The sequence below is a fragment of the Bacillus sp. B2-WWTP-C-10-Post-4 genome, from assembly GCF_009183805.1.
Lineage (GTDB): Bacteria > Bacillota > Bacilli > Bacillales > Bacillaceae_G > Bacillus_A > Bacillus_A cereus.
In genome coordinates this window covers 1-57,671 of record NZ_WEII01000016.1, presented here as the reverse complement: position 1 = coordinate 57,671, position 57,671 = coordinate 1, and the positions used below count along the sequence as shown (strand labels likewise).

Below are 57,671 nucleotides of genomic sequence, written 5' to 3'. Positions count from 1 at the left end.
GAAATGCGCCAATCAAAATTAACGAGCGTATTCATACCGAAGAACGATTGTGTTTGTGCTGTATTTTGCTTCAGCTGGACACGTAATTTCGGTTTTGTTGCTTTTAAATTTTGCCACCATGATGGTAGTAAAATTGTAATACCGGCTGCAAGTAATTCATTGCTTGCTTCTGTTAAGAAGTTCCAAGCTTCTGTTTCAAAGAGCTCATTTCGGAACGTATCTCCTTCTTTTAACCACGGTATGAGTTTACTAAAACCTTCTTGTGTTTCTGTAATCCGTTCTTCGTAATCGTGCCATCTTTTCGGTAAGGAATCGATGTTTTCATATACATATATGCGATGCGCCCCGCGCTTTGGTGTCACAATTGTCTCAAGCTTCCACATTTCAAATTCTTCTTGTGGTTCTTGTAGTCTTAGTCCGATTGTAAACGGAAGATCATCTTCGATATAACCAATTTTCCGAAGCCAATCTTCTTCATGTAGTGCTGTTTCCAGTTGTCTTTTCGTAAAGTCGTAATGTTCATATAGTCTTTTAGCATCTTCCCAGCCGTCATTTGAGCGGTTGTCTTGTAATATGCTTTCATTTACTGCTGCTGAGAAAAGCGATACTAATGTGTCATCTTCAATTGGTGTATTTTGAACTTTCCAAGATGGTTGTTTAGGCCAATGATTCATATCTGGTACGAAACTACCACTCGTAAAGGCATCCCATAGTTCATTTGCATCTTTCGTAAGTGCTGTAATCGTGCCGTTTATTTGAATATGTGCAAAGGAATTCATCGGTTTGTTTGCAATGTATTCAAAGGCTTGTGCATTTGTTAGCAGCACACCTTGTTTTCCTTCGAAGGTTGCTTCTTTTAGAAACGTACCGTAGAAAGAAGTGGAGTGCCATGTGAATGCATTTCGTTTCCAACTTGTTACGGATAATGGAGTACCGCTGTCATCTTCTCCCCAAAGGAACCAACCTTGACTAACATGCTGGAGCCTAATTGTTACTTCAGTTTGATTGATCATCGATTAATTTTCCTTTCCGTAATTCCTCTTGTAGTGCACGCAGACGTGAATGGAGATTGGCGATGTGAATAATGAAAGCATCCCATTCATCGGTGCGTTTTAATCGTTTATATAATGTACGTAATTTCTTTAAGTAACGAACTGCACGTTTATATGATTTACGATTTCGTTCTTCAATCGCCTCTACAGCAGCAAGATGGTAAAGAGGAAGTGCCACTTCTGGCGCTTCTTTTTCAATATCTTTCAGTGGCTCTTTCAACAGTTCAATTGCCTCAAATCCATATAAGAGATGAAGCTCTGCCCATGTGCGATACTGTTTTTTCGCGAGTACGTACTGTTCGTAGTTTGTGAAGCTATACGGTAATAGTTCTTGTAAAATCATTTCAAAACCAGCTTGTTCATTTGTATGTGTTGCGTATGTTTCATACATGATTACAAATAGCCGAACGATATCTTTTATAAAAATCGTATTTTCGTGATCTTGGATCGTTTTCTTTACTTGTTTATACGTAAAGGAAAGCCAGTTTTTTGCACGATCCCATTGCATGGCACTTAATAGTTCTTCTAACCAATAGAAGTATAGACTCACAACAGAAGCAGGTTGTTTCTTTAGTAAGTCCATCGCTAGTAAATCTTCATCATTTAAAAAGAGAAGATGAGAAGACGCTAATGCTTTGGATAGTGGATTGATTTTCGTATCGATTCGTTTTTCTTCCTCTTGTATGTTCTCTTTATTGTTTAAAAGTTCACTCCATATGTGACGATAAATGAAAAATCGCTCTTGCGTATAAGCGTCGGTAGAGAAGAATACTTCATGAACGAGACGAGCTGTTTCTTGCAAAATTATTTCAGACTCTGAAGGAATCGCTTCTGATTGTAAGTCCCGAACGATGGATTCCACTTTATCGACAAATAGGCGAATGACATTAACAGGTTGGTGATAAGAATACGTTTTGTTTGCTTCGAATGCCTGAATTTCTTCTAATAATTTTTGAAAGCAGTAAATTGCTGCATGTAACCTGAATAATTCATGTATGGCGATGACGCGCGGAGCTTTCCGCTCAAGCTTCGTATAGAAATCTGTAAAGATACTCATAAGAAAATACATTTGTTTATAAGTAAGGCGAGCTTGTTCTTTTTTAAATGAATCATATTCTTTTTCAAAATATGATTCCCAACTTTTATAATCCGTTTCTTCAAAAGCTGATGATTGCAATACTTGTCTTGCAGTTCTAATAGGAGGAAGGGAAGGTTTCGTATTATTTTTAAATAAAGTTAATACATCTCCTACTTGCCCGAAACTAGACGCTGCAGATAGTAATACAGCGAGCATATGCTCACATTGTGTTGGTGCGAAGCAATCACAATAACTTTCAGCGACATTACGAATCGGAATATGAACGCTATATACGTTGCCTTCCGCATCTACAGTTCCTGACAGTGTATAACCATCAAAGTCAACGTTGTAGACAACACCACTACGATATAGGTGCCGAGCTGTAGCGACATGTTCCTGATCAGCTGTTTGCTGTGGATCTAGTCCTTGAACGAACTCATTCGCAATCATCATAATTTCATCTTTCGTAATTGAGTGTTGCAGCATAATATTCCTCCGTACACATATTTCTTTCCTTTACCATTATAAACAAAAAATGCTCAAAACAGAAAAAATGAAATTTGGATTACATAACTTGAAAATCATGGTAATATATAAAATGTTAATTTTGTATATTAATATATACGTATAGGAGGAGAAATAATTTGTCAGATTTACAGACGAAGTTAGGTAGTGGAATGAATAAGTTACAAGAAGGAATAGAACAAGGGAAAATGAAGTTGCAAGTTGCACAAGAAATTGCTCAATTGAAAAAGGGAATGCAAGTGCAAATGCAGAAAAAAGCAGAGGTTCTATTAGAGGTTGGGCAGCAATTGTATGTTCAATTAAGAGGAAGTGGAGTAAATGAAGCGAGCTTAAAAGAAATGATTGCTCCAGTTCAAGAATTTGATGTAGCTATTTATCAAGCAAGAAAGCGCATTGTTGAATTGCAAAAACAACAAGGTGAAAAAGCTACATGTGAATGTGGTGGACCTTTATCAATAAATGATAAGTTTTGTGGTTCGTGTGGAAAACCTAACCCGATGTTAGCAGTAGAAAATGAAGGTGAAACGGTAAATTGTATTTCATGTAATGAGCATATCGATAAAAACTCTACTTACTGTCCAGTTTGTGGAATTAAGCAAAGTGGGGAGTGAATTAAATGTATTGTCGCACATGTGGAAAACAACATGGTGAAGAAGTAAATTATTGCCCAAATGAAGGTAGTATGGAGATTGCAGGAGCTATAGATGCAGTAACATTAGAAAAAGATACTGCAAAATACTGCAAAGGTTGTGGCAGTGAAAATGCTCAAAAAAATTTATATTGTCAAAAGTGCGGGTATTCTTTATCTGTTGTGAAGAAAAAAGAACAATCTGTAAAATTGCCTACAATGGATGGTGCTCCTAAAGTTGAATTTAAAGCAGATAAAGCCGTTTTACAAAAAGGTTTTATTGGTGGGGCTGTTGCAAGTATTCTCATGTTAATTGCTGGTTGGATTGGTAGTTTATTATTTGCTTCTATGTTAAGTGAGATGTTTAGCAAATTTGCGAAAGAATTAGAAATGTTGCCAAGTTTTTATTCGAGTGCAACTTCTACGATGTTAAGTTACCATTTACTTGGTTTTACAGCTAACGATGATAGTGGGTTGATATTTTCTTTATCTTGGCATACTCCATTTACATTATTATTAATCATTCCATTTATTATTTTCGCTGGTACAGGAATTTGGTTAGGGAAACAGCATGTTGCGAAAACGATTAAAGATCAAATCTTTATGGCAGCAACAGTTGGTATTATTTATGGCGTCTTTTTATTCATTATAAGTTTTATAGCATCACAATCTTTTGCAATTCCATTCTCAGAAGCAGGTAAGATTACGGTTGGCTATTCAGCGATTAAGAGTTTATTGAGTGGTTTTGTATGTGGGACATTATTTACCTTATTAGGATTTATTGCTCATACAAGCAAAAACAATATGGCAGTAGCATTTCAAGAGTTAATGCCATATGGAGCGTCTGTGTATTACGGTGTTTCAGCTATGATAAAAGGACTTTTAGTAACAGCGGTAGCGGTTTGTATTATGGCGTTAGTAAGTAAGGAAGACGGTATTGAACCATTAAAAGAAATAACAACTTTAAAATCTGAAAGTACATTATTAGCATTAGAGTTAACACCTCAATTATGGAGTATGGCTCATTTTGCGCCGTTAGAAGTATCAAGTCCAGCACTTAGTAAAGAATTCACTAGAATTGGTAAGAAATCAAATACATATGAGAGCACGCTATCGTTTTCATTTATATCAGGCGTCTCTGTAAATGGCGTAGAGCTTAGGGAGATATTGATTTCAAAAGGAGCAAATGAGGAAAGCCTTGCAGAATTTGATAAAGTGAATAATGTATTCCATTATGGTTTATTACTGCTTATTATTCCATTGTTCTTTATGTTTAGAGCGGGAAGAAAGTTAGCTAAATTACCGACTGCCAATATATATATTACATTAGCGGTATGTAGTGGTTCTTACACAATTATGATGATTGTAATGAATATGATTTCTAAGTTCCAAATTAATGTTTCAGGAACGGTAACAGGTTTATTTGGAACAAGTGGAACGGTATTATCTATGCAAAATTCATTTATATATTTAACTTTGTTTAGCTTGATTGTGACATATGTAGCGGCATTTGCTGGAATGAAATTAGCTAAAAAATAGGAGGAGAGCACGTTGAAGTTTTGTGGAACATGTAAAAAGAATGTTGCAGACTATTTGAACTTTTGTCCTGAGTGTGGGAGTAAAGTAGAAGTAATCGTTGATAACACTGCTGCTTCATATACAGAATTACAAAGCGAGACAAAACCAGTGAAAAGTAAGAAAAATTTATTTTTGATCATTGGTTTTGCTGTTATTGCTGCATTATTATTTGGGGCATATAAATTTGGAGCATATAAGTTTTCAAAAGAAAAGCAAGTAAATGTAATGATTGAAGCATTCCAAAAGAAAGATATTAATGCAATTGATGAGTTTGTAAAAGCGAATGATTCAAGCTTAAAGATTAAGACAGAGGATATTAAAGCGTACATGCGTTATTTAAAAGAGAATCCTTCTTACAACAAACAATTACTGTCTTATTTACAGAAAGAGACAGTAGATCAAAAGTTAACTAAAGATAAATCTTCATTTAAGGACGGGGAAATAGTAGAAGAGGGAAAAGAGTGGTTCTTATATCCAAAGTATAAGTTTAGCATGAAATCTTATTATATGAGCATTAGTACAACTGCAAAAAATGCAGAGATATATGTGAATGACAAAAAAGAAACAGAGCTTTCTAGTGATAAAACTTCGAAAGAGTTGGGGCCATACTTCCCAGGTACATATGTTGTAAAGGCAACGGCGAAGACAGAACTGACTGAATTAGAAACAGAGAAAGAAGTAGATTTAGCGGATGAACAGAGCGAGAAGGTGAAAGTGGATTTATCGCTTGAAGGTAAGTATGTAAGCATTTCTTCTGATGAAAGTGATGCAACTGTATTTGTGAACGGGAAAAAACGTGGAAAATTAAATTATGGAAGTTATAAGCTTGGCCCTGTATCCACAGATGAAACAGTAGAAGTACATTTAGAGAAAACTACTGATTTTGGTGTGATGAAATCTGAAAGTGTTAAAATTGGAGACCAAAGCACGTATTACTTAAAATTCCCGAAAGAAACATCAAGTTCAGCGGTGGGCGAATTTGTAAGAAATCATATTTATGATAACGTACGTGCAATTTCATTAAATGATTTTAGTTTAATTGAAAAGAATTATGATAAGAGCGGGAAATCGTATAAGGAAGACCGTGATTATATACAGTATTTACACAAAAAAGGAATTACAGAAGACTTATTAACGATGGAAGTTCGTAATGTAGAGCGTCAAAGTGATACGAAATATAAAGTAACGACATATGAAGAGTATCATATTCGTTACGGTGATGGATCTGTGAAGTTCAAAAGTTTTAATAACGAACATATTGTAACTGTGAATGGAAATGGAAAGATGTTGTATCATTCTCTTGGTGCAAATAATACGTTGAAATCAGAAGATGTATCTGGTCCAACTCGTTAATATGAGAGAAGCTGTTCAATATTTGAACAGCTTCTTTTTTGTAGCTAAATCGATATTTCGTGTCGAACCGTTGATATATCGTAAGTTATGATAGATATAATTGAAAAATCGTTGATATATTTTTTTACAATTATGAGTGTGTTTCCTTTAATATTTCTTGTACATATGGATCATGTAATATCTGCTCTATAATTGGTAACATGTTTTGTTCAAATGGAATATCGATAGGAAATGGCTTTTGAGAGCCTGGTTTTACTCCATATTGCACAATTTTGTAATGTGTATTGTTTTCAGACTTGAGCACAATTAACTTATAGCGGTTATCATCGCCAGCGAGTGAGAAATCAATAGAAGTAGCGTTATATGTTACTTCATCTTTATATATGTACGGTTTTGGCGTACCAATCCAGTCTACTTTTGCTTGTACATTCATGGGCATAGCCTCCTTATATGTATTATAAATAAATAAAAGCCAGCTCTCAATAAAGAGAACCGGCTTGTAATTTAGCAGTCATTGGTTATTTTAAAATTTTCACTTTAACAGTTTTGCGTCCCCATTTTTGAGCAGCGCTATCTGATCCAAGTAAGATATCGATACGGTTACCTTTAATTGCACCACCAGTATCTCCAGCGATAGCTTCTCCGTAACCTTCTACCCATACTTTAGATCCTAATGGGATTACTTTCGGGTCAACAGCGATCATTTTCATGTTTGGATTCGCAGTTAAATCATGACCCATTGCAGTTAATACACGGCCGCCATATGTGCCACCGTTTTCGCTCGGGTGAGCTGTATATGCTGTAGCTACAACTGTTAACTCACGACCACCAGAAGGTGTGTTAGTTTCAGCAGCTTTTACAGCAGGCTTAGCAGCTGGTTTTGCTTGTGCTATAGGTGCTTGAGCCTTAGCTGGTGCTTCAGCTTTAGCAGGAGCAGTTGTTTCTTGTTTCTCAATTACAGGTGCTGTACCTGTTAAGAAAGGAACATGAACATAAGCTGTTTTCCCGTTATATTCAAATTGTAACCAATCATTTTGTACTTGGTTCGTTGTTTCGATTACATCGTCTTTCTTCAACTTTCCAAGAACCTCTGAGTTTGTGTTCGCTTCAGCACGTACGTTTAATACGTTAGCTGTTACGTAGTAGATGCTTTTTGTGAACTCTGCACTTACGAATGCGTCTTTACCGTTTAAAGTAACTTTTGACCATCCGTTCTCTGTATTTTGTACATCTATTTTATTACCGTTTAGTAATTTACCGACAACTTTTGATTCCGTAGTAGGGTTTTCGCGTACGTTTAGTACGTCTGTTGTTACAACAGTTTCTGCATTAGCAGATGATGTGAAAATCCCAAGACCAAAAACTGCTGCTGTTGCTATACCAATTAATTTTTTCATGATAGCCTCCATTGCGTTTGTTTTCGTGTCCTCATTATAGCAACAGATTTTTTCGGATTTGGGGAAAACACACAATTACAAACCATTCGTAATAAGTCGTTAATATCCTGTAATATAACAAAAAATATAGGAAAGCGTTTTTCATTCTATATGACTCATAGGTTTCTAGTTATATTCAAAATATTTAATACAACATGTTTTTTTCGACGTAAATAAAAATATTACAGTAATGTTACATGATGTTTACTAAACGGTTACATTCCTTGAGTATTTTACCGTTTTATGGGTAATATAGTTATATAAACATAAACATTATGTTTGTGAAGCTATAAACACGTGCTATATACTAGCAAAAAAACCGCATAATTGTTACAAAACGAAAGGGTTGCAAGGAAGAAATTTGCCCTTTTTTACATATGTAACACATCCTTTTTTAGGAAAATACATTCCTATCCGCGTTTTTCTCACACAATTTGACAGCAGTATTTCTAACTTGTAGCTCTTGCAGAGTGAAAAGGTTATACGAAAGGTAAGGCTGTCCATAAGAATTCGAATTGGTGAAGGTGAAAGTAAGAAAATCACCGCAAAATTATAGTTTTCTATCCGATTTTACATATCGGAATTTATGTTATTTACAAAAGCGAAACCTACGAAGGGGGATTTGATGAGGAAACTGACAAAAACATTCATCGTTTCATTAACATTATGTATTGCATTTACAATTTGGGGGATTATTCCCGAATCTATTATTGGAAAAGGTAGTTTAGGAAATGTAACAACCGCAATTCAAACTGCATTAGTTAGTAAGTTCGGCTGGTTTTATATTATTTCCGTTTCTATTATTTTAGGTGTGTCTATCTTTTTAATTGTTTCGAAATACGGTTCTATTCGTCTAGGTAAAGATGATGACGAACCTGATTATAGTTATATGACATGGTTTGCTATGCTATTTAGTGCTGGTATGGGTATCGGCTTAGTTTTCTGGGGCGTTGCTGAACCATTAAACCATTTATACGCACCTCCGTTTGGAGAAGGTGCAACTGAGGAAAGTGCGCGTCTTGCACTGCGTTTTTCATTTTTCCATTGGGGATTACATCCTTGGGGACTATATGCGTTTGTAGCGTTATGTATTGCTTACTTTACCTTTAGAAAAGGAAAAGCAAGTACGATTAGTGCGACAGTAGGTCCGTTATTTAAGGGCGGGGAACACGGGCGTATTGCTCATTCATTTGATGTGTTAGCTGTTTTTGCAACTGTGTTTGGTGTTGCAACGTCATTAGGTCTCGGTGCAAAACAAATTGCGGGTGGTGTTAGTTATTTAACATCTATCCCGAACTCATTAACGACACAGTTAGTTATTATTGCAATCGTAACGGTTCTTTTCATGTTATCTGCACAAACAGGTCTTGATAAGGGAATTAAATATTTAAGTAATACGAATATTATTTTTGCGTTTGCACTTATGATCATTGTATTATTTGCGGGTCCAACAAACTTTATTATGAATTACTTCACTTCAACAATCGGTTCTTATATTCAGGAATTACCAAGCATGAGCTTCCGTTTAAGTCCATTAGACGAAGGTGGAAACCAATGGATTCAATCGTGGACAATTTTCTATTGGGCATGGTGGATTGCATGGTCACCATTCGTAGGTACGTTTATTGCTCGTGTTTCACGAGGCCGTACAATTCGTGAGTTTGTTATCGGTGTGTTACTCGTACCGACCGTAATTGGTGCACTGTGGTTCTCCGTTTTCGGCGGAACAGGTATTCATATGGAGCTGTTTGGTGATGCACATATCTTCGAAAAAGTGAAAGAGATGGGAACAGAAGTAGGATTATTCGCTATGTTCGATCAGATGGGCAGCTTTGGATCAGCTTTATCAGTTTTAGGTATTTTACTTATTGCAACATTCTTTATTACATCTGCAGACTCTGCAACATTCGTTTTAGGGATGTTAACGACACATGGTAGTTTAAACCCACCAAATCGTATTAAAATGATTTGGGGTATCGTTCTAGCCGCGATAGCTTCTACGCTATTATATATTGGCGGATTAGAAGCATTACAAACGGCAGCTATCATTGCAGCATTCCCGTTCGTCTTTGTTATTTTCTTTATGATGGCAGCATTATTTAAAGAGTTACAAAAAGAAGGACGTATGAAGCGTCATTAATAATAGAAGGAAAAGAGCTGATTTCATATCAGCTCTTTTTTTATCCCTCTATTTGCTGAGCAGTAAGAACCCCACCTCAAAATTCAGCAAACGCAAATAAATCGAGCTGCTTATAAAAGCCCGATTGGTGATGGCTAATGAAAGTTTCACTTTATATAGAAGGAATTTGAAATGCGGGTAGGGGAAATAAAATACTTTACCATATAAGTAGTATGCCTTTTATACGAAGAAAAAACGATAGGTTTCGACAATATTCGATCTCTTGCGAATTCTATTCATATTTTTGACAAAAAATTGTCGGAAATGTGTTGTCACGTTTATATATATGTGCTATATTATTTCCTGTAAGCGATTTCAAATAGTTTTAAAGCGCATTCAAGGGGGACATCTAGAATAATGAAACGTTACGAAAGAAAGTGGAAGCATATTTGTTTGAAACGTGTGGCACATCGTAGTGTCCAAGAAAGCACGGAACCTAAGACTGAAACGCGCAAAGAACAGCAAGAGAAGCAATTGGTTCTACAAAAATAGCAATCACTTTTTCGTATATAAATGAAGGTCGATCGTTCGTTGGGGGATGGACGTGAAATTACTTTCAGCTAAGGGGTATTGTCTGATATATAATTTATACGGCAATAAATAAGCACAGAGCATACGGCGCTCTGTGCTTATTTTTATTATTTATCTTTTTTGAATCGAACTGTTTTATCCCAGCCAATGACTTGTTTCTTGCTCTTTGCACGTAAGTATAAGATTAAGCTACGAATAAATAAGTACGTAAAGAGCTGTGCGTACGTAAAGTACATAATAACGCTAATAAAAATATTAGTCGGTGTAAAGGTTCGTTCGACACTCTGGGCACTAAATAATTGAGAAACATATGTAATATATGCGACATACCACATAAATAGTAGCGGAATGCTATATTGAATTTGGAATATCCCGAGTAGCCCAATTACAAACCAAACGTTCGAAATGATTAGGAATAGCCAAAATACAACATACACTAGAACTTGTTGTAAGGAATGAACAAGCAGCTTTCCTTTAAAGAAACTTAATGATGAGAACATTTTTTCTAAAATATATAAATTTCCCTGGAGCCAACGTGTACGTTGTTTAATAAGAATTTTTAAATGCTCTGGTTCTTGTTCCCAAGTAACTGATTCTGGGACGATTGGTAAGAGATAACCTTTTTGTGTAATTCGTAATGTTAATTCAGCATCTTCTGCAATTGCGTAAGGGTCATAGCCACCAAGCTCTTCTAGTGCGGAGCGACGAAGAAGCATGTTTGTTCCTGTCAGCGAGCCCGTTTGGAATAGTAACCAGCGTCCAGATTGCATAAGGAGCTGGAAGATTTGGAATTCTAGCGAAATCATTCGCGTTAACCAGTTTCTTTTTTCGTTTACTGTACGAACGTGTCCAACAGCTCCAACAGCATCTTCAGTTGTTTCAGCGTGTTCTACAAGCATTCGCAGTGCGTGTGGTTCAGGTTGGTTATCTGCATCGTAAACACAGAAGTACTCACCATCTGAAATACTAAGCCCATAGTTTAGTACACGTGATTTACCCTTCGGTTCACCGGGAGGAACACGAATATGACGAATATGAGCATAAGCTTTGTCGAAATCATCTCCGATTTCAGGTGTTTCATCTTGAGAGTTATCATTTAATAAATAAATAGTTAGCTTTCCTGGATATTCAATCTTTGCCATCGCCTCTAAAGTATCTTTAATAACGACGCCTTCATTATGGGCAGGTATGAAAATATCGACGCTCGGATAATGTTCTAGCGTACGATATTTTCGTTTACTATTTCGGTGAATTAAGCCCGCGATTGTTAAGAAAGAGTAGTAAACGAGTAAGCCAGAGAATAGAAAGGCCGTAAAAATAAGTACATATTTAATTGAAAATGTGATACTAATCCAAAAAACGAGTACGCAAAACAGAAGGAATAAAAGAAGTATAACGAGAGTCATCATAACAGTGTCTGTCCTTTGTTTCCAATTTGCTCGCGTGAAATTTTTATATCTTTGATTGCTTCAGCAGCAAGCCATTGCTCCATTTTTGGTTTTAGGCGGTTCATTACAATGTCAGCACCAGCTTCATTTGTGTTTTGTAATAAAATAACTAGCGTATTATTATCATATTCAGCAGCAAGGTCAAAATCATTCCTTACCGTTTCAACTAATAAAGAAGCTACACGGTCCATAACACTTTCCTTTGTATATTTACTAAAGGAAGTGAAATCAAAGTAAACAATAATGCCTGTTTCATTACGACGATTCATTGCAGTCGTTAATAACGCTTGGCGTCTCTCGAATTCTTGTCTTGTTAGTAATTTGGATTCTCCAATATATTGTTCCAATGTTCTCACACGCTCAGTTAAAGCTTTATTTTCATGAATCACTTTTTTCAATAGGTGAGTTGTTATATATACAATGAAGAAGTTAGCTGCCATCAGGAAGTGGGTAATCATATATTGCCATTGATCTGATGTACTCCATAAGTGAAGCCATGCTTGATAGAACAAATAAAATACGGAAATAATGGTTCCTAGTATGAAGAAAATAAATGCTGTTTTGTCAGCTAAAAATAAGAATAGTACATTTACGATTACGTATATTAGTGTAAAAATGAGAGCATGCTCATATTTCGTCACATGTACAGTAGTAAAATAAAATACAATTTGTAAAATCCACATAGAGAGGATTTTATAGAACTTATCTTTCACAAAACTTTCCTCCTTAAAGCTATTTCATCAATAGATACTTGTAGTATGCGCAATTATTAAGAAATTGACCATGTCGTTAAACTCTTTTGAAGGGTAACAACAAGTAGTATCTCTATTTTCATAAGAAAAATAAAAAGACTTAAACATTATTGTATCATAATGTGCCTATATTTAGGATAAATTGATTAATAGATACATAAAAGACGTTTGGATTGCATGAAAAAAGTCTCCTCTTGTAGAAAGAGAAGACTCTATATAAGTTTATAGGAACATCATACCTGCAACTGCTGCGTTTAAGAAGTTCGCTAATGTACCAGCGATAACTGCTTTAATCCCTAATTGTGCAATTTGTTTACGGCGAGTAGGAGCTAACGTTCCTGTTACACCTAATTGAATTGCGATAGAAGAGAAGTTTGCAAATCCACAGATTGCAAATGTTAAAATTAGATTTGTTTTGTCAGAGAACTCTGCCATGTGTGGTCCTAAGTTTGCGTATGCAACGAATTCGTTGATTGCAAGTTTTTGACCGATAAAGCTTGCTGCTTGTATCGCTTCACCAGGAGAAACCCCGATTAAGATTGCGAATGGTGATAATAAGTAACCAAAGATTAAATCAAGACTAAGTTTAATATCGAACAGAGAACCAACCCATCCTAATAATCCATTTAATAAAGCGATTAATGCGATGAAAGCCATTAACATTGCTGCTACGTTAATAACAAGTTGCATACCTTCAGATGCGCCGCGTGCAGCTGCATCAATAACATTTGCGTCTTCACGTTCTGTAGAAAGTTCAACGTTATTATCTACTTTTTCTGTCTCTGGCATGATTAGTTTCGCAATTAATAAGCTCGATGGAGCCGCCATAATTGCAGCTGCTAATAAGTGCTCTAACGGAATACCCATTGCTGCATAACCGACAAGAACGGATCCAGCAACAGCTGTCATACCGCTTACCATAATAGTGAAGAATTCACTATTTGTTAAGCGTGCTAAGTAAGGTTTAATTAAGATTGGAGCTTCAGTTTGTCCTAAAAATACAGTCGTTACTGAGTTTAAGCTTTCTGCTTTAGAAGTTCCAAGAAGTTTACTTAATGCACCACCAACGATGCTAACAAATTTCTGCATAATACCGAAATAATATAAGATTGCTACTAATGAACTAATAAATACGATTGGAAGTAGTGCTTGAATAAAGAATACAAATCCCCAAGGTCCTTTTGCGTTGACTAAATCCCCAGTAACGAACTTAATTCCCTCGTAAGAAAAATTAATTAATCCTTGAACACCGTCAGCAGCGTGTTTTAAACCTGCTTTACCAGCATCCCATCGTAATACGATAAATGAAAATGACATTTGTAATGCTAGCGCGATTAAAATTGTGCGCCAATTAATAGCTTTGCGGTTGGAAGATAGTAGAAAAGCAATTGCTAATACTCCAATCACGCCGCCAATTCCCCATAAAAGATTCATGCAGTGTATGCTCCTTCCTCATAGTAAAAACAGTGTATAAACCAGTTGTCTATACGTTTACGAATATAACATCTTAAGTAACTTATCATAATGGACATCGGAGGTCAAACGTCTAATGAAAAGTTTAAATAAAAAGAAAATTCTTCAAAAAAACACATATAAAATAAATAGACATGAAATAGGTTATGTTTTTTATGGAAATATATACATTATGATAACGTTATGCATTGTTTTTGCAGAATAAAGTGTATGAAATGGAAGAATGGATACATTATTTTTATAGAGGGAAGCTAGAGGAAAGGGAGTAATGTGTTGAAATCGTACAAAAAAGCCTTCTAGTAAACTAGAAGGCTTTGAAACTATTAATTAAGGTGCTTTCGTGTATCCTAAGAAGTGGCTCTTCCAATAAGAGTTACTTAATGAAGCGATTGCTACACCTTTATCTCCAGCTTGGATAAATGATCCGCCCCCAAGGTAAATACCCATGTGAGAAGGACCAGATTTATAAGTGTTTTGGAAATAAATTAAGTCACCAGGTTGTGGACTTGAAGTTTGTGGTAGGCTACTCCAATATCCTGCAACACTTTGGCGGCTAATGTTATGACCAAATTTCTTAAATACGTGGTAGATGTAGCCACTGCAGTCTACGCCGTTAGCAGAAGTTCCGCCCCAAACGTACGGTACACCTTGCATTGATTTTGCATATGCAAGTACGGAAGAACTGTCGCCGCTATTGTTGCCTGTATTATTATTGTTGCTATTGTTTTGATTGTTATTTTGGTTATTGTTAGGCTTATTATCTACTGCGCCTCCAACTGGTGTTTTAGATAGGTAACGTGTTCCGATATAACCAGTTTGACCGTTGTAGTTAATTTTGCTCCATCCAGAGTTTTCAGAGATTACTTGAACCTTCTGTCCTTGTGGAAGTGCGCCTATGATTCTATAATTTGTACCTTCGCCGCTACGTACATTTAGTGCAGAAGCATTAATGTAGTAGTCGCCAATCGCACCTTGGTTAGGTTTTTCAGGTTGTTTTGGTTGCTCAGGAGTAGTAGTGCCACCTTTAACGAATTTTACAAATTCGCTACTAACAAAGCCTGTTTTTCCTTGGTAATTTACTTTAAACCAACCGTTTTCAGATCCAACTACGTTTAATGTTGTACCGTTTAAAACGCCACCAATTACACTATGGTAAGCGGCAGGGCCTGTACGAACACGTAAAGACGTAGCGTTAACTACGTAAGAACCGCCAGTTTGAATAGTTCCATTATTATTGTTTTGCTCTTGTTTGTTGCCTTCTGTAACGTTTTCGTTAGAACCGCCTTTTGTTACATAGTCTTTGCTTACATAAGCAGTTTGTCCTGCGTAATTGATTTTGAACCAATCTTGAACTTCTCCAACAACTTGTACTACTTGTCCTTTTGTCACAGAACCTACAGTTGTGTGAGAAGTGCTAGGACCTGTACGAACGCGAAGGGAAGATACATTTACTGTATAGTTTCCGCTTGCTGGTTTTACTTCTTGGTTGTTATTATTCGTATTGTTGTTTGAAGAACCTGTATTAGAAGAAACGCCAGATACGAATTCGCCACTTACATAACCTACTTGTCCATTATGGTTAATTTTCACCCAACCATTTTCTTGTCCAATTACGTTTAATGTTTGTCCTTCATATACACGCCCAGAAACAGAACTAGATGTGTTAGGAGCTGTACGTACACGTAATACATCAGCGGTAACTTTATTGTTTCCACCTGTACTTACATTGTTGTTTGCTGCGCCACTTTTTGATACAAATTCGCCACTAACAAAGCCTGTTTGTCCATTAATGTTAATTTTGAACCAACCGTTTTCTTCGCCAATCACGTTTAGTGATTGACCGTTATAAACGCGTGAGATGATGTCGTGAGAAGTGCTTGATCCCGCACGAACATGTAATACGCTCGCGTTTACCTTATAAGATGAGCTGTTTGATGCAGAAGCTTGGACAGTTGTAGCAGCTTTTTGTGTATTTTGTTCAGGTGCAGCTTGAACACTATCAAGTGTAGGTGCTGCTCCTCCTGCTACAGACACTGCCGCAAGACCGGCAAGATACTTTTTCATAATTTGTCGATTCCTTTCTGTCTGTAATGTAGTGAAGAAATATTTACCAACTGTTAAAAATTCTAAAGAGCATGTCGATTACTGTCAAGACTTATATAGGAATCTGAATATGACAAAAAGATTACAAGAAAAAAATCAAGGCATAAAATTACACCTTGATTTCCATTTAAATGCATATATTGAATATGAAAGGACAGAAATTATTCGTGTTTAAGAAGATGCCATATTGGATTGTAATAAGATTTGATTAAAAGATTTTTGCAGTTTTTTGGTGATAGGCCCAACTTGCCCATCTTGAATCGCGGTCCCATCAAGGTGGGTCATTGGTAAAATTTCAATCGTTGTGCCTGTAAAAAAGCATTCATCTGCTTGATAAACGTCACGAACGCTGAAAAGTTCTTCCTGCACAGGAATGTGAAGAGTATTCGCTAAAGAAAGGACATATTGACGAATAATGCCATTTAAAATAAGGTGATTGGCTGGATGTGTGTAAAGCGTTCCGTTTTTAATTAAAAAGAAGTTGGAATGGCTTCCTTCCGTTACAATACCGTTCCTTACGAGAAGTGCCTCTTTACAGCCTTTCCGTTCAGCTTTCGTAGCAGCTAGTACGTTTGGTAATAAATTTAATGATTTAATGTCACAGCGTAGCCATCGAGTATCGGGTTCTGATATAGCGCGTATACCATATTCAATCCATAAAGCTGGTCGTTCTTTTTTTGTAATATAGGCATAAATTGTCGGAGGGTTGTCATATGAAAATACATGTGTGCGAGCTTGTACACCACGAGATACTTGCAAATAAATGGTGCCATCTTCGTGGAAATGGTTTCGTTCAATTAATTTGTAAAGTAAAGTGATGAGCTCAGCTTTTGAGAAAGGGAGCGATAATTCTACTTCTTCCATGGATCGATATAATCTCGTTATGTGCGGATCTAATAAATGAAAGTTCCCTTTATATAGGCGAATAACCTCATAGACACCATCTCCGAACTGCGAACCTCTCTCTTCAAGTTCTATGTACGTTTGTTGTTTTGTTGTATCAATAACTTCATCATTCCAAAGTACAAATTTTTCGTATGCCAATTTCCGTCCCATCCTTTCGTAAGTACGTAAGTAACGTGAAACTTTCATTCATGCGAGATAAAAATCACTATAGTAATTTTTATGTGAGCAATTCTCTACATATGACCATATATGTATTTGTAAATCATAGAGAAATAAGGATGATCTACTCCGCATTAACGGCAGTAAAGCCCCTACTTACAAATTCGGGTAGAGCAAAGAAGTGAAGTGGGCGAATCACTGCCCGTAAATGCCCGATTGATGAGGGCTGATTAAAGTTTCACTTTACAGCATTTTGTATATACAAATTCGAAAATAAGAAATGAGAATCCTGCTTTTAAATAAAAAAAAGCAACATTCTTATGGAATGCTGCACAAGGAGGGTAGCTATCTTTCATAGGGACATTGTCTCGTTGAATGCTTTGTGTATGGAAACAAAACAAGTTGAAAGACAATTATAAGAAAGTAGAAACAAAAGATTTACACATTTCTTTAAGGGATCTTACGAAAGATGAGAGATAAGAAATATGTAGAAACTCGTTTACATATTTTATTATAGAGATTCTTCATTAACACTATGTGAATTTTTGGTAAAGGTTATGTAATTTTAAAGTTAATGAATATAAGTAGTTGTATGGAAGAAAATAAAAAAGAGGCTGAGATTACTCAGCGCTCTTCTTTTCTTCTTTAATAACTGTTTTTACTTCACCAGTTTTGATCTTATTACTTTCAGAGAAGCGAAGTAAGTCACCTTCAATGATTTTATCAGACATGTTCAATTCATTTTGGGCACGATCAATTAGTGGCTGGGATTCTTCTTTCGGTAATTGTACAACTTCGCCAGTAGCACGGTCATAGAATGTACTGTTTGTGTACATGTATTTATCTGTAACGAAGCTACCGTCACGAAGAACAACGAATCCTTTATTATCAGGTGAGAATACATCATGACCGAATCGAACGTCATTTGTAGAATCTACACCAAGTAAGTTTAGAATAGTTGGTTTAATGTCAATTTCACCAGTTGGTTTCGAAATTGTTTTACCTTCTTTTTGACCTGGAACGTGAATAAACATCGGTGTTTTTTGTAAGTTCATATGGTCAAATGCAGTGATTTCTTCTTTTCCTAAGAACTGTGCCATTGCACGGTTATGGTTTTCAGAAATACCGTAGTGGTCACCGTAGAATACGATTACTGAGTTGTCGTAAATACCTTCTGCTTTTAGACGCTCAATAAAGTGTTTCATTGCTTCGTCTAAGTAACGAGCAGTTACCATGTAACGGTCAAATACTCCATCACCAGAATTGTATTCATCGATTAATTTTGTACTGTCATCGTAAGTGAATGGGTAATGATTCGTTAAAGTAAGGAAGCGAGTATAGAATGGTTGCTTCACTTGTTTTAGCATATCAATAGATTGATCGAAGTACTCGATATCTTTTAATCCCCAGTTTAATTTTGTTTCTGGCGTAATCTTGTAGTCAAGCTCGTTGTAGTAACGATCATAACCAAGTGCTGGATACATAATGTTACGGTTCCAGAATGTTGCGTTGTTTGCGTGGAATACCGACGTGTGATACCCTTGCTGACGTAAAATTTCTGGAGTTGCTGTATATTCATTGTTACCGTGTGTGAAGAATACAGCACCGCGGTCTAGTGGATATAACGAAGTATCTACTAGGAATTCAGCATCAGATGTTTTACCTTGACCAGTTTGATGGAAGAAGTTATCAAAGTAATAACTTTCTTTCGTAAATTGGTTTAAGAATGGTGTAACTTCTTGTCCATTAACTGTTGCACCAATTAAGAATGTTTGTAATGACTCAAGAGAGACAACAATTACGTTTTTCCCTTTTGCAGTACCGAACATATTTGGATCTGGTTTACTTTGTGTTGTTTTTACGTAGTTTTCTGTTTCTTGTAATTTACTACCGTCAGCGAACGCTTTTTGTGAACTTGATTTTGCTTGTAAGCCAAGATCGTATACTTGATGTACATATAATCCTAAGTTTTTAACAAGCATAACGCGGTCGAATGAACGTGTTAATAGTTCTGGGCGTTCAGCTTCTGCAAGTCCTAAGTTTGCGAAGAAAATAGCAACTGTTGATACGAAGTATAGAGAACGCATCGGGCGTGCTACACGCTCTGTAGGTGCAAAGTTCTTCATTTTCTTTAATAGAACGAAGAAAACGATAATGTCTGCAAATGCAAGAATAATTTTGTAGTTAAATAATTCTTTCACACTAGAACCTAAACTTCCGAAGTTAGATGTTTGTCCTAGCACCGGTAATGTAACGAAGTCATTGTAGAATCCGTAGAACATTACGTTACCAACAAGAACGATTGTTAAGACAAAATTAATTCCAAGTGCTATATAGTTACGTTTTTTCCCTTTTGCAAATAATGCAAGACCAACAAGCAGTAATGATGCTGCTAATGGGCTAAGGAATAAAATGAATTCTTGCATGAAAGATTCAAGTTTTAAATCAAAGCTTGTGCGTGTAATAAGGTAAGTTTTCAGCCATAAGGCTAAAGCTACGAATACAGTGAAACGCACATTTTGAAATTGTGATTTCAAGGTTTCTTTCATTCATTTCCACCCTTTCTCTATCAGGCTTGGTCGATTTTGGAGCGAAAAATGCTAAAATAAAAAATACATAGTTTTCTTGGCCATAATTAAAGGTTCTATATTCACCCATATACGACTATAACTATGCATACCCTTTTGGTTTCTTTTGTTGCTCATAAGCATAACGTCATTTCTGTATTATACAACAAAATTCATTTCTGAGAAACACTATAACATTTTACATTTTTTGTATAAGATTTGTCACTACCAGAGAAAACTTTAACATTCGTTTATATGTCCGTCAACTAGAAAATATAACAAAGGTAGAGCAGAATGTTAAGTGGAAGTGAAAATTTTCTTTGTTGAGAAATAAGAAATGAATATGGGTAAGGGTTATCTAGAAATCTATTATATGAAGGAAATAGTGTGAAAATTAACGAACACTTGTTCTTTTTTGGTTTGTTTGTTACAATAAAAGTTCATTGATAGGTTTTGTGTAATTTCCATGAACTTTTACTGATAACATATTGTAGCTTATTTCTTTTTAAAAATAGGGGGGCTTTTTACATGAAACAAAAATTTTCAGTTGAAGCGTTTTGGAAGAAAGTAAAACATGTTGCAAAGCAAGCAGGGCAATCGGTCATTTATGCAAGTTTATTACTGTTTTACGTTTTGCAAAGACCCGATGTTCCAAAACGAGTGAAAATTATTGTAATTGGAGCACTTGCTTATTTTATTGCACCGATTGATGCGATTCCAGATTTCATTGCTGGAATTGGCTATACGGATGATTTGGGGGCGTTAACGGCCGCACTAATACAGGTGTCGTTATACGTCAATGAAGATGTGAAAGATAAGGCACGAGTGAAGTTGGCAGAATGGTTTGGTTCGGATATAGACACAACATTTATCGATCAGAAATTAGGTCAATAGGTGAAACCTGTCATAAGGTGACAGGACGAACGTAAGCGAGGAAGTGCATTATGCCATCAGGAAGAACGCATACGAAAATAAACTTAATATCCCTTCCGGTTGTTTTGTTTTTGCTCTTTTCGTATGGATTAACAAATTTTGATTTTTTATTAACTTTTGCGATTGGTTTTTTAGTAGGTACTTCATTTTTAACACCAGATTTAGATACGTACAGTAATGCTTATAACAAATGGGGTTTCTTACGTATATTTTGGTATCCTTATAAGAAAGTAATGCCGCATCGATCTTTCTTTACACATACGATTATACTTGGTGATGTAATTCGTATTGCGTACATGTTAATCGTCTTTTCTCCATTTTTATTACTATTAAATGTAATCGCACTGGATGGTAATTTAATAGAAATTGCGAAGAAGCATGAGGTTGAAATTGTAACGTTCTTAATGGGAATTGTTGTGGCAAGTACGCTCCACATTATAGCGGATAAAGTGAATACGCGCCGAAAGAAAATGATGAGAAAAAAGAAGAAACGCAGAAGATAAAGTGAACGAATTAGGAAAAAGGGCCCCTTGCAAATTGCAAGGGGCCCTTTTTAAACAAACATTTGTTTAAAATTAAGCTTTCAGCACTTTAATTCCTTTTACAATGTTCCAGATGAAGTAGTATAAGCTGATGATTCCGCAAATAGCTAAGACAATCATTGATCCAATTCCAAGTGTTACATCTGGTTGATCAGATCCAAGGCCCATAATTCCTAGAATAGTTACGCCAATGAATGTAGCGATACTTGGAATGATGTGTGTCCATAGAGCACGTTTTGCATGTGGTTTTGTTTCAGCGTCTCCCACAATCCAAACGATAATAGGGAATAAGATAGGGGCAAATAGTACACTAAAGTATGATAACGCAGCTAATATTTTATTTCCGTTCATATATATCACCTCATGAATAATTTCTGTTGTTATACTATTATTATGCAATAATTTTGGCAAACTTCCTATCGATGAACATTACAAGAACGTGACGATTTTGTAAGATTTTCTGTTAAATAATAAAATTTTCAAAAAAATCTTTTTTAATAGAAATTGTTATGGTACAGTATAAATGAAAGTTGTTGAAAACGTTTTCTTAAACGTTTTTTTATTTTAGGCTTAAAGGTATGATGACCTGATAGTCTATTGATGAGGTTATTCTATTTAAAAGGGGATTCTTTAGGGGGAGAGAACAATGAACACATGGACACAAGTTTATGATCCATTCGGAAACATTTGGATTTCGGCAGCGGTCGCACTTATTCCGATTATCTTTTTTTTCTTAGCTTTAGCAGTTTTCCGCATGAAGGGGTATGTGGCAGGATTTATTACAGTTGTACTTACAGTTTTAGTAGCGTTATTCGCTTATAAAATGCCGTTCACGATGGCAATGGCAGCAACCGGGTACGGTTTTTTGTATGGGTTATGGCCAATTGCTTGGATTATCATTATGTCCGTATTTTTATATAAAATTTCTGTGAAAACAGGTCAATTTGATGTGATTCGTGCATCGGTATTATCGATTACGAACGATCATCGTCTACTCGTTATTTTAATTGGATTTTCATTTGGAGCATTTTTAGAAGGAGCGGCAGGATTTGGGGCACCAGTAGCGATTACAGCAGCGCTTCTTGCGGGTCTTGGGTTAAATCCTTTATACGCAGCAGGTCTTTGTTTGATTGCAAATACTGCACCAGTGGCGTTCGGAGCGATGGGAATTCCGATTACAGTTGCTGGACAAGTAACAGGTATTGATCCACATAAAATTGGACAAATGGCTGGGCATCAATTACCGTTCCTATCATTATTTGTTCCATTCTTTATCGTATTTTTAATGGATGGATTTAAAGGTATAAGACAAACGTGGCCTGCGTTACTTGTAGCGGGTAGTTCATTTGCGATTACGCAGTTCATTACAGCGACATTTTTAGGGCCGGAACTTCCGGATATTACATCGGCACTTGTAAGTTTAATTAGTTTATCGCTGTTCTTAAAAGTTTGGCAGCCGAAAGAAATTTATCAATCTGGGCAAGCAAATAGTGAAGTAGCAGTAACAACGACAGCGGCATCGATGCCGAAATTAACGTTTGGAAAAGTAGTGAAAGCATGGTCTCCATTTATCGTATTAACGGTTATGGTAGTCATTTGGAGCCAAAGTTTCTTTAAGGCATTATTCGCTCCAGGAGGGGCTTTAGAAAGTCTTGTATTTAAGTTTGAAATTCCAGGTCTGCATAATCTAGTAATGAAAGCAGAGCCAATTGTAAATAAACCAACGCCTTACGAGGCAATTTTGAAGTTTGATGTATTATCGGCAACTGGAACAGCGATTTTAATTGCTTGTATCATTTCCATGTTTATTTTGAAAATGAATGTAAAAGATGCAGTAGTGACATTTAAAGAAACGTTAAGCGAATTAAAAATGCCAATTCTATCTATCGGATTCGTACTAGGGTTTGCATTTATCGCAAACTATTCTGGTCTATCTTCTACGTTAGCGTTAGCATTGGCCGGAACTGGCGGACTATTTCCGTTCTTCTCACCATTCTTAGGCTGGATTGGCGTATTCCTAACAGGGTCTGATACGTCTGCGAATGCACTGTTCTCAAATTTACAAGCCATTACAGCGCAGCAAGTCGGCGTATCTGAAGTGCTTCTCGTTGCAGCAAATACAACAGGCGGTGTAACAGGTAAAATGATTTCCCCACAGTCGATTGCGATCGCTTGTGCGGCGGTTGGTCTTGCCGGAAAAGAATCAGATTTGTTCCGTTTCACAGTGAAGCATAGTTTGTTCTTCGTAATTATTGTTGGTATTATGACGTATGTGCAGGCGTATTATTTAACGTGGATGATTCCGTAAATAGCAAAAGAAATAAACTTTTCATTTTTCAGATTATCGTGTATGATGGGAAAGTATTGAAAATTAAATCAGTGATAAACTAGGGGTGCCTAACGTATGCGTAGGCTGAGAGAGAAGCGCGTGAACTTCTTAACCCTTTGGACCTGATCTGGCTCGTACCAGCGTAGGGAAGTTAACGGCTTTACATAATGATGTCTTTATGAGCCAGGTCCTTATTTTTTTATGGACCTGGCTCTTTTTATTTTGGCATGCGCTGGCCATATCTCGTCCTTGTCACGAACAGGGGGGCAACAAAATTTATGAAACAATCTGTTTCAGCTGAGCAAATTGAATTGAAATCGAGTTTACCAGGGAGTAAGAAAGTATATGTGGATGGACCACGAGAAGGTATGAAAGTGCCGATGCGTGAGATTGAACAAAGCGAAACGAATGGTGTCCCAAATCCACCAATCCGTGTGTATGATACGAGCGGTCCTTATACAGATCCTGCGTATAAGGTCGAGTTGGAAAAAGGAATTCCAACGCCGCGCCACTCTTGGATTATGGGGCGTGGTGATGTAGAAGCATACGAAGGGCGTGAAATGAAACCAGAGGATGACGGTGTGAAAGTAGCTTCGAAGCATACACCTGTTTTCCCGCAAATGGATCGCCAGCCACTTAGAGCAAAGCAAGGTGCAAATGTTACGCAAATGCACTATGCACGTAATGGCATTATTACGTCTGAGATGGAATACGTTGCGATTCGTGAAGGGGTAGAGCCGGAGTTTGTTCGTAAGGAAATCGCAGAAGGCCGCGCTATTTTACCAGCGAATATTAATCATCCAGAAGCTGAACCGATGATCATCGGGCGTAATTTCCATGTGAAGGTAAACGCCAATATCGGAAACTCAGCTGTATCTTCTTCGATTGCAGAAGAAGTAGAGAAGATGACGTGGGCAACGCGCTGGGGTGCAGATACGATTATGGATTTATCTACAGGTAAAAATATTCATACGACGCGTGAGTGGATTATTCGTAACGCGCCTGTACCAGTTGGAACTGTACCGATCTATCAAGCGCTGGAAAAAGTAAACGGAATTGCAGAAGATTTAACGTGGGAAGTATATCGTGATACGTTAATTGAGCAGGCGGAGCAAGGTGTTGATTACTTTACGATTCACGCGGGTGTATTGCTTCGTTACATTCCAATCACGGCAAAGCGTACGACAGGTATCGTTTCGCGCGGTGGTTCGATTATGGCGCAGTGGTGTTTATTCCATCATAAAGAAAACTTCCTATATACTCACTTTGAAGAGATTTGTGAAATTATGAAGCAGTACGATGTTTCGTTCTCTCTTGGAGATGGATTACGCCCAGGGTCTATTGCAGATGCCAATGACGAAGCACAGTTTTCTGAGCTTGAAACACTTGGTGAATTAACAAAAATTGCTTGGAAACATGATGTGCAAGTTATGATTGAAGGACCTGGACACGTACCGATGCACTTAATTAAAGAGAATATGGAGAAAGAGCTTGATATTTGTCAGGGCGCGCCGTTTTACACACTTGGGCCGCTAACGACAGATATTGCACCAGGTTACGACCATATTACATCTGCAATTGGAGCTGCGATGATTGGCTGGTTTGGAACAGCGATGCTTTGTTATGTAACGCCGAAAGAACATTTAGGTTTGCCAAACAAAGATGATGTACGCACGGGTGTTATTACGTACAAAATTGCAGCGCATGCGGCTGATCTTGCGAAAGGACATAAAACGGCTCATCAGCGTGATGATGCACTTTCAAAAGCACGCTTCGAATTCCGTTGGCGCGATCAATTTAATTTATCTTTAGATCCTGAACGTGCGATGGAATATCATGATGAAACGTTGCCTGCAGAAGGGGCAAAGACAGCTCACTTCTGTTCAATGTGTGGACCGAAGTTTTGTAGTATGAGAATTTCACATGATATTCGTGAGTATGCAAAAGAAAATGATTTAGAAACGACAGAAGCAATTGAAAAAGGAATGAAAGAGAAAGCAGAAGAATTTAAAGAAGCTGGTAGTCATTTATATCAATAACATGTTACACCTCTTTACTTAATTGATCACACTGTAGTACCTAACTTTATTATAGAAGAAGCCCCATTTGCTAAGACGGTAGCAAATGGGGCTTCTGTTGTTTATAAGGCGAAGAAGAGATGTACCCAGTAGAATAAGAGGAATAGTGTGACGACTGTTGTGAGCGGGATAACGATAAGGGATACACTTAAATAGTCTTTCCATTTTACTTTAATTTTGTTTTGTTTCAGAATATACATCCAAATGAGTGAAGCTAGCGTACCAATTGGTAGTAATAGTGAACCGATGTCACTACCAATGATGTTTGCAAGATAGATAGTTTTTAATGTGACTGGATCTAGTCCCATTTCTGTTAATGTGATTGTACCAATCATAAGGGCAGGATGGTTATTGAAGACGTTAGAGAGGATGGATACAAGTCCGCCCATTGCAAAGCTAGCATAGAGTAGATGCTGATTCACAACTGGCTCGAGCCATTGTACAAGTGCAGCTGTTAATCCTGCGTTGTGTAGTCCGTAAATAATGACGTACATAGAGAAGGCGAAAATTAAAATGTGCCACGGTGTCTTTTTCAAAATGTCGACAGGATTTGTTCGTAAGTAGTACCATCTCCAAATGAGAAGAACGAGTGAACCAAGTACTGCAACGATTTCAATTGGGATGGATAAGAAGGATGCAACGAATAGAAGACAGCGCATCAGGAAGACGAAACCTAATACTTTTAACATGAATCTTGTCCGTTTTTGTTTCGTATCGACAGAATTATTTCCTTTTAGTGGATGGAAGTTTTTCGTGAAGAAAATTTCTTCAATATCATATGAAGAAACAGGTAATTTTTTCGGAAGTTTTTTCTTCAAAACTGTATACATGAGCCATGACATAAATAATAAGCCTAATGTTGCAGGTACAAACATCATAGCGGTATGCATATAAAGAGTCATATGGACGATGTTTAATGCGATTAAATTTACGATATTACTTACACCAATTGGTGCACTAGATGCTGTAGCGATTAAAGCACCACTTAATAAATAAGGAATTTGTTGATGTGGTTTTAATTGAAGGTTTTTTAGAAGAAGAATTAAAATGGGAGTTGTAATTAAAATACTACCGTCGTTATTAAATAAAAGAGTCATAAGAAAACATAATAATTGAATATACCAGTATAGACGGCGTCCAGAACCTTTCGCTAGATTTGCCAGTTTCGCTGCGGACCAATGGAAGAAGCCGAAGCTTTCTAATATAACTGCCATAACAATAGTTGCTAATATTGTTATGGAAGCACCGCCAATTTTACTTATAATATCCATGATGTCTGGTTTTGATACAAGTCCAGTAATTATGATGATACCAGCTCCGATTGCTGCTGGCCATGCCTCATTTAAGCCGCGAGGTCGCCAAAAGATAACGATCATCGTTAAGAAAAATACAATAATAGTAATCCATATTTCAATGCTCATATTTTGCCTACCTTTCTATTTTCCCTTGAACAGATGTAGCTTGTCTCAAGTTTATATTGGTAGTATATTCAGCAAAAAATAAGAAGAACTAGACGTATAACGAGATGAACCGAATATGTGTTTTTCATGCTAAAGGACAAGTGTCACGAATAGTGAAATAACTATTATGAGAGGAGTCTATAAATTATTGGGCAGTAAGATAGTAAATGAAATTTATATGGGCGATTATTGAGATATATTGGCGCAAGTTAAAATATATCAGCGATTATTGAGATATATCGGCGCAACTCAAAATATATCAGCGATTATTGAAATATATCGGCGCAACTCAAAATATATCAGCGATTTTTAAAATATATCGACTTATCGACAAAACACGACAAAAGGAGCCCATCCCAAAATGCCTTTTGGAACAGACTCCAATGCTATATTATTTTTCCTTCAAAAAAGTACGATCCTTCAAGAATAAGTTCCAGAAGAAAATAAATCCTGGTAATAAAATTGCAATCCCAATTGCGTATAGAATGAGCAGTGCATAGAACGTTTCTTTCGTTGTAAAGCTTGTAAATACAGTTACGTCAGGATAAATAATATACGGTAAATGCGCGACCCCGTAAGCATAGCTTGCAAATGCATATTGAGCGACGACAGCTAAAACGGCAATGCGAGGGTATCCTAGTGTATTGTACTTTTTGTTTGTCCACCAAAGGGACGAGTATCCGATAACGAATAAAACAATAGAAACTGTAAACCACGGGAATTGCTTTATTAATCCTTGCATAACCCAATGTGTTTCTGGATCCATTACAACGAGGGCAATAATTGCCGTAACGAGCGTTGCAGGACCAAGGATGATAGCATTTCTTCTATAAATTCTATACGTATCTTCTGAACTTTGTTCTCTCGAAAAATCAGCAAGAAAGAGAGAGGAGAGAAATAGTTCAGAAGTTAGTCCGAAGAGCATATAACAGTAGATAACTGGGCTAGAAAGAAGTTTTCCATATAGGAGTACTTCCTTTCCTTCAGACATTGTAATATAGGCTCCCTCTGTAACGGGTAAAACGGTAATTAATAGTGCTGGAATTAATAGACCAGTAATACCTGAAATAACCCGAAGAAGGTATTGGTATTTTGGCAAGGAGTAAGCAAATACCATAAATGTACTACGTACTGCAATGAGCACTAAAATTAACATAACTGGTACGAACATTACTGTCGCAAGAGTAAAGGCCGCTTTCGGAAAGAAGCCGAGAAATGCGACAACGACGAAAACGAGAAACGTATTTGTTACTTCCCAAGTTGGTGATAAGTACCGATTCGCAAGTTTAGCAGCGAGCGTCGGATGTTTTGCGTATACCATGCCCCAAAAACCAGCGCCAAAATCAATGGACCCTAGTATACTGTATACGAAAATAAGGGCCCATAAGATGATGATTGCAATACTTTCCTCATACATGAGAATCGCCTCCTTGGTGTTGTAAATCATTCTTTAATGGATGTCTTCTAAAGAATGTCCGTAGAACAATGACTGTTAAAATAGCGAGTCCAATATACAAAATGATGAACAAAACAAATAAAGGACCGACGAAATCAGCGCGTGTAGATGCATCGACGGTACGTTGCATACCATAAATTGTCCATGGTTGACGACCGCTACAACTGAAAATCCATCCGAATTCAATACCGAGCATCATAATTGGTCCGCATGCGGCAGCCCCCCAAAGTAGCCACTTCGGTAGTTCTGTTCCCTTTTTTCGGTACACGAAATACCAATATAAGAGTGCAATTGTTGCAACAGCAAAGGTAAACGCAGCAGTTCCTACCATTAAGTTGAATAGTGTATGTGTATAAAATGGTGGCCATGTTTCTTGTGGGAATTCGTTTAGTCCTTTTACGACAGTGCTAGGGTCTAGTCCCACTAATAAGCTAAGCATGTTTGGAATTTCAAGTGCATAGTTTAGTTCAAGTGTATTAGGATCCACAACTCCGCCAATGGATAGCGGTGCGTGTGATGTCGTTTCAAATAAAGCTTCAGCAGATGCAAGTTTTTCAGGTGAGTGTTTATGTAAGGCAATCGCTGATTCATGTCCTGAAAGCCACATCGTAGCGCCTGTAATAAATGTAACGACAAGCCCTAATAGCAGCCCTTTTTTATGATAAGCAATTTCACGTGTACTTAAATTTTTCTTCAATAATTTAAATCCAGCAATAGAAGCAATGACAGCCGCACCGGTTGCATAAGCCGTAATAACGACATGAAATGCACTTGTGCCAAAACTTGGATTAAAGAAAGCTTTCCACGGATCAACGTTAAAAACAGATCCATCTGGATTCATTGAAAAGCCTGCTGGTGTATTCATCCATGTATTTGCTGATGTAATAAGCACGGCGGATGCCGTGGCACCAAGCATGACGAAAAATAGCGAGATTAATCTCATAAATGGAGGAAGTTTATCAGCTGCATATACGTAAATCGACATGAATAAAGCCTCCAAAAAGAAGGCGAAAATCTCAATTTGGAAGGGAACAGAAATAACTTGCCCAACAATTTTGGCGAAACCAGGCCAAAGAAGTGAGATTTGCACACCAACAATTGTTCCAGTTGGAATTGCTACACCGAGAAGAATAGCAAACGCCTTTGTCCATCTTTTCGCCATAATGGCATAGTCGGAGTCTTTCTTCCAGTGATAGAGTATTTCGCTTATAAAAATCATCAATGAAAGTCCGACGCCAAGTGTTGCAAAAATAATGTGGAATGCTAATGAAGAACCAAAAAATGCTCTTGCTAATGTTACCGTATCCATATGTAAACTCCTCTTCTTTTTTGCCATTATTTTCTGATTGAATTGGAAGATTTATTCAAAAAAACTACCAAAAATATATATGTATTTAAAAAGTGAATATGATAATATAATGTTGTAATATTTTGAATAGAAAGAAATAAATAGTTTCTCATGTTTTGTTTGTTTTTTTTACAGGAATCTTTTATAATCTTTTATGCGAACATAAGTTCTGTTTTTTCGAAAAGAAGAAATTTATGTGAAATGGAGAGGGTGTTTTATGTATCCTGAAGTCATTAAAAAGATGGCATTTTCAAAAGAGCATAGAGATTTATTATTGAAGCTATATAATAAAGAGATTACACGTCGTGAATATGATCGGCTTGTACAATCGCTATATAAACCTTCTAAAGAGGTTTACGAGGGATAGAAATGGGGGAGACAATCTAGTGGATTGTCTTTTTTAAATTTATGTATGTTCTGATAAAATTAAGGTTAGCCTTACTAGGGAGGTGAAAAGATTGCGGAAACGTTTATATATAGGGATTGGAATTATCTTCTTGATCGCTTTAGGTGGAATTGTATTTTGGTCAGCTTTACAAGGAAACCGTACAGAAAATTTTATTTTAAGACATATGGTGAATGACAATGGAACGCTTGCCACGTACCGTTTAGTAGATACTAAGGCAGGTACGGGTGAAGCAAAGGGACGTGAAGCTTTATCAGAATCAGCGGGATTATGGTTACAATATACACTTGATAAAGATGATCAGGCGTTATTTGATGAGCAAGTAAAGGTTATTCAAGATAATTTCGTATATAAGAATCATATCGTTTTATGGAAACTCTCTGAAAAGGGAGAGAGGCAGTCAGCTACAAATGCACTTATAGATGATCTTCGTATTATAGAACAATTATATCGTGCTTATGAAATGTATAAGGAAGAGCGTTATAAAAACCTTGCCGATCAATTAAGTGATGCTGTACTTCGTTATAATAAAAAAGATAATTATTATGTTGATTATTATGATGCAGATGCAGGGAAACAAAATAATTTTGTAACAACATCATACATAAATCCACGTGCATTCTCCTATATGAAGAAGTACGACAAAGTTTCTGCTCAGCAATATCAGGAAGTCGTTCAATTTTTAGCGGACTATCCAAGGCATGGCTGGGCATTCCCGAAAGAGTATAAAGAAGATGGTACATTTACGTACGATAAAGAAGTGAATCTTATTGACCAATCATACGTTGCATATCATCGAAGTTTAGGTGGTCTTTCATCAACTGCTTATTTGGAATTTATAAAGAAGAAATTCCAGGAGGATGGAAAGCTATACGGTCGTTACAATTTAGAAACGGGAAAACAAACTGTGAATTATGAATCGCCAGCCGCATACGGATTAACGATTTTGTACGTACTACAAACAGGTGATAAAAAGTTTGCGAAAGAATTGTATGATCATATGGCCACATTCCGAAATGATAACGTATTTAGTAGATATTATGGTGGATATGTAACAGGTGAAAATAATAATACGCATATTTTTGATAATGTACTACCACTTTTAGCTGAAATGGAATTAAAAAAGAGTGAACAATAAAAGTTGCCACCATATGAGGGTGGCAACTTTTATTTGTTGATATAATTTTACGTCCTAATGTTGGAGAAGTAATCAATCACGAATTCACGGAATTGCTGAGCTGTTTTTGATAAGTAGCGTTTTTTTGACCAACTTAATCCGATGGTTCGCTGACAATTGGGTTCAATAATACGCAACTTGCTTGATGCTAAAGTAGAGTTTTTTAATAAAGTTAAACTTGGAACAAAAGCGATGCCGAGACCTTGCTTAATGAGGTCGCTAATCACGGTCGGTTCATCTACTTCAAAAGCAATATGCGGAGTGAAACCAGCTTCTTTGCAAAATTCATCCGTTAAGTGTCGAAATCCATAGCCAGTGTTCATACTAATAAACGGTTCGTTTTTTACTTCATGCAGGTGGATATTTTTTCGGCCTGATAAACGATGGCCTGAAGGGACGACTAAGAAAATTTCTTCTGTAATAAGTGGTTCCCAAACAATCTCCTCACCTTCAATTGGCACAGAGGAGATACAAAAGTCAATTTCTATATTATCTAGTTGTCGTTTCATAGAAGGAGTGGATGCAAGAAATTGTTGGAATCGAACGTTAGGATGTTCTAGTAAAAAAGAGCCAAGTAGTTCTGGTAATATTCTTGGAATAGAAACGGCCAGTGTAATAGAGCTTTGTTGTAATTCGGCTAAATCTTTAATTTCTCGTTGCCCTTCACTTAATTCATGAAAAATACGTTCTACTCGTTTTAAAAATACTTTTCCGAAAGAATTTAAAGTAATCTGTCGGCCTTGGCGATCAAATAAAGGGACTCCTAAATCCTTTTCGAGTCTAGCAATTGTTTTGCTGAGTGAAGGTTGCGCGATATGCAATTCTTCAGCTGCCTTTGTCATGTGTTCTAGTCGTGCAACTGTCTGAAAGTATTTTAACTGGAGCAGTTCCATTTCGAGTCTCCTTTCTATAGACCAAAAGGAATGAATTAATAATTAAAGATGTATTATACAGTATGTAAAGTGACGTGTATAGTAAATCTGTTAAACCATTCGAAGGGTGTTAAATTAGAAGAGGAGTATGTTTCATGAAGGGAATTAAACTTATATTTAAAGATTGGAAAGCGATGTGGCACCATAAACATGGACGTATCGCTTTAATTTTTTTATTAATCGTTCCGTTAATTTATTCAGGATTCTTTTTAGCTGGATATTGGGATCCGTACGGAAAATTAGATAAATTACCTGTTGCGGTTGTGAATTTAGATAAGGGTGCTGCGATGGATGAAAAAACAATTCATGCAGGAGACGATTTTGTTAAAAATTTAAAAGAGAATAAGGAATTGGCTTTTCATTTCGTATCAGAAAAAAGTGCGGATGAAGGGTTAAAAGAAGATAAATATTATATGGTTGTTACGATTCCGGAAGATTTCTCTAAAAAGGTAAGTACACTTATGGATGAGAAACCAGAGCCAGCAAAGTTGCAGTACAAAGTAAATCCAGGTAAAAACTTTGTAGCGGCTCAAATTGGAACGACAGCTGTTGAAAATATGAAAACAAAAATCTCAAACAGTATTACGAAATCATATACAGAAGGTGTTTTTTCAAAGTTTCAAGATTTGGCACAAGGGTTGAGTGATGCAAGTAATGGTGCTGAGAAGTTACATGAAGGAACGACCGATGCAAAAAATGGAGCGAATCAGCTTGCGAATGGTATTGATCGTTTAAGTGACGGGACATCGAAATTGAAAGAAGGAAGTGACAAGCTTGCGTCTAGCCAATCTGCCTTAACGGGGGGAGCAAATGAGCTGAGTCAAGGAGCGACATCACTTCATAGTGGTATGGAGTTATTAGCACAAGGTGAAAAAACGTTACAATCAGGAGTTAGTGAATTAAGTGCTGGTACAAATGAATGGGTGAGCGGAAGTGAGAAGCTTGCTGAAGGGCAAGTAAAAGCGGATGGGGCGGCCAATAGTGTGAAACAACAATTAGAAGAGTACGTGAAAAATCATCCAGAAGTGCAGCAAGATCCCGCTTTTCAAAAAATTGTTGCTACGTCTAATGGACTAGCTAAAGCAACAAGTACTTTAAATAATAGCCAACAACAATTGACACAAGGTGCGAAGAAGCTAACTGATGGTCAACATAAGATTGAAGAAGGCATGAATACATTCGGATTTAAGTTAAATGAAGCTACTGCTGGAACGAAAAAGATAGCAGATGGTGCATCGAATTTGGCTGATGGATTTATGAAGTGGGGAAATGGATTTACATCCCTGCAAGAAGGTGTAAATCAGCTTGCGAGTGGTGGAACGGAGCTGAATAACGGTGCTAGTAAATTAACAAATGGACTTGTTAAACTTGATGATGGTGCGAAAGAACTTTCTACGAAATTAGGAGAGGGCGCAGAGAAGATAGCGGATGTTCGTAATGATGATGCACGCAATACGATGTTCTCAGAGCCAGTTCAGTTAGTGAAGTCAACAGTTTCTGACGTTCCTAACTACGGTTCAGGCATTGCACCATATTTCTTATCACTTGCATTTTATGTTGGCGGAATTATGGCATCGAATATTTTACCTCTTGGCCGCAGACAAAACATGAAGGTAAGCGGAACGGTACATTTTATTAATAAACTAGGATTGGTATATTTAATTGGACTCATTCAAGCGCTACTCGTAGATGTAGTTGTGCTAGGTGTTATGAAATTAGAAGTCGCAAGTGTGCCACTCTTTGTTTTATCAAGTATTGTTATTTCCTTTACGTTTATGACATTTATTCTTATGCTAGTAACAGTATTTGGTCTTGTTGGAAAGTTCTTAGCGGTAACGCTTCTTGTCCTGCAATTAGCGACGAGCGGAGGTACTTTCCCAGGAGAATTAAACATAGCTGTTCTTAGCAAAATTGGACAGTTTCTCCCAATGTCTCATTCTCTTAGAGGATTACAAGATGTTATTTCTTTAGGAGATTGGTCGCAATTACAAATGCAAATTTTAATATTGTTATGTTATCTCGTTGTTGCCGGTGGAATTGCTTGGATCACGAGTCATATACAGCATAGAGAAACGAATGTAGAACAAGTTTCTTAAAATGAAATAAGCTATCCGATTTTTTCGGATAGCTTATTTTTTATTTGCGTTCCATTACTGCAAAGTAATTATTTTCATTATCAGCAAAGTTGAATGCTCTACCAGTAGGTAAATCTACAACCTGTCCAACTGTGACATTTTTCTCAGAAAGATCTTTATATAGACGGTCTAAGTCATTTGAGAAGAACATAAGTGAAGGCGTATTTAGGTTTAGTTCAGGTTGCATCTTCGCGATTAACGCTTTATCGTGAAGGACGATGCTTGTTCCTGCTTCTTTCGCCGGTGCAATTTCAATCCAGCGGAATCCGTTTCCGTTATTTTCTTCCGCAATGATTTGGAACCCTACTTTTTCTGTCCAAAATTGTACTGTTTCGTCTTGGTTATTTACATATAGCATAATTTGTCCAACTTGATTAATCATAGGTGTCTCTCGCTTTCTTTTTATATGCGTATTATTATATCAAATATATGGCTTGAATAGTTTTTTATGATTTTTTCGTAATACAACCTTCGTCCATTTCATCTTTGTTGTAGGAGAAGGCCCTGTAATCCAAGTATGAAATGGTATTGTGCTACAAATGACCATTGTTGAAATAGAGATAATGGCCGTTAACACAAATAGTAATAGGGCATATAATATAGTATTTTCTTGCAGTGTGAATAAGGAAAGAAGTTTTGTGCATAGTTGCAAGAAGAATAAATGAGCTAAATAAGCACCATACGTGTAATTACCAATGAAACGTAACGTTTTATATAAGAAACCACGACGCTGTACTATCATAATAGATAACACATACAGTATGATAATTTCGCATACGATATATAAAAACATAGATGGTTTTAAATAGGTAGAAACAGTTAAATGAATAGAGTTTGCTCCGTAAAAACTAAACAACTCATAATTGATGAATAAAAATAAGATGAAAAATAATATTGTTATAAGCGGGATATGTTTTATGACGAATAGACGCCAAGTTTTTAGTGCTACAGCGGCAATGCCGCCCATAACGAAATAGAATGAGTAGAATAGAAATGATCGATCTGTATAATGTAAAATTGTTGAACTTGTTAATTTTTCTCCATTAAAAATATAGTGAGAAGAGAACCACATTAATAGAAAATATAGGCAAGCGAAAAAGGTCATATATTTATATATGTCTTTTTTATTTTCTGTTCGTTTTTGAAACCAATAAAAAAGTGTGCATAGTAAAGGGAACAATAAGTGAATTTGGAACATCATAATAACGTACCAAAGATGGGGAGCGGCTGTTCCGAGTAATAAACTTTTTATTCCACTTTGTAACGTAATAAGATCATTTGTTGTTAATAAGTAAAGAATAGACCAAAAGAAATAAGGAATGAGTAAGTGTATCGCTTTTTCGGAAATATATTCTTTATATACTAATTGCTTTGTATAGTGACGAATTAAGTGAAATCCAACGATAAATATGAATGCTGGTGCTGAGAATTTTGCAAGATTAAATAGCATGCCCATAATGAGGGATTGCTCAAGTAAGACATTTCCTTGATTCATTGTATATAATAAAGAACTTTGCAAAACGACAGCGAGAAATGCAATGCTTTGCAAAACTTTAAATTCTGGTGCGCTTTGAGTCATTAGATCCATCTCCTTTTCCATACATGATTATAGTACGGAGAATGGATAAGAGGTGTGGAATATTTGTGAAGGTTTTAACAAATTTGTGGCGGAATGGATTAACAACAAAGAAAGAGGATACTCAAAACGAGCATCCTCTTTCTATTTATTAAGCAAATTTGTTTTTAATCCAGTTCTTACCTTCTACAAGGCGAGCTGTCATTACGGCACAAGCGTTATCTGCTGTTACGTTTAACATTGTTGCAGGAGGATCAATGATTGTACTGATTGCTGCGATAATTGGCAATGCTTCTGGCGGGAAGCCATATAAAGAAACGATTAACATTTCACCAATCATACCGCCGCCTGGAATAGCGCCCATTACTGTTCCTACTAATAGAGAAACAACAAGTGCGATTGCTAATGTTTTCGGTCCTTCGAATTCCATGTTGAAAATACCGAATAAGAAAGCAATTTTTAATACGCCGCCTAAAACAGAGCCATCTTTATGAAGAGTAGAACCAAGAAGGACAACTGTTTCACGAACGTCTGAAGAAATACCCATTTTCTTTGTTGCTTCTAAGTTTGCTGGAATGCTTGCGGCACTACTACAAGTTGCAAGTGATGTAACTGTAGGAGAGACCATGTTCTTCCAAAATACTTGTACACCTTGTTTGCGACCTGCAAGGTATGCATAGAATGTGAAGAATACAAAGAAATAAATGAGAGAAGCAGGATAGTATACCATTGCTGCTCGGAAGTAAGTTCCAAGAAGTTGTGGTCCGAATTCGCCAACTAATGCTGCGAAGTAAGCAGCAAGTCCGATTGGAGCGTAGTACATAATGAAAGATACAACCTTCATTGAAATCTCTGCACCAGCTTGTAGGAATGTAGCAAATGACTTTCCTTTTTCGCCAACTGCTGAAGTTGCAATCCCCATTAAGATAGAGAAGAAAATAAGAGCTAACATATTTTCACGAGATAGTAACTTCGAGAAGTCAGATACTGTTAAAATACCGACGATTTGATCTGCAACACTAACAGCTTTGCCGGCTTTGTCAGGTTGTGTTAGTTCTAGTACAACACCTTGTGCTGGCGGGAATACTTTCACGACAATAATCATAAAAATAGCAGCTAAAATACTTGTAAATAAGAAAGTCCCAGCCATACTAGACATAATTTTACCGAAACGTTTTAATCCATCCATATTAGCAATAGACGATGCGATGCTAAAGAACACTAGAGGTACAACAATCGTAAACATTAAGTTTAAGAAAATGTCACCAAGCGGCTTTAAAGCAACTGCATCGGCACCCATGAAATAACCAATGAAACCACCAATTAGGATAGAAGATAATAAAATAAGTGGAAAGCGATATGCCTTCATAAATATATCCTCCTATCAATTAAAAAAATCATACTGAATCATTATAGCGAGTTAGGGGCCCCTTTACTAGGAGAATACGGATAAATGGAATAGCGTGAAAATCAAGAAATTTTTGTTTTTAAGCTCGGCATACAGCAGGAAATCTAGACATATATATTTGTAACCTAGTGGTGGCAAGGAGTGCACCATAACTTAGGTAGAGAAAAAGGGGGAGGGAAGCGGGATGAATATTTTACTTTGCTGTGCAGCGGGAATGTCTTCCAGTTTGATTGTTACAAAGATGGAGAAAGCAGCAGAGGCGAGAGGGATAGAAGTAAAAATCTGGGCAGTATCAGGTTCTGAAGTGAATAGTCATATTGATAAAGCGGATGTTCTTTTACTTGGACCACAAGTACGTTATTTATTACCGAAAATGAAAGAATTATGTAAGGAGAAAGGGATACCTGTTGATGTCATTCAATCTGTTCATTACGGACTTTGTAATGGAGAAGCTATCTTGCAAGCAGCTTTGTTAATGAAACCATGAGGAGAGTGGGATAGATGATACGGTTTTTAGAGAAGTATGTGATGCCGGTAGCAGGGAAGGTTGCAGAGCAGAGGCATTTACAAGCAATTCGAGATGGAATTATTTTAACGATGCCTTTCTTAATTATTGGATCGTTTTTCCTCATTATTAGTGCACTGCCGATACCGGGATATAACGATTTTATGGCAGGTTTGTTTGGGGAGAATTGGCAGCGAGCTTTAGGGTATCCAGTTAGTGCAACTTTTAATATAATGGCTTTAATAGCTGTTTTTGGAATCGCTTACAGACTTGGAGAGTATTATAAAGTAGATGCTTTAGCATCCGGGGCATTGTCGCTTGTGACGTTTTTACTTGCGACTCCATTTCAAGTTGCATATATTATACCAAGTACAAAAGAAAGTGTACTTGTAGAAGGCGCTATCCCAGCTGCATTAATGGGAAGCCAAGGGTTATTTGTAGCAATGATTATTGCACTTATATCTACTGAACTTTATCGGTTTATTGTACAAAAAAAGATAATTATAAAGATGCCAGAAACAGTTCCACCAGCTGTCACGCGTTCATTTGCAGCACTTGTTCCAGGATTTATTGTTGTAACAGTTATTTGGATTTTACGCTTAATTATAGAAAATACTTCTTTTGGCAGTATCCATAATATTGTAGGACAAATTTTACAGGAACCACTTAGTGTACTTGGTGCTAGTCTTTGGGGCGCAATCATAGCAGTTATTCTCGTTCATGTTCTTTGGTCTTGTGGAATTCATGGTGCTACTATTGTTGGTGGTGTAATGAGCCCCGTTTGGTTGTCGTTAATGGATCAAAACCGAGTTGCTTTTCAAGCTGGGCAAGATGTACCAAATACGATTACGGCACAGTTTTTTGACTTATGGATTTATATGGGCGGTTCTGGTGCAACGCTTGCTCTAGTTGTCGGAATGTTACTATTTGCACGAAGTCAACAATTAAAAAGTTTAGGGAGATTGTCAATTGCACCTGGTATATTTAATATTAATGAGATGGTAACTTTTGGTATGCCGATTGTGATGAACCCACTTTTACTAATTCCATTTATATTAGTTCCAGTCGTCCTAACGATTGTTTCTTACTTTGCAATGGAATGGGGATGGGTCGCACGTCCGAGTGGGGCCGCTGTACCTTGGACGACACCTATTCTTTTTAGTGGATATTTAGGATCGGGCGGGAAAATTTCAGGTGTTATTTTGCAACTTGTTAACTTTGCGCTAGCATTCTTCATTTATTTACCGTTCTTAAAAATATGGGATAAACAAAAACTGGCAGAAGAAAAGGGGGAGTAAAGAACTAAAATGGATACGATAGAGACGAAAGCTTTTCATTTAATCTTGCATGGGGGAAACGCGAGAAGTTGTTCAATGGAAGCAATTGATTGTGCGAAGCGTGGGGAGTTTACAGAGGCTGAAGCTAAATTACAAGAAGCACTAGATGAATTAAAAGAGGCGCACCGTGTACAAACGGAGCTTATCCAGAAAGAAGCTGGTGGTGAAAAGACCGAAGTTACTCTTTTAATGGTACACGCGCAAGACCATTTAATGAATGCAATTACGGTGAAAGAATTAGCGAGTGAGTTTGTAGAGTTATATAGGAAGATGTCGGTGGATGAATGAACCTTGCTTATGCAAGGTTTTTTTATTTCACTAAATAGTGGGTTAAAATAATGAATTATTTTTCATTGAAAAAGTTTTTTTAGTGTTTTTTCATATTAAACACAACTAGACGACTAAACACTAATCTATTTTCATACAGTTATGTGTTAAAAGCGTGTTGTTTTATAACACACTGTGTGTTTTTTGGACGACACACTAATTGAAAGCGTTAACACACAAAGAAAATGCTCGAAAAAGCACTGATTTTAGTGGTTTTAAAAAGTTGGCACGCTAATTGCATTAATAAATAGCGTAAAGAAAAATAAATAAACATAAATTTTTTATACTACACAAGGGGGATTTTCAAATGAATATTTTATTATGTTGTTCAGCAGGGATGTCTACAAGTTTACTAGTTACAAAAATGGAAGCGGCCGCAAAAGCTCGAGGTCTAGAAGGAAAGATTTGGGCTGTATCTGGGGATGCAGTAAAAACGAATATCGATCAAGCAGATGTATTATTACTAGGACCACAAGTTCGTTACATGCTTTCTTCAATGAAAGCGCTTGCTGACGAGAAAAACGTTGGAATCGACGTTATCAATCCAATGCACTACGGCATGATGAATGGAGAAGCAGTTTTAGATCACGCATTAACACTTAAAAAATAATTAGGGGGGAAGCGAAATGCAAAAGTTTATTGCATTTATGGAGAAATATTTAGTTCCAGTCGCAGGTAGAATTGGATCGCAGCGCCACTTAGTTGCAATCCGTGACGGATTTATCGCAGTTATGCCTCTTATTTTAGTTGGATCATTTGCAGTACTTATAAATAACTTACCAATTGATGCTTTCCAAAACTTTATGAAGGGCACATTTGGTGACGCTTGGAAAGATGTCGGTGGCGGTATGTGGACTGGTTCCTTTGCTATACTCGCCCTCATAGTCGCAGTTGGGATAAGTTACAATTTAGCGAAATCTTACGGCGTCGATGCGTTGTCAGCAGCAATCATTACATTCGGTGCATTAATTATTATTTCTCCGACAACGCCAAAAGAAGGCGGTATTGATTTAGCGTGGACAGGGGCACAAGGTCTATTCGTTTCCATTATAGTGGCTCTTCTTGTAACAGAAGTGTTTAGATTCTTTGTTCAAAGGGATATTACAATTAAAATGCCAGATGGTGTTCCACCGGCAGTAATGAAATCATTCGCAGCGTTAGTTCCAGCATTCGTTATTTTGATTGTAACAGCAGGTATTCAATTAGCTGTGAAACTTGCGGGAACAAGCATTCATAAAATGGTATTTGAAACAATTCAATTACCATTACAAGGTTTAGCGGGTACATTACCAAGTGCAATTATTATTGCTCTACTTATTCACGTATTATGGTTCTTCGGATTACATGGTCCAAATATTATTGGGGGGATTATTGACCCAATCTATTTACCAGCATTAGAGAAAAATATGAAATTATTTAATGATGGTATGTCTGCATATGACGTACCGCATATCTTCACAAAACCATTCTTTGATGTATACGTATATATCGGGGGATCGGGTGCAACGTTAGCATTCTTAGTGGCAGTAATGCTTGTAGCGAAAAGTGCGCAGCTTCGCGGTGTAGGCCGTGTATCTATCGGTCCTGGTTTCTTTAATATTAACGAACCAGTTATTTTCGGTACGCCAATTGTATTAAACCCAACGTTAATTATCCCGTTCGTACTTACACCAGTTGTATTAGTTATTACTTCTTATACAGCAATCACTTTAGGATGGGTACCAAAAACAGTTGCGTTAGTTCCATGGACAATGCCACCAATCTTTAGTGGTTATCTTGTATCGGGCGGAAGCATCGCTGGTGCAGCACTACAAGTGGTGAACTTTGCTATTGCGGTAGTAATTTACTATCCATTCGTATTAATGTGTGACCGTACTTATGTACAGGCTGCAAAAGCTGAAACAAAAGGAAGCGACAATTCAGTATCACTTTAAAAAATATTATTCTGGCGAGTTCCTATAGCTCGTCAGAATAATTACCTTTATATCATGTTCAAAAAGATGATACTCATCTACAAGAACACCAAACTATCATTCATAAAATAATAATTTAATAGACATGTTCAAACTGAAGGGGTATTTAAATCGGTTGAACCTTATAGAGAGGGCGGTAATTATGATGACTACAGCAGAACAAATTCCATTCCAATTGATTTTAAATAGTGGTAACGCACGAAGCTTTGCGATGGAGGCACTTCAATTTGCCAAACAGGGGAAAATGGTAGAAGCAGATGAAGCGATGGTAAAGGCGAAAGAAGCGATTAATGAAGCGCATCATTTCCAAACAGAGCTCATACAATCAGAAGCAAGAGGAGAAAAAACAGAGGTTAGTGTTCTTTTAATTCACGCACAAGATCATTTAATGAATGCGATTACAGTGAAAGAATTAGCAGCAGAGTTTATCGATCTTTATAAAAAGCTTGAAGCGAAAGGGGAATAAAGCATGACTGGAATTAAAATTGCTACAATCGGCGGTGGATCTAGTTATACACCAGAGTTAATTGAAGGATTTATTAAGCGTTATGATGAGCTTCCTGTTCGTGAAATTTGGTTAGTAGATATTGAGGCAGGAAAAGAAAAGTTGGAAATAGTTGGTAACTTAGCGAAACGTATGGTGAAAAAATCAGGTTTACCAATCGAGGTACATTTAACACTTGATCGCCGTGAGGCATTAAAAGATGCAGACTTCGTAACAACACAACTTCGCGTTGGTTTATTAGAAGCACGTGCAAAAGATGAAGCAATCCCATTAAAATATGATGTAATCGGTCAGGAAACAAATGGTCCTGGTGGTTTATTTAAAGCGTTGAGAACGATTCCTGTTATTTTAGATATTTGTAAAGATATGGAGGAGCTCTGTCCGAATGCATGGTTAATTAACTTTGCAAATCCAGCTGGTATGGTAACAGAGGCAGTTCTTCGTTATACAAATATTCAAAGAGTAGTTGGTCTATGTAACGTTCCAATCGGAATTCGTATGGGTCTTGCAAGATTACTTGAAGTAGATGCGAGTCGTGTTCACGTTGATTTCGCAGGTTTAAATCATATGGTATACGGACTAGATGTATACTTAGATGGCGTAAGTGTAATGGACCGTGTGTTAGAGCTTGTGACAGATCCAGAAAAACAAATTACGATGGAAAATATCGCAGCGCTTAACTGGGAGCCAGACTTTATTCGAGGACTTCGTGCGATTCCATGTCCATACCATCGTTACTACTACAAAACACGTGAAATGTTAGAAGAAGAAAAAGAAGCTTCTGTTGAAAAAGGTACACGTGCAGAAGTAGTAAAACAATTAGAAAATGATTTATTTGAGTTATATAAAGACCCGAATTTAGATATTAAACCACCACAATTAGAAAAACGTGGCGGAGCTTATTATAGTGATGCAGCATGTAGCTTAATTACGTCTATTTACAATAATAAAGGTGATATCCAGCCTGTTAATACACGAAACAACGGAACAATTGCAAGCTTACCACATGATTCAGCTGTTGAAGTGAACTGTATTATTACGAAAGAAGGCCCAAAACCAATTGCAGTTGGAGATCTTCCAGTACCAGTTCGCGGTTTAGTACAACAAATTAAATCATTCGAGCGCACAACAATTGAAGCTGCTGTTACAGGGGATTATCATAAGGCGCTGCTTGCTATGACAATCAATCCGCTTGTACCATCAGATAAAGTTGCAAAACAAATTTTAGATGAAATGTTGGAAGCACATAAAGAGTATCTTCCACAGTTCTTTAAAAAGGTAGAGAAGTAAAAGCGGCGCTATTTAGCCCGCTTTTTTTATTCTATTAGGAGGTATTATGATGATTAAGTTAATTGTAAATGCAGATGATTTCGGTCTTACAGAAGGTACAAATTACGGCATTATTGATGGTCATATAAATGGACTTGTAAATTCAACGACGATGATGATGAATATGCCAGGAACAGAGCATGCGGTACGCTTAGCGAAAGAGTATAACCTACTCGGAGTAGGCGTACATCTCGTATTAACAGCAGGGGAGCCACTTCTTGGAGACGTACCATCACTTGTAGGTAGCGACGGATCGTTTCATAAACAAAGTGTTGTAAGGGAAGGGAATATAAATCCAGAAGAAGTTGAGAGAGAGTGGACTGCTCAAATTGAGAAATTCCTATCTTACGGATTAACACCAACTCATTTAGATAGTCATCATCATGTACACGGATTACCGATCTTACACGATGTTCTTGAGAGATTAGCAGCTAAATATAATGTTCCAATTCGTCGTTGTGGGGAAGATAGAGCGGTGCATCCATTTTCTGATGTATTTTACAGTGACTTTTATGCGGATGGTGTGACGGAAGATTACTTTGTGAAGTTAAAAGAAAGAGTACAAGGTGAACAAACGGTAGAAATTATGGTTCATCCAGCTTATATTGATCCAGAGCTTGTGAAGCGTTCGTCTTACGTAATGGATCGTGTGAAGGAATTGCGTATTTTAACAGAGAGTGAGTTGCCTGAAGGGATAGAACTTGTGAAGTTTTAATAGAAAAACGACGGCTACATCATGCCGTCGTTTTTTATTTACAAAATGGATAGAATATATCCGCCAAAAGCTCCAAGTATAACGATAACCCAAGGCGGTGCTTTCCAAAAAGCTAGTAAGCAAAAAAGAAGCGAAGCGAAAATGAAATCTGAAGCATTTATAATTGTACTCGTCCAAATGGGATCGTAAAAAGCGGCAATTAAAATACCAACAACTGCGGCGTTAACACCAAGTAGTGCGCCTTGTATGAATGATATTTTTCTCACATTGTTCCAAAATGGTAAAACACCAATAACGAGTAAGAAAGCAGGGAGGAAAATCGCAATTGTTGCGATTATTGCCCCAAGCGTCCCGTTTAACACTGCTCCTATATAAGAGGCGAATGTAAATAGTGGTCCTGGTACTGCTTGTGTTAATCCGTATCCAGCTAGGAACTGTTCTTTCGTCATCATTCCGTTTTGTACGAACTCACCTTCAAGAAGGGGCAGCACGACGTGTCCTCCTCCAAATACAAGTGCGCCAGAGCGATAGAAACTGTCAAATAAAGCGATGTAATAAGAGAACGGTCTTAATATTGGTAGCAGTAGTAATAGTCCAAAGAATAAGACGAGGCAAGAAACTGCTATCTTTTTTGAAATAGGTACTCTTATATTTTGAGATTGGCTAATTGGTTGGTTGCGATATAAAAACCAACCGATAAAGCCACATATTATAATAAGGATGACTTGTGTCCAACTACTTGGCCATAATAAGGCGATTGCGGCAGTTACAATCGCAATCGTTGCACGATTTCGATCTGGAGTTAACTTTCGCGCCATTCCCCATATGGCATGAGCGACAATAGCGACTGCTACAAGTTTTAGTCCATGAATCCAGCCAGCACTTCCAAGATCGAACTGATTAAGGAATGAGGCGAAGAAAACCAAAACAAGCACAGACGGTAAAGTGAATCCAATCCATGAAATAATAGCTCCTAATAGACCGCCCCGTAATAATCCAACCCCCATACCGACTTGACTGCTGGCAGGACCGGGAAGGAATTGACATAGTGCTACTAAATCTCCATAGCTTCGTTCATCCATCCATTTTCTTTTTTGCACGTATTCGTGGTGGAAATAGCCGAGATGAGCGACAGGACCGCCGAATGAAGTAAGTCCTAATTTAAATGAGACGAGAAAAATCTCTAATAATGTATGAAAAGTGTATTTGTTAGTTTTCAATGGAACCTCCTATAATGTTTTTCTATGTGCATTATACAAGAGACTTTCAATCTACAGGAACAATCACAATGTAAAGATTTTGTGAATCTTTTCTTTGTAATTAAAATTGAAAAAGTCATAAATGATTATGTTTAAACCATAAAGTAGTAGAAGTAGTGCTGGGAAATTTATATAAGGAGAATGCCTTATGACAACACATTTCTTTGCCAGGTTAACAGGTAAGAGGGAAGTGCCTCCTGTAAATACAGAAGCTTTTGGGGTAGCAGAGTTTATTTTTAGTGATGATTTAACGAAATTGCATTACAGAGTAATACTAAAAAATATAGAAAAGGTTACATCGTGTCAAATTCATTTAGGGAAGTCTACTCAAATTGGTCCTGTTGTTTTATATTTGTATGGTCCACTGGAGCAAGGGATTAGCTTGAACGAGGGAAGTATTACTGGTGTAGTGAATGTAGAGGATTTTGAGGGACCTTTACAAGGGAAATCATTCGTACATTTACTTCAAGAAATTATTCAAGCAAATGTATATGTTAATGTCCATACGAAATCACAAAAAAGAGGAGAAATAAGAGGGCGAGTTAGAAAAGTAAAGAAATAGAGGAAAAGGCTGTCCATATGTTGGAACAGCCTTTTCTCATTATATAAGGTGCTAGTTTTAGCAATTATTGTCGGTAAATCGATATATTTTGAAAATCGCTGATATAATCTGAGTTACGCCGATATATTTTGAAAATCGCTGATATAACTCACGTTACGGTCGATATTTTTAAAAACGGCCTCAATTAATTTTTAACAGGCTGATTTTTAATAAAGAAGTCCATAACATAAAATACTTCGTCATCAGGTATTTGTATTTCAAATGTGTTTTCAATTGGTTGCAACGCTTTTTTTACTTTCATATACATCCAGTACTCATCTTGTCTTCTTTTCTCTTTATCAGGGTGAGGAAGAAGGCTTTCTCCTTTTTGAAGACGGTCAACCATACAGCTCATATGCAGAATAACACCCATTAAGCTATCAGGAGTTAGCTGTAAGGAAATTAATTCCTGAATTGTATTTAATGCGTAACGAATTGTTTTGATAAGTAATGCTCCATCGTTACGCTGCATTTGTTGTTCAAGAATATCCGCCATTTTTGCATATGTTTCTTCATACGTAATTAATTCTTGAATTGGCTGAATCGCTGTGTAGTTTACGATGTCTTGGAAATGATATGTTAAGCATGGTACTTGCACATCGAAATTCGTGACGATACAAATGATGTTACGCTCTTTTTTTATGTTCTCAATCATTTTCGTTAAATCTTTTTCATGGACGATACTAATTGGAATAATTTCAATTAAGTCTTTATCAAATCGTAAATAGTTCTCTAACATTTTTTGAATAGCTAAAGCACTTCCTTCACCAGTTAAGCAAGCTGTTAAAATAACAGATTTCATTGGAGAGAGAGGTTTTTTCTTTTCTTCTTGTACGTTTAAGTAAAATGGTGTTAAATTTTTTACTGTTTCATACAGCGCATCTAATGAATAACCGAGCTGAGCTTTTCGAGCTGCTTCTAGTGCGTGTGGTGTGCTCGTCATCGAGAGAACACGTACAGGGATTTTGAACTCCGTTTCTAATATGTCACCGATATAAGCAAGTGACCCCATATCGACAAGTAAGAGAAGCCCATTTACATTTTGTAGTGTTTTCATATACACTTTCACACGTTCCAAGAAATCTTTCGGTGATTCGTGTAACGGCATATCAATACCGGTTACTTCCTCAATGCCGAGAAGTTCGTTTGCGACGTTTGCCATTTCAGTTGCGATGCCATTACCGTGTGCTAATATTAATACTTTTACTTCTGTTTGTGAGGCAGGAATTGGATCAACAACGAAGAACATTGTTAAAAAGCCAGCTTCATCAATAGGCATTGTTATTTGTAATTCTTCCTCCAGTAGTTGAATGCATTGCATAGCTACGGAAAAAGCTTCTTTATATTTCGTACGAATTTGATTTAATTGTGGGTGATGTATTTGTTTTCCGCTTTGTAAACGTTGTAGAGTTGTCTGTACATGTAAACTTAAAGCGAGAAATACTTTTTCATCAAACGTCTTAGATAAATGCTTTTCAGCAAGTTCCGCTATTTTTTCACATACGGAAACGATATTACGATCCACAATTTTAAAAACATTTTCATGGCTTGTTTTTTTTGATATTTGGTTAAAATATTGTAAGAAAAAGCTTTGAACATCATTTTCTATTAGTAATTCTAATTCTTCCTCTTCAATACCACGTGCTTGAAGTTCTTCGTATTTATAATCAATATAATCGTAAATAGAAGAGCGTTTTTCATCTTCTGTTTTATGATTACTCCAACCTTCCTCACCTGTAAATACAAATGTTTCATTTGGTATTTGGTATAAGTGACGGCTCTTCCTTTCAATGAACAACCCTTCTTTCATATACCAAGGTAAATCTGAACTTGAAACATAGACAGAATCACGTTTCTTTGTGACCAAATCAGAATAGGCTTTCGCACAGGCAATTTGAACATCTGTTTTTAATTGACCAATGTTATTGGGACAATTGTAAAAGACGAAAGCACGCATTGCATTTGGGCTAACGTGAATGTCTTTTCGCAGACGAATTGCTTCATTTGTGAAAAATAGCTGTAGTAAAGCAAAGCGCTCTTTATGTGTACGCTCACGAAGTGGTGGCAGCGTAACAGTCATTGGTATACGTCTTGTAAATGTTTTTAATAAAAATGAATTTGGTTCTTCTGTTGTTGCAGTAATGATTAATACTTGTGCTTTACGTTCGTTCTCTGTTTCTCCAAGGCGGCGGTATACTCCGCGGTCAATAAAGGTGAAAAGCATTTCTTGTCCCTCTGGAGGCAGGCGATGTACTTCATCTAAGAAAAGAATTCCTTCATGTGCTTTTTCAATTAACCCTTTTTGATCACTTGCTCCTGTATAAGCTCCTTTTTTAATCCCAAATAATTGCCCGAGTAGTAACTGTGGATTATTTGCATAATCAGCACAGTTAAATACGATAAATGGTGCATCTTTTGGAAGCTGTTCAACTTCAATTGCATATTCGTGCATTAAAGAAGCAAACATAGACTTTCCGACCCCTGTTTCTCCCAGTAGTAAAGTATGCATACCGTTTGGAGGATAGAGAATAGAAGCTTTCGCTTTTTCAATTGCAATTTTAAGGCTCGTATTTTCAATTGCAAATGTATCTAATGAAGTTATGTCTTTTGAATGCGTTTCCAACGAGGTGTTCGTTTCTATGTAAAAACGAACAGGTCGCGTATTTGTTTTTAATAAACGTTTATCTTTTACAAGTTTGTTTAAATCGCTACTTACATTGGCGCGATCTAGTTGCAAAAATGTAGCGAGTTCTGATGCGGTTACACCTTCTGTATAATTGCCTTTTTGTATTGCGTTAAAAATGAGATCTATTCGTTTCATTTCTATTCACCTCGAAACTTCATCACTATTTAAAATTTTACACAAAAATGGGAAGGGTGGGAAGAGAAAAATAAAACAGCTTTAGCACATAGGCGCTAAAGCTGTTACAATCTTGTGTCTTTCCAAAAATTCACTTTGAGATGAGAAGAAGGATTATAGGGAAGAAGTTTGTATCCTTGTGACTGTAAGTAATCAATTACTTTTGGCAGTATTTGTACGGTTACACTCGAATCATGCATTAAAATGACTTCGACTTGTTCATCACTTTGATTACGTACTCTTTCGAGTATGGCAGAAGGATTGTCATAGCTTTTCCAGTCGTATGTATCGATCGTCCAATCCCACATTTTATACTGGGCCGATACAAGTGCGTCACGGTAATTCTTTTTTAAGTAAGGCATACTACCATATGGAACGCGAACGAGATGTGTATTTAATTTCGTAACTTGCTGGACAATGCTTTGTGTTTGCTCCATTTCTGCAATTAAAGTGGAAGGGTCACCAGTGTAAAGGCGTTTTACATCATGTGACATGCTGTGGAGCCCGATATAATGTCCTTCTTTAATTAATCGTTGCATCGTTTTTGTGTAATGTGGCACTTTTCCGCCAATAACAAAGAAAGTTGCTTTTCCGTTCTTTTCTTTTAAGATGTTTAAAATTTGTGTAGTATATTTGTTTGGCCCGTCATCAAATGTTAAGTACGCAATTTTTTGTGTAGGAGAAGTTGTTTCAGTATTTGGATGATATTCAGCAGGAAGAACAGTTGTTGCTTCAGTATTAGATGATACGTACATAGTAATCGTTAAAAATAAAATAATACATTGAAATACTCGCTTGATCATAACATTCACCCTCAGTTTGACAATCAATATGTAAAAAAGAAAACTTGATACTTTTCTTATTATGTATATCTTTCTCCAATAGAGGAACTCTCAAACAATCTATATTTTGGAAATATAAAATGAGAATAAAAAATAGCATCCTCTTATAAGAAAGAGGATGCTATTTGAATATTTCATAATTGAAAAGGCTATACTACAATTAGTCTTCGCGTTTTTTCACTTTTTTATAAAAGGAAATGATTGGTTTGTAGCGTTCATGTACAAGCCCGATTATTTCAGCGATGATTTCTGTGAAGAAAATCAAAGCGAAAAGAAGAATAATGGATAACCATAACGTTGCACTAGTGAAAATAATGGCATTTACACTAAAGAAAATACCGAATGCGTATATAATTAGTACCGTTTTGCGATGAGAGAATCCCATTGCAAGTAAGCGGTGATGTAAATGTGATTTATCTGGTGCTGAAATAGGTTTTTTATTTACGATACGACGGATGATTGCAAATATCGTATCAAATATAGGTACACCTAAAATGATAATTGGAACGATAAAACTGAATAACGTTACACTTTTGTATAATCCAAGTAACGATATAACAGAAATACAGTATCCTAAAAATAGGGCTCCTGTATCTCCCATGAAAATTTTTGCTGGATGGAAGTTGTAGAATAAAAATCCAATTGTACTTGCTAATATAATTAATGCAAGTGGCAAGATAATAGCTGTTCCAGTACCCCATGGGCTAGTGAAGGCCATATATGCTAGCGTTGCAAGTACGATAGATGAAATCCCAGCAGATAATCCATCTAAGCCGTCAATTAAGTTGATTGCATTCGTAATACCTACAAGCCAAAATACTGTAATTGGATAAGCAAGCCATCCAAGTTCAGTATCCCCAAGGAATGGGATATATAATACTTGCACTAATAATCCACTTTTTACAATCATAATGGCAACTAACAGTTGCCCACCGAATTTTACTCTCGCAGATAACTCGTACATATCATCTAAAATTCCGATGATTACAATGATAATCGCACCTAGCGTTATCGATAACATTCTTTGTTCATATAAGCCGCCGACAACAAATCCTACAGCTACACCAATAAATATTGCCAACCCGCCAAGACGTGGCATAATCTTTTGGTGCACTTTACGTGCGTTTGGCTTATCTGTCGCTCCTATTTTAAAAGCTAATTTAATAACTAAAGGAGTAACGACGAGTACAGTGATGAATGATGCCAAAATGGCATAAATCACTTGTGAGTCCATTAATACCCCACCCTTTATAGTCTAACGTAATTTTTTTTTGAAAATATATTTATCTGAAAATTATGATGTTTATTTACAGGCTCATAACATATGGTATCACAAAAAGATTAGAATTCAATCTTTTTTTCTTTTTACGGTTAATGGAAGCGGATAGAATATATGACAATTGTATATAGAATGTTGAATCATATAAGAAGGTTAATCGTACTGGGCTTTGGAATGTAACATTTCCTCTTTTTCTTCAATAGTGAATACTTTTATTTCAGTATTATAAGTGTTGCACGTAGAAATGAGTAAGTTTCGTGTTAAAATGTGGGAATTTATCAAGCGTGAACTGGCAGCCGGATTCTCACTGATTAAGTTTTACTTTATAGTGCATTTAATTTTACAAAAACTTTAAAAAAAATAAGGGAAGTAATTCATATAATGAAGAAGGAAAAGGGTTTTCTCATTTTTAATATGAGAGGGGGAAGCACAGGAAGAGTTCTATATTTCATATCTTTTCTATTGTAAATTCCTGTGCGAAAAGGAAATGAAAATTACGATAGTAGGTACTGGATATGTTGGATTGATTACAGGAGTAGGATTGGCAAAATTAGGGCATTCAGTTACATGTTTTGATATAGATGATGAAAAAATTGAACGGATAAAACAAGGGGATTTACCTATTTATGAGGCAAGATTACATGAATTAATAAATTATGCATATGAGAATAATGCTTTAACTTTTACATCAAATAAAGAAGAGGCATTTGATGATGTAGAGTTTATATTTATTGCAGTTGGAACACCACCTTTATTAGATGGGACGGCAGATTTAACGTATATTCAGAGTGCTTGTAACGATATTGGATTATATGCGACGAACGATATTATTGTTGTTACGAAAAGTACAGTTCCAGTAGGCACAAATGATGTAATGAAGGGATGGATTGAGGAGAAGTTAAAAGGGAGGCATACAGTACATATCGTATCGAATCCAGAGTTTTTGCGTGAGGGTTCAGGTATTTATGATTTCTTTCATGGAGATCGTATTGTAATTGGAGCGGATATTAAGGAAGTAGCAAGAAGAGTAGAGAGTTTGTATAGTCAATTATGCTTAGAAACGTATGTTACAGATATTAAAAGTGCGGAGATGATTAAATACGCGTCGAACGCCTTTTTAGCTACAAAGATTAGTTTCATTAATGAAATTTCAAATATATGTGAGAAGGTAGGCGCGAATGTATTGGATGTTGCCAAAGGGATGGGAATGGATAAGAGAATCGGTGCATCTTTTTTAAATGCGGGCATTGGCTATGGAGGATCGTGTTTTCCGAAAGATACGAAAGCGCTGGTGCAAATTGCGGGAAATGTTGCTCATGATTTTCGTTTGTTAAAAGCAGTTATTGAAGTAAATAATAAGCAACAGCTGCTATTGATTGAAAAAGCGAAAAAAGTTATGAACATGAATAAAAAGCGAATTGCAGTTCTTGGCGCATCCTTTAAACCGAATACGGATGATATTAGAGAGGCATCATCTCTTATTATAATAGAAGCATTAATTAATATAGGTGCAAATATTGTTCTTTATGACCCAAAAGCAATTCAATATGTAAAGAATATATTTGGAGATGCTATACAATATAGTAGATGTATAGATGAATCGATTAGAGATGCGAGTGCGGTTTTTATCGTAACAGAATGGGGAGATATTCAAACTTATCCGTTAGAAAAGTACGTACAACTTATGAGGGAGCCTATTTTATTTGATGGGAGAAATTGTTATACTGATGAAGATGTTAAGAAACAAAAGATAGATTATTACTCGGTGGGAAGAAAAAGTATTTGTAATAGAAAAGTTTCTGTTATGCGTTAAAAAGGGATGTACTCATGCATATTTTTATATGTCATAATAGAAGCTGTAATTAGTGAAAGAAAAGAGGCAATCACATGACTGAACGTTTAAAAGTAATGACAATTTTCGGGACACGTCCAGAAGCAATTAAAATGGCACCTCTTGTATTAGAGTTGCAAAAACACCCAGAAAAAATTGAATCGATTGTGACTGTAACAGCACAACATCGCCAAATGTTAGATCAAGTATTAAGTATCTTTGGAATTACGCCAGATTTCGATTTAAATATTATGAAAGACCGCCAAACTTTAATTGATGTTACAACGCGTGGTTTAGAAGGTTTGGATAAAGTAATGAAAGAAGCGAAGCCGGATATTGTACTTGTACATGGTGATACAACAACAACATTTATTGCAAGTTTAGCTGCTTTTTATAATCAAATTCCAGTAGGGCATGTTGAAGCGGGCCTTCGTACATGGGATAAGTATTCTCCATACCCAGAAGAGATGAATCGTCAATTAACAGGTGTAATGGCGGATCTCCATTTCTCACCGACAGCAAAATCAGCAACGAACTTACAGAAGGAAAATAAAGATGAGTCACGTATTTTCATTACAGGAAATACAGCGATTGACGCGCTACAAACGACTGTAAAAGAAACATATAGTCATCCTGTACTAGAGAAACTTGGAAATGATCGTCTTGTACTTATGACAGCTCACCGCCGTGAAAACTTAGGTGAACCGATGCGTAATATGTTCCGTGCAATTAAGCGTCTTGTTGACAAACATGAAGATGTACAAGTTGTGTACCCTGTTCATATGAACCCTGTTGTTCGTGAAATAGCAAATGAAATTTTAGGTGAACATAACCGTATTCATTTAATTGAGCCGCTAGATGTAATTGATTTCCACAATGTTGCAGCTCGTTCATACTTAATGTTAACGGATTCTGGTGGTGTACAAGAAGAAGCTCCATCACTTGGTGTACCAGTTCTTGTTCTTCGTGATACAACAGAGCGCCCTGAAGGTATTGAAGCAGGTACGCTGAAATTAGCAGGAACAGACGAAGAGACAATCTTTGGTCTTGCTGATGAGCTGTTATCAGATAAAGAAGCTCATGATAAGATGGCGAAAGCATCTAACCCTTACGGTGATGGTCGTGCATCAGAGCGTATTGTAGAAGCAATTTTACAGCACTTTAATAAGTAAATAAAAAAGGCCCAATCGCATAGATTGGGCCTTTTTGTTACGGCTGATTGCGCATAATCCACTCTGCATGAGCATTTGTAGAAGGTGGCGGATCAGTTGGTGTTTTATTTTGGTTTGTTGCTTTTTTTGTTTGTTCGTTAGAATTAGAATTTGAATCAGGACTTGAGTTGTTTTTTGTAGTTGGTTTTTTTGCTTTTTCTCCTAATTCTTTTTCAATTTCGTTACGCACCGTTTCTACACTGATTGGATCTGGAAGGAAGTAATAAATACCGCCTATCTTTTTGTCTTCGCCTTCAAGCTTTAACGTTTGCATTGTAGAAGGATCAAATCCAGAAAGTTTATTGTAAAGAGCAAGTCCGTCTGAAATAGGAATGTCGGTTTTTATATATTTTCCAACGACAGCTGTTAAATCTTTAATTTTAAATACAGTAGAGGTGGAGTTTAGCTTTTGGGCAACAGCGGCCAGTAATTGTCTTTGTCTAGCAGCTCGACCATAATCGCCATTTGGATCTTGCTTTCGCATACGGACATAAGCAAGTGCTTCTTCACCGTTTAAATTTTGCTGTCCTTGCTTAAATTGAATTTTTTTGTAGTAATCCACGTCAGAGCGCTCCCAGAAATCGAAGGGTACGTCAACGGTAACACCGCCAACAGCATCAACGATACCTTTAAAGCCTTGGAAATCAATTTTAATATAATGGTCTACAGGAACTTTTAGAAAACCTTCTACAGTTTTGATTGCCATTTCCTCTCCACCGTAAGCATGGGCGGCATTAATTTTGTCTTCTTTTCCCTTTCCGACAATCGGAACGCGGCTATCACGAGGAATGCTCATAAGCGAAATCTTTTTAGTTTTCGGATTGACTGTTGCAAACATTAATGAGTCTGTACGACCATTTTGACCATCTGTCGCATAATCTTCTATACCCATAATGAGAATTGTAAAAGGTTCCTTTGTAATTTCTACATCTTCGTTTCTTAAATCCGATTTTTCACGAGTAAAACCACTATACATCCCCATAAGAGAAGAGTAAGAATTTAACACATAAACTCCTATACTGCCAAATAAAAATGCGAAAATAAGGAAGAAGAAAAGTTTCCTTCTTCGCTTCTTTTTTATTCTGCTATTTTGGAGATGATAATAACGTTCTTCCATATATAATCTCCTTAGTTCGTTAGTTCATTTGTAGGGAAGTAATTCACTACATTAATCTTTGAAGGTGATAAATGGGTTATTCTTAGATAACATCTTGTTCTAAGTACAACATATCTCCTTCTGTAATTGTACATTTCCCGTTTGTTAATTCAATCATCCAATCTGTAAATGCTTGTTTGCCGTCTTCTTCTACATACGTATCAAATGTGACATTTTCTAGATAATGAATATCTTTAATGGCATATTTTGAATTGCGTAATTCATTTTCCACTTTGCCAAGTAATGTGTAATCAATCTCGGTTTGCATCACACGCATTAGTTTTCGCTGGACAACACCGACATGATTAATGCCTTCGCTTGTACACTTTCCATATGCACGAATTAATCCACCTGCGCCAAGTTTAATGCCACCAAAATAGCGTGTTACGACGACGACGGTATCTTTTAGTCCGCGTTTTTTTAGTACCTCTAACATTGGTACGCCAGCTGTACCGCTAGGCTCACCGTCATCATTTGCCTTTTGAATATGATCTTGTTCGCCAATTAAATAAGCGGAACAATTATGTGTTGCATTCCAATGTTGTTTTTTTATTTTTTGTATAAATTCTTGAGCCTCTTCCTCAGTTGTTGCTCGGCTAATATAACAAATAAATCTTGATTTTTGAATGACGATTTCGTGTTCGCCGTAGTCTTTGATTGTAAAATATTGTAATAGCACTTGTGTACGCCCCTATCTATCAAAATGACTAGTACTTTCCATTTTAAAAGCGAGCCTTTTTATATTCAAACATTTTTTCTAAATATGCTGAAGTTTTTGGTGAGTATTTTATCTTTTTGTTGTAATTTGTCGAGATGGTAGGTATAATTTCAACCGGCATTTTCATGTATGGATGCACCATTTGTAGTTTTCGTGTAAAATTAGGAAATAAAACTTTTTATAAGGCAGGTACGAAAATGAAAATAGCTATTGTTACTGATAGTACGGCATATATACCGAAGCAAATTCGTGATGAACTCAATATATATATGATTCCATTAAACGTTGTGTTTGGAACAGAATCTTATCAAGAAGAAGCTGAAATTTCAGCAGATGATTTTTATGTGAAAGTACGTGAACAAGAGGAACTTCCAAAAACTTCTCAACCAGCAATCGGAAAGTTTGTTGAGCTATATGAAGAACTAGCTAAAGATTATGATGCAGTTATTAGTATTCACCTATCAAGTGGAATTAGTGGTACATATCAAACATCAACAACAGCTGGACAGATGGTAGAAGGTATTGATGTATACACGTATGACTCTGAAATTAGTTGTGAAGTACAAGGATTTTATGTGCGTGAAGGTGCAAAGTTAGCAAGTGAAGGAAAGAATCCAAAAGAGATTATCGCTCGTTTTGATGAAATGAAGAAAACGATGGACGCCTATTTTGTAGTTGATGATTTACATCATTTACAACGTGGTGGTCGATTAAATAGCGCGCAAGCTTTCATCGGCAGTCTGTTACAAGTGAAGCCAGTTTTATATTTTAGAGATAAAATCATTATTCCGTTTGAAAAGATTCGTACACGTAAAAAAGCATTAAAACGTATCATTGAAATTTTTGATGAGCAAGCAAGTAAAGGTGTACCTATGGAAGCAGTTATCATTCATGCGCAACGTGAAGAGGAAGCGCATGAATGGAAGAAAGAATTAGAAGCAAAATATCCTCACGTCACAATTCGTACAGGTTATTTTGGAGCTGTAATTGGTACGCACTTAGGTGAAGGTGCATTAGGTCTTGGATGGTATACGAAGTAATAAAGATATAAAAAGCTCTCTTTTTAAGAGGGTTTTTTTACGGGTATGTTACGTTTAGTTGACAAGTTAATATTTGGAAATGGTAAAATGTACGTAAAATAAAATAATGAGGAAAGTTTTATAACTTACTTTTTACAAGAAACTATATTATAATGGAGGAGAGGTGAAACATATGGAGCATAATTCTTGTTTATGTCCAAAGTTTGAGTCAGCTTTTACTCTGCTTAGTAAGAAGTGGACTGGCTTAATTATTAAATCTTTGCTTGAAGAGTCGAAACGTTTTAGAGAAATCGCAGATATTATCCCAAATATGAGCGATCGTATGTTGTCAGAGCGTTTGAAGGAATTGGAAAGCGAGGGCATTGTAGTTCGTAATGTCTATCCAGAAGTACCAGTTCGAATCGAGTATGGCTTAACTGACAAGGGAAAAGCGTTAGAAAGTGTTATGGATGAGGTCCAAAATTGGGCTGAGAAATGGATGAAGTAGTATTTCATTTGTATTCGTATATTTAATAAAACGTAAGGGATTCCTTACGTTTTTTCTTTGTTTATAGAAGTGAGAAAAGTATATAAATTTCTACACATACATACAAAAATATACGCATTTTGCGCTAGAGCTACATATAATATTACAT

The 57,671-nt window shown here is 36.6% G+C and carries 48 protein-coding genes and 1 riboswitch (1 of these 49 running past the window's edge); of the genes, 24 read left to right on the top strand and 24 right to left on the bottom strand.

What is annotated here, in order from left to right; genetic code table 11:
- Both GBN78_RS09975 and GBN78_RS09970 read right to left on the bottom strand, forming a co-directional pair.
- A protein-coding gene (locus tag GBN78_RS09975; RefSeq protein ID WP_070184479.1) for a DEAD/DEAH box helicase crosses the window boundary here: on the bottom strand, positions 1-1,013 show its 5' portion. The gene continues 1,744 nt to the left of window position 1, outside the view; 1,013 of the gene's 2,757 nt are visible here — the first part of the coding sequence; it begins with the start codon at positions 1,011-1,013; the stop codon falls past the left edge of the window.
- Positions 997-2,616: an SWIM zinc finger family protein gene (locus GBN78_RS09970; RefSeq protein WP_000939131.1), complete on the bottom strand. Its 1,620-nt coding sequence runs from the start codon at positions 2,614-2,616 to the stop codon at positions 997-999. Before GBN78_RS09970 ends, GBN78_RS09975 begins: the two co-directional genes overlap by 17 nt.
- A 158-nt stretch (positions 2,617-2,774) precedes the next feature.
- Here GBN78_RS09970 and GBN78_RS09965 point away from each other — a divergent pair, with 158 nt between their 5' ends.
- From GBN78_RS09965 to GBN78_RS09955, 3 genes are read left to right on the top strand one after another with little or no spacing between them, the layout of a single operon-like run.
- Positions 2,775-3,266, top strand: a complete 492-nt coding sequence (locus tag GBN78_RS09965) for a zinc ribbon domain-containing protein (RefSeq protein WP_070184478.1) — start codon at positions 2,775-2,777, stop codon at positions 3,264-3,266.
- Positions 3,267-3,271: 5 nt separating this feature from the next.
- Positions 3,272-4,822 (top strand): zinc ribbon domain-containing protein, encoded by a 1,551-nt coding sequence (locus tag GBN78_RS09960; protein WP_000271640.1) that lies wholly within the window; start codon positions 3,272-3,274, stop codon positions 4,820-4,822.
- 12 nt (positions 4,823-4,834) lie between these two features.
- Positions 4,835-6,214, top strand: coding sequence for a zinc ribbon domain-containing protein (locus GBN78_RS09955; protein ID WP_070184477.1), 1,380 nt, complete (start codon positions 4,835-4,837; stop codon positions 6,212-6,214).
- 130 nt (positions 6,215-6,344) lie between these two features.
- Here the strand turns inward: GBN78_RS09955 and GBN78_RS09950 are convergent, their stop codons facing one another.
- Both GBN78_RS09950 and GBN78_RS09945 read right to left on the bottom strand, forming a co-directional pair.
- Positions 6,345-6,647, bottom strand: a complete 303-nt coding sequence (locus GBN78_RS09950; protein WP_001102542.1) for a DUF3910 family protein — start codon at positions 6,645-6,647, stop codon at positions 6,345-6,347.
- Between the two features lie 85 nt (positions 6,648-6,732).
- Complete coding sequence (locus GBN78_RS09945) at positions 6,733-7,611, bottom strand: cell wall-binding protein EntA (RefSeq protein ID WP_044584989.1); 879 nt, start codon at positions 7,609-7,611, stop codon at positions 6,733-6,735.
- Positions 7,612-8,275: 664 nt separating this feature from the next.
- On the opposite strand from GBN78_RS09945, the gene opuD reads away from it, so the two are divergent.
- On the top strand, positions 8,276-9,790 hold the full coding sequence (gene opuD / locus GBN78_RS09935; protein WP_001230117.1) for a glycine betaine transporter OpuD: 1,515 nt from the start codon (positions 8,276-8,278) through the stop codon (positions 9,788-9,790).
- A gap of 677 nt (positions 9,791-10,467) precedes the next feature.
- On the opposite strand, the gene GBN78_RS09930 is transcribed toward opuD, so the two are convergent.
- The 6 genes from GBN78_RS09930 to GBN78_RS09900 all read right to left on the bottom strand — a co-directional run bounded on the left by GBN78_RS09930 (position 10,468) and on the right by GBN78_RS09900 (position 19,750).
- Positions 10,468-11,769 (bottom strand): glycosyltransferase family 2 protein, encoded by a 1,302-nt coding sequence (locus tag GBN78_RS09930; protein WP_070184476.1) that lies wholly within the window; start codon positions 11,767-11,769, stop codon positions 10,468-10,470.
- Positions 11,766-12,521: a nucleotidyl cyclase domain-containing protein gene (locus tag GBN78_RS09925; RefSeq protein ID WP_000653224.1), complete on the bottom strand. Its 756-nt coding sequence runs from the start codon at positions 12,519-12,521 to the stop codon at positions 11,766-11,768. Before GBN78_RS09925 ends, GBN78_RS09930 begins: the two co-directional genes overlap by 4 nt.
- Before the next feature lie 261 nt (positions 12,522-12,782).
- Positions 12,783-13,994, bottom strand: a complete 1,212-nt coding sequence (locus GBN78_RS09920; RefSeq protein WP_001051029.1) for a NupC/NupG family nucleoside CNT transporter — start codon at positions 13,992-13,994, stop codon at positions 12,783-12,785.
- 366 nt (positions 13,995-14,360) lie between these two features.
- A complete protein-coding gene (locus tag GBN78_RS09915) occupies positions 14,361-16,097 on the bottom strand; it encodes a C40 family peptidase (protein WP_070184475.1) in 1,737 nt (578 codons plus the stop codon).
- A 210-nt stretch (positions 16,098-16,307) separates the two neighbouring features.
- A complete protein-coding gene (locus GBN78_RS09905; RefSeq protein WP_074595267.1) occupies positions 16,308-17,192 on the bottom strand; it encodes a D-amino-acid transaminase in 885 nt (294 codons plus the stop codon).
- 629 nt (positions 17,193-17,821) lie between these two features.
- Positions 17,822-19,750, bottom strand: coding sequence for an LTA synthase family protein (locus GBN78_RS09900; RefSeq protein ID WP_000665358.1), 1,929 nt, complete (start codon positions 19,748-19,750; stop codon positions 17,822-17,824).
- A gap of 546 nt (positions 19,751-20,296) precedes the next feature.
- On the opposite strand from GBN78_RS09900, the gene GBN78_RS09890 reads away from it, so the two are divergent.
- Both GBN78_RS09890 and GBN78_RS09885 read left to right on the top strand, forming a co-directional pair.
- A complete protein-coding gene (locus GBN78_RS09890; protein ID WP_000810369.1) occupies positions 20,297-20,662 on the top strand; it encodes a YkvA family protein in 366 nt (121 codons plus the stop codon).
- A gap of 50 nt (positions 20,663-20,712) precedes the next feature.
- Complete coding sequence (locus tag GBN78_RS09885) at positions 20,713-21,204, top strand: metal-binding protein (RefSeq protein WP_001139060.1); 492 nt, start codon at positions 20,713-20,715, stop codon at positions 21,202-21,204.
- 72 nt (positions 21,205-21,276) lie between these two features.
- On the opposite strand, the gene GBN78_RS09880 is transcribed toward GBN78_RS09885, so the two are convergent.
- Complete coding sequence (locus GBN78_RS09880) at positions 21,277-21,594, bottom strand: magnetosome magnetite crystal formation protein family (protein ID WP_001014099.1); 318 nt, start codon at positions 21,592-21,594, stop codon at positions 21,277-21,279.
- A gap of 295 nt (positions 21,595-21,889) precedes the next feature.
- Between GBN78_RS09880 and lldP the strand changes: the two genes are divergently transcribed.
- Complete coding sequence (gene lldP, locus GBN78_RS09875) at positions 21,890-23,551, top strand: L-lactate permease (RefSeq protein ID WP_070184474.1); 1,662 nt, start codon at positions 21,890-21,892, stop codon at positions 23,549-23,551.
- Between the two features lie 71 nt (positions 23,552-23,622).
- Positions 23,623-23,738, top strand: a riboswitch (TPP riboswitch).
- Positions 23,739-23,850: 112 nt separating this feature from the next.
- A complete protein-coding gene (thiC, locus tag GBN78_RS09870) occupies positions 23,851-25,611 on the top strand; it encodes a phosphomethylpyrimidine synthase ThiC (RefSeq protein WP_000814476.1) in 1,761 nt (586 codons plus the stop codon).
- A gap of 101 nt (positions 25,612-25,712) precedes the next feature.
- On the opposite strand, the gene GBN78_RS09865 is transcribed toward thiC, so the two are convergent.
- The 3 genes from GBN78_RS09865 to cydA all read right to left on the bottom strand — a co-directional run bounded on the left by GBN78_RS09865 (position 25,713) and on the right by cydA (position 29,875).
- Entirely contained in the window at positions 25,713-27,071 is a 1,359-nt protein-coding gene (locus tag GBN78_RS09865) for an arsenic transporter (protein ID WP_000021120.1), read from the bottom strand.
- Positions 27,072-27,501: 430 nt separating this feature from the next.
- Positions 27,502-28,527 carry a cytochrome d ubiquinol oxidase subunit II gene (locus GBN78_RS09860; protein WP_000272788.1) on the bottom strand — a complete coding sequence of 342 codons (1,026 nt, stop codon included), beginning with the start codon at positions 28,525-28,527 and terminating at the stop codon, positions 27,502-27,504.
- On the bottom strand, positions 28,520-29,875 hold the full coding sequence (cydA, locus tag GBN78_RS09855; protein ID WP_000381987.1) for a cytochrome ubiquinol oxidase subunit I: 1,356 nt from the start codon (positions 29,873-29,875) through the stop codon (positions 28,520-28,522). Before cydA ends, GBN78_RS09860 begins: the two co-directional genes overlap by 8 nt.
- 256 nt (positions 29,876-30,131) lie before the next feature.
- Between cydA and GBN78_RS30150 the strand changes: the two genes are divergently transcribed.
- Positions 30,132-30,281, top strand: a complete 150-nt coding sequence (locus GBN78_RS30150; protein ID WP_000283181.1) for a hypothetical protein — start codon at positions 30,132-30,134, stop codon at positions 30,279-30,281.
- A 91-nt stretch (positions 30,282-30,372) separates the two neighbouring features.
- On the top strand, positions 30,373-31,458 hold the full coding sequence (locus GBN78_RS09850) for a hypothetical protein (protein WP_001231654.1): 1,086 nt from the start codon (positions 30,373-30,375) through the stop codon (positions 31,456-31,458).
- Positions 31,459-31,505: 47 nt separating this feature from the next.
- Here GBN78_RS09850 and GBN78_RS09845 read toward each other — a convergent pair whose 3' ends face one another.
- A complete protein-coding gene (locus GBN78_RS09845; protein WP_000421940.1) occupies positions 31,506-32,390 on the bottom strand; it encodes a LysR family transcriptional regulator in 885 nt (294 codons plus the stop codon).
- A gap of 134 nt (positions 32,391-32,524) precedes the next feature.
- Between GBN78_RS09845 and GBN78_RS09840 the strand changes: the two genes are divergently transcribed.
- Positions 32,525-34,525 (top strand): YhgE/Pip domain-containing protein, encoded by a 2,001-nt coding sequence (locus GBN78_RS09840; protein WP_000676213.1) that lies wholly within the window; start codon positions 32,525-32,527, stop codon positions 34,523-34,525.
- A gap of 40 nt (positions 34,526-34,565) precedes the next feature.
- Here the strand turns inward: GBN78_RS09840 and GBN78_RS09835 are convergent, their stop codons facing one another.
- The 3 genes from GBN78_RS09835 to GBN78_RS09825 all read right to left on the bottom strand — a co-directional run bounded on the left by GBN78_RS09835 (position 34,566) and on the right by GBN78_RS09825 (position 37,509).
- A complete protein-coding gene (locus tag GBN78_RS09835; RefSeq protein ID WP_000610162.1) occupies positions 34,566-34,946 on the bottom strand; it encodes a VOC family protein in 381 nt (126 codons plus the stop codon).
- A 39-nt stretch (positions 34,947-34,985) separates the two neighbouring features.
- Positions 34,986-36,143, bottom strand: a complete 1,158-nt coding sequence (locus GBN78_RS09830; RefSeq protein WP_076774595.1) for an acyltransferase — start codon at positions 36,141-36,143, stop codon at positions 34,986-34,988.
- A 148-nt stretch (positions 36,144-36,291) separates the two neighbouring features.
- On the bottom strand, positions 36,292-37,509 hold the full coding sequence (locus GBN78_RS09825; RefSeq protein WP_070184472.1) for a dicarboxylate/amino acid:cation symporter: 1,218 nt from the start codon (positions 37,507-37,509) through the stop codon (positions 36,292-36,294).
- Positions 37,510-37,732: 223 nt separating this feature from the next.
- On the opposite strand from GBN78_RS09825, the gene GBN78_RS09820 reads away from it, so the two are divergent.
- From GBN78_RS09820 to chbG, 8 genes are all read left to right on the top strand, one after another.
- On the top strand, positions 37,733-38,035 hold the full coding sequence (locus tag GBN78_RS09820; protein WP_070184471.1) for a PTS sugar transporter subunit IIB: 303 nt from the start codon (positions 37,733-37,735) through the stop codon (positions 38,033-38,035).
- 14 nt (positions 38,036-38,049) lie between these two features.
- Positions 38,050-39,351 (top strand): PTS cellobiose transporter subunit IIC, encoded by a 1,302-nt coding sequence (gene celB / locus GBN78_RS09815; protein WP_000617782.1) that lies wholly within the window; start codon positions 38,050-38,052, stop codon positions 39,349-39,351.
- Between the two features lie 9 nt (positions 39,352-39,360).
- Positions 39,361-39,678, top strand: coding sequence for a PTS sugar transporter subunit IIA (locus tag GBN78_RS09810; protein WP_000379632.1), 318 nt, complete (start codon positions 39,361-39,363; stop codon positions 39,676-39,678).
- Positions 39,679-40,024: 346 nt separating this feature from the next.
- Positions 40,025-40,327 carry a PTS sugar transporter subunit IIB gene (locus tag GBN78_RS09805; RefSeq protein WP_070184470.1) on the top strand — a complete coding sequence of 101 codons (303 nt, stop codon included), beginning with the start codon at positions 40,025-40,027 and terminating at the stop codon, positions 40,325-40,327.
- A gap of 16 nt (positions 40,328-40,343) precedes the next feature.
- Positions 40,344-41,651 (top strand): PTS cellobiose transporter subunit IIC, encoded by a 1,308-nt coding sequence (celB, locus tag GBN78_RS09800; protein ID WP_001168848.1) that lies wholly within the window; start codon positions 40,344-40,346, stop codon positions 41,649-41,651.
- A gap of 181 nt (positions 41,652-41,832) precedes the next feature.
- Positions 41,833-42,156, top strand: coding sequence for a PTS lactose/cellobiose transporter subunit IIA (locus tag GBN78_RS09795; RefSeq protein WP_000989059.1), 324 nt, complete (start codon positions 41,833-41,835; stop codon positions 42,154-42,156).
- Positions 42,157-42,159: 3 nt separating this feature from the next.
- Positions 42,160-43,485 carry a 6-phospho-beta-glucosidase gene (celF, locus tag GBN78_RS09790; protein ID WP_000145762.1) on the top strand — a complete coding sequence of 442 codons (1,326 nt, stop codon included), beginning with the start codon at positions 42,160-42,162 and terminating at the stop codon, positions 43,483-43,485.
- 49 nt (positions 43,486-43,534) lie between these two features.
- Entirely contained in the window at positions 43,535-44,239 is a 705-nt protein-coding gene (gene chbG / locus GBN78_RS09785) for a chitin disaccharide deacetylase (RefSeq protein WP_000593488.1), read from the top strand.
- 38 nt (positions 44,240-44,277) lie between these two features.
- Here the strand turns inward: chbG and GBN78_RS09780 are convergent, their stop codons facing one another.
- Positions 44,278-45,459 (bottom strand): chromate transporter, encoded by a 1,182-nt coding sequence (locus GBN78_RS09780; RefSeq protein ID WP_070184469.1) that lies wholly within the window; start codon positions 45,457-45,459, stop codon positions 44,278-44,280.
- Between the two features lie 187 nt (positions 45,460-45,646).
- Between GBN78_RS09780 and exsM the strand changes: the two genes are divergently transcribed.
- Positions 45,647-46,060, top strand: a complete 414-nt coding sequence (gene exsM / locus GBN78_RS09775; RefSeq protein WP_000207046.1) for an exosporium regulatory protein ExsM — start codon at positions 45,647-45,649, stop codon at positions 46,058-46,060.
- A 184-nt stretch (positions 46,061-46,244) separates the two neighbouring features.
- Here the strand turns inward: exsM and GBN78_RS09770 are convergent, their stop codons facing one another.
- The 3 genes from GBN78_RS09770 to GBN78_RS09760 all read right to left on the bottom strand — a co-directional run bounded on the left by GBN78_RS09770 (position 46,245) and on the right by GBN78_RS09760 (position 51,035).
- The gene (locus tag GBN78_RS09770) at positions 46,245-48,920 is read right to left on the bottom strand and encodes a sigma-54-dependent transcriptional regulator (RefSeq protein WP_070184468.1); all 2,676 of its coding nucleotides are present in this window, start codon (positions 48,918-48,920) and stop codon (positions 46,245-46,247) included.
- A 104-nt stretch (positions 48,921-49,024) separates the two neighbouring features.
- Complete coding sequence (locus GBN78_RS09765; RefSeq protein WP_070184467.1) at positions 49,025-49,762, bottom strand: polysaccharide deacetylase family protein; 738 nt, start codon at positions 49,760-49,762, stop codon at positions 49,025-49,027.
- A 199-nt stretch (positions 49,763-49,961) separates the two neighbouring features.
- A complete protein-coding gene (locus GBN78_RS09760) occupies positions 49,962-51,035 on the bottom strand; it encodes a glycosyltransferase family 4 protein (protein ID WP_000378319.1) in 1,074 nt (357 codons plus the stop codon).
- 532 nt (positions 51,036-51,567) lie between these two features.
- Here GBN78_RS09760 and GBN78_RS09755 point away from each other — a divergent pair.
- Together GBN78_RS09755 and wecB are read left to right on the top strand one after the other, a co-directional pair.
- Positions 51,568-52,893 (top strand): UDP-glucose dehydrogenase family protein, encoded by a 1,326-nt coding sequence (locus GBN78_RS09755; protein ID WP_076774596.1) that lies wholly within the window; start codon positions 51,568-51,570, stop codon positions 52,891-52,893.
- Between the two features lie 74 nt (positions 52,894-52,967).
- The gene (gene wecB / locus GBN78_RS09750; RefSeq protein ID WP_000140145.1) at positions 52,968-54,083 is read left to right on the top strand and encodes a non-hydrolyzing UDP-N-acetylglucosamine 2-epimerase; all 1,116 of its coding nucleotides are present in this window, start codon (positions 52,968-52,970) and stop codon (positions 54,081-54,083) included.
- A gap of 37 nt (positions 54,084-54,120) precedes the next feature.
- Here the strand turns inward: wecB and GBN78_RS09745 are convergent, their stop codons facing one another.
- Together GBN78_RS09745 and GBN78_RS09740 are read right to left on the bottom strand one after the other, a co-directional pair.
- Entirely contained in the window at positions 54,121-55,239 is a 1,119-nt protein-coding gene (locus GBN78_RS09745; RefSeq protein WP_000392785.1) for an LCP family protein, read from the bottom strand.
- An 82-nt stretch (positions 55,240-55,321) separates the two neighbouring features.
- Entirely contained in the window at positions 55,322-55,957 is a 636-nt protein-coding gene (locus GBN78_RS09740) for a YigZ family protein (protein WP_000926665.1), read from the bottom strand.
- A 236-nt stretch (positions 55,958-56,193) separates the two neighbouring features.
- Between GBN78_RS09740 and GBN78_RS09735 the strand changes: the two genes are divergently transcribed.
- Positions 56,194-57,036 (top strand): DegV family protein, encoded by an 843-nt coding sequence (locus GBN78_RS09735; RefSeq protein WP_002103834.1) that lies wholly within the window; start codon positions 56,194-56,196, stop codon positions 57,034-57,036.
- A 172-nt stretch (positions 57,037-57,208) separates the two neighbouring features.
- Positions 57,209-57,523 carry a winged helix-turn-helix transcriptional regulator gene (locus tag GBN78_RS09730; protein ID WP_000400857.1) on the top strand — a complete coding sequence of 105 codons (315 nt, stop codon included), beginning with the start codon at positions 57,209-57,211 and terminating at the stop codon, positions 57,521-57,523.
- Positions 57,524-57,671: the final 148 nt, after the last annotated feature.

Bases quoted from the DNA above. Each gene is read 5' to 3' on its own strand.
- GBN78_RS09890 (WP_000810369.1), top strand. From the start codon at position 20,297: ATGAAACAAAAATTTTCAGTTGAAGCGTTTTGGAAGAAAGTAAAACAT.
- wecB (WP_000140145.1), top strand. From the start codon at position 52,968: ATGACTGAACGTTTAAAAGTAATGACAATTTTCGGGACACGTCCAGAA.
- cydA (WP_000381987.1), bottom strand. From the start codon at position 29,875: ATGGATACGGTAACATTAGCAAGAGCATTTTTTGGTTCTTCATTAGCA.
- GBN78_RS09745 (WP_000392785.1), bottom strand. From the start codon at position 55,239: ATGGAAGAACGTTATTATCATCTCCAAAATAGCAGAATAAAAAAGAAG.
- GBN78_RS09905 (WP_074595267.1), bottom strand. From the start codon at position 17,192: ATGGGACGGAAATTGGCATACGAAAAATTTGTACTTTGGAATGATGAA.
- GBN78_RS09805 (WP_070184470.1), top strand. From the start codon at position 40,025: ATGAATATTTTATTATGTTGTTCAGCAGGGATGTCTACAAGTTTACTA.
- thiC (WP_000814476.1), top strand. From the start codon at position 23,851: ATGAAACAATCTGTTTCAGCTGAGCAAATTGAATTGAAATCGAGTTTA.
- GBN78_RS09920 (WP_001051029.1), bottom strand. From the start codon at position 13,994: ATGAATCTTTTATGGGGAATTGGCGGCGTGATTGGAGTATTAGCAATT.
- GBN78_RS09970 (WP_000939131.1), bottom strand. From the start codon at position 2,616: ATGCTGCAACACTCAATTACGAAAGATGAAATTATGATGATTGCGAAT.
- chbG (WP_000593488.1), top strand. From the start codon at position 43,535: ATGATTAAGTTAATTGTAAATGCAGATGATTTCGGTCTTACAGAAGGT.
- GBN78_RS09810 (WP_000379632.1), top strand. From the start codon at position 39,361: ATGGATACGATAGAGACGAAAGCTTTTCATTTAATCTTGCATGGGGGA.
- celB (WP_000617782.1), top strand. From the start codon at position 38,050: ATGATACGGTTTTTAGAGAAGTATGTGATGCCGGTAGCAGGGAAGGTT.
- GBN78_RS09845 (WP_000421940.1), bottom strand. From the start codon at position 32,390: ATGGAACTGCTCCAGTTAAAATACTTTCAGACAGTTGCACGACTAGAA.
- GBN78_RS09930 (WP_070184476.1), bottom strand. From the start codon at position 11,769: ATGATGACTCTCGTTATACTTCTTTTATTCCTTCTGTTTTGCGTACTC.
- GBN78_RS09900 (WP_000665358.1), bottom strand. From the start codon at position 19,750: ATGAAAGAAACCTTGAAATCACAATTTCAAAATGTGCGTTTCACTGTA.
- GBN78_RS09915 (WP_070184475.1), bottom strand. From the start codon at position 16,097: ATGAAAAAGTATCTTGCCGGTCTTGCGGCAGTGTCTGTAGCAGGAGGA.
- GBN78_RS09865 (WP_000021120.1), bottom strand. From the start codon at position 27,071: ATGAGCATTGAAATATGGATTACTATTATTGTATTTTTCTTAACGATG.
- opuD (WP_001230117.1), top strand. From the start codon at position 8,276: ATGAGGAAACTGACAAAAACATTCATCGTTTCATTAACATTATGTATT.
- GBN78_RS09820 (WP_070184471.1), top strand. From the start codon at position 37,733: ATGAATATTTTACTTTGCTGTGCAGCGGGAATGTCTTCCAGTTTGATT.
- GBN78_RS09770 (WP_070184468.1), bottom strand. From the start codon at position 48,920: ATGAAACGAATAGATCTCATTTTTAACGCAATACAAAAAGGCAATTAT.
- GBN78_RS09795 (WP_000989059.1), top strand. From the start codon at position 41,833: ATGATGACTACAGCAGAACAAATTCCATTCCAATTGATTTTAAATAGT.
- GBN78_RS09825 (WP_070184472.1), bottom strand. From the start codon at position 37,509: ATGAAGGCATATCGCTTTCCACTTATTTTATTATCTTCTATCCTAATT.
- GBN78_RS09765 (WP_070184467.1), bottom strand. From the start codon at position 49,762: ATGATCAAGCGAGTATTTCAATGTATTATTTTATTTTTAACGATTACT.
- exsM (WP_000207046.1), top strand. From the start codon at position 45,647: ATGACAACACATTTCTTTGCCAGGTTAACAGGTAAGAGGGAAGTGCCT.
- GBN78_RS09860 (WP_000272788.1), bottom strand. From the start codon at position 28,527: ATGTATGAGGAAAGTATTGCAATCATCATCTTATGGGCCCTTATTTTC.
- GBN78_RS09755 (WP_076774596.1), top strand. From the start codon at position 51,568: ATGAAAATTACGATAGTAGGTACTGGATATGTTGGATTGATTACAGGA.
- lldP (WP_070184474.1), top strand. From the start codon at position 21,890: ATGAACACATGGACACAAGTTTATGATCCATTCGGAAACATTTGGATT.
- GBN78_RS30150 (WP_000283181.1), top strand. From the start codon at position 30,132: ATGTATCCTGAAGTCATTAAAAAGATGGCATTTTCAAAAGAGCATAGA.
- GBN78_RS09950 (WP_001102542.1), bottom strand. From the start codon at position 6,647: ATGAATGTACAAGCAAAAGTAGACTGGATTGGTACGCCAAAACCGTAC.
- GBN78_RS09960 (WP_000271640.1), top strand. From the start codon at position 3,272: ATGTATTGTCGCACATGTGGAAAACAACATGGTGAAGAAGTAAATTAT.
- GBN78_RS09830 (WP_076774595.1), bottom strand. From the start codon at position 36,143: ATGACTCAAAGCGCACCAGAATTTAAAGTTTTGCAAAGCATTGCATTT.
- celB (WP_001168848.1), top strand. From the start codon at position 40,344: ATGCAAAAGTTTATTGCATTTATGGAGAAATATTTAGTTCCAGTCGCA.
- GBN78_RS09885 (WP_001139060.1), top strand. From the start codon at position 20,713: ATGCCATCAGGAAGAACGCATACGAAAATAAACTTAATATCCCTTCCG.
- GBN78_RS09840 (WP_000676213.1), top strand. From the start codon at position 32,525: ATGAAGGGAATTAAACTTATATTTAAAGATTGGAAAGCGATGTGGCAC.
- celF (WP_000145762.1), top strand. From the start codon at position 42,160: ATGACTGGAATTAAAATTGCTACAATCGGCGGTGGATCTAGTTATACA.
- GBN78_RS09880 (WP_001014099.1), bottom strand. From the start codon at position 21,594: ATGAACGGAAATAAAATATTAGCTGCGTTATCATACTTTAGTGTACTA.
- GBN78_RS09945 (WP_044584989.1), bottom strand. From the start codon at position 7,611: ATGAAAAAATTAATTGGTATAGCAACAGCAGCAGTTTTTGGTCTTGGG.
- GBN78_RS09730 (WP_000400857.1), top strand. From the start codon at position 57,209: ATGGAGCATAATTCTTGTTTATGTCCAAAGTTTGAGTCAGCTTTTACT.
- GBN78_RS09760 (WP_000378319.1), bottom strand. From the start codon at position 51,035: ATGGACTCACAAGTGATTTATGCCATTTTGGCATCATTCATCACTGTA.
- GBN78_RS09735 (WP_002103834.1), top strand. From the start codon at position 56,194: ATGAAAATAGCTATTGTTACTGATAGTACGGCATATATACCGAAGCAA.
- GBN78_RS09835 (WP_000610162.1), bottom strand. From the start codon at position 34,946: ATGATTAATCAAGTTGGACAAATTATGCTATATGTAAATAACCAAGAC.